Source organism: Bacteroides acidifaciens (assembly GCF_024623065.1).
Taxonomy (GTDB): Bacteria; Bacteroidota; Bacteroidia; order Bacteroidales; family Bacteroidaceae; genus Bacteroides; species Bacteroides acidifaciens.
In genome coordinates this window covers 1-57,671 of record NZ_JANJZR010000016.1, presented here as the reverse complement: position 1 = coordinate 57,671, position 57,671 = coordinate 1, and the positions used below count along the sequence as shown (strand labels likewise).

Sequence of the window (57,671 nt, the reverse complement as noted above, 5' to 3'; positions counted from 1 at the left end):
TGGGCGGATTTCGAATTTGGCAATGTAGCTTATAATCAAAAACTTACATCCACCGACAATATCGTGACCAACAACACTTACGGTGGTCTGCCGATTGCCAAATTCACAAATCTCCGTACCGGTCTGTACAGCACTATCATTACAGGATTGCACGATGGCATTAACCTCCGCCTGATGCGCTATTCCGATGTGCTGCTACGTGCTGCCGAATGCGAAAACGAAGTCAATGGTCCCACACAGCAAGCTATCGACTGGATCAACGAGGTGCGTGGACGTGTCGGTCTGGCAGACTTAAAACTCAAAGACTTCGACACGGCTGACAAACTCTTTGAACAGATAGCCAATGTGGAACGTCCTAAGGAGTTCGGCTGCGAATTTGGCCGAGGCTTCGACCTTATCCGCTGGGGCTTCTTCTATGACAGCGACCGTTTGCAGCAACTCAAGGAACACGGCACGGTACGCCGCTCTACAGTGGGAGTAAAGGATCCTGTGAACTACAGCGATATAGCAAACGACCCTGAACTGAAGAGCACTTTCGACACCTACATATCTGGACACGAGTTCCTGCCTATCGTGCAGCAGTTGATGAACAACAATCCGAATCTGAAAGGCAACTCTGCCAACTATAGTACAGATAACTCCACTTACTTCCGGGAAAGCGGGTGTAAAGTGCGTCCGGTTGTAAATTTAAACAAGTAAATAAACTTAGAAGAGGGTTCAACCCATTACCTATTAAAAATTAAGACAATGAGATTAGTAAAGAAAATAGCATACGCTTGCTATTCCTTAACCTTTGGGTTACTGGCATTGACAAGCTGTACGGATGGCGAACTTTATGACGTAAACGCCCCCGACTGGATTTCCGATAAGATACAGGAAATTGAAGATTCGAAGAAACAACCGGAAGAGGAGGTGCTTGAAGGCATGCAAGAAGATGTGTACACCATCGGAAATACAGATTTCACCTCCAGTTGGTGGGCTGCTTTCTCCAAGTATTACGTAGTACCCGATGGCGAAAAGTGGAATGCGGTGTTCAACCTCCACATCAACCCGACCGATAACACGTATTACAAGAACTTTGTCCTTGTAATCACCAACGATGCAGATCGTGGAGGTACAGGATACACTGAATACGGAGCTATCCGCTTTGACTTCGCAGCCGCCCTCAATTCCGAGTGGGGCGATTATATCGATAGGCAATACATCTCGAGCACGTTGATTTTCAGTCCCGACGAAAGCAACATAGATGCCAATGTACAGAAACTGGGCGGTAAGGTGACACTTACCGTAGATCGCACCAGCGAAAATGCTTTCACTGTAAAGATAACCAACAGCGAGGTGACTAAAATTTACAAGCAACCATACAAGGAAGAAAATCTTAACACCGATGCAAACAACGCCAATATCCGCTGCTTCTTGGTTACCGAAGGCTCTTACATCGACTTCTTGCAAACCAACATCGTCCCTATTGGCGGCCTTACGTCTGCCGAAGACAAGAATCCTGTATCGATGGTACTGCAAGACATACCCGATCAAGTCAACGTAGGTACTCCGCTTGAAGAGGCAATGGCTGATGTCTCGGCCATCATTACCTTTGAAGAGGGAGTGACCAAAACCGTACCGGCTGCCGAACTCACATTCTCTGCCATCCCCGATATGGAACAACCGGGTGTGAAAACTCTTGTGGCCATCTACAATAAGACCTTTAAGGGTGAGAATTGTGATAAGCCGATTATGGCTAGTACTACCTTTGAAGCCGTGGAAAAGATTGCATCCATCGAGGTGACTACCCCACCCTCGCACACGCGATACTATTATTATACTTCGGCAGCTACCGCGAGCCTGACGGACCGGACAATGGTCTTCGACCCGACAGGTCTGGTGGTTACGGCAACTTACACCGATGGAAGTACAAGAACCGTTGACAACGCGAGACTCAGCTTCTCTGCCGTTCCCGCGAAGGCCGGTTCTCAGAGCGTTACCATTACCGCTGGAGAAGAAGTCACCGCAACAGTAGAGGTTACCGTCTTCGAATCTACAGTTTCTGAAGTGAGAAACACAGCCAATATGGTAGGAGCCGAAGATAACTCAACGGGCTTCGGGGCAGCTTTCTCAGACTATTTCAGCATACCTATGGGCGAGACAAAGTCTATCACCTTCACCAACTACAGCAATCTAGCTAACTTCTGGAACAACTTCGTTGTGGTTCTCCGTAAGGCCAATTATATTGACGAATACGCATTTGTTCGCGCTGACAACTGGGGAATGGGCAACGGATATGATGCCTGCGTTCACAGCGGAACACAAGGCGACTTGAACACCTGGCTTGCCGGCATGAATGGAGCCAAGGTCACGGTCTACGTGACCAACTGCGGTAATAGCACCGCCGATGTTCAAGCAGTGATGGAGGGTACTACAGGTACAACTTCCACTCAATATTATTTAGGTATCAATACAGTGAACCCCGACGACCTGCACTTCGCACTGACCGTGGACGGCTGTCATCTCGTCTTCAATGAATAAGAATAAGAGAGGTTCACAATTAAATCATTTTATCATCCATATCAAATGAAAAAAATAACATTATTCTTCATGTCCCTGCTGACTGTCCTTGCTTTTGCAGCTTGCTCCGACGGGTTGGACAATATCGAATACGATAGAAACAGCGGTATAACCATAGCCACCGCCCAAGTCACTGCAACCACAGGTACCTCGCTGACTGTCACTGCATCGGCCACCGGCAATATCGACCAGATAGTCAAGAAAGGCTTTTGCTACAGCGTCAATGCTCAGAATCCAACCATCAAAGATAACATAGTAGAGGCCGACGAGAATTTCAGTGCCACGATTTCCGGCTTGACAGGCAATACCTCTTACTATATCCGTGCTTATGTCTACGGTAACAGCCGTTATACCTACTCGGATGCGTTCACTGCAACCACAGAAAGCCAAAGTCTTGACGAACAGCTCCAAAACTACGTAGCACCCGCCTATGAGGACAACTACGTGGACATAGCTGCCTGGAGCAACCGCAATCAATGGAACCTAGCCAACGTTCATGACCCCACAGTGATGAAAGCGGATGACGGATATTATTATATGTATCAAACAGACGCCTCCTATGGAAATGCACACAGTGGAAACGGACACTTCCATGCACGTCGTTCCAAGGACCTAGTCAACTGGGAATACCTCGGAGCAACCATGAGCGAAACTCCCCCGGCATGGATTAAAGAAAAACTAAACGCATATCGACAGGAAATGGGTTTAGAGCCAATTGACAATCCTTCTTACGGATATTGGGCACCGGTGGCACGAAAAGTATCCACAGGCAAGTATCGTATGTATTACTCTATCGTTATAACCAACTATATCAAAACCGGTAAGCCGGAAATTGAAAACAATGGAAACTTCGACAATTCATGGACAGAACGTGCCTTTATCGGATTAATGGAAACTTCCGATCCGGCAAGCAATATATGGGAAGATAAAGGTTATGTAGTATGTTCAGCCAGTGACAAAGGAATGACGGATTACGGACGTAGCAGTACGGGCGATTGGAATGCATATTTTAAAATCAATGCAATCGACCCTACCTATATTATAACTACCAATAATGAACATTGGTTGATCTATGGTTCATGGCATAGTGGTATCGCTGCTTTGCAACTAAATCCGGAAGATGGCAAGCCACTAAATGCTTTAGGCAAACCTTGGAATATTACGGGAGATGATAACTCCGGCTATGGAAAAATCATAGCCAAACGTGGTAGCAGCCGCTGGCAAGCATCTGAAGGACCGGAAATTATTTATCGCAACGGTTATTATTATCTTTTCCTGGCTTATGGCACATTATCAGTAGAATACAACACACGTGTTTGCCGTTCTGCCAACATTGACGGACCTTATGTAGATATAGACGGAAACTCTGCCATGGGTAACAGTGAACTATATCCGATACTGACTGCCCCTTACAAGTTCAATAATAGCTACGGTTGGGTAGGTATCTCTCACTGTGGTATATTCGATGATGGAGAAGACAACTGGTATTATGCCTCTCAAGGGCGTTTTCCTGTGAATGTAGGTGGCAATGAATACTCAAACGCTATCATGATGGGACATGTCCGCAGTATCCGTTGGGATGTCAATGGTTGGCCTCTCGTTATGCCCGAAAGATACGGAGCAGTGCCACAAGTGCCTATCACAGAAGCTGAAATAGCAGGAGATTGGGAACATTTAGCATTAACAACCAATACAGGCAACCAAAAAACTTCTGAGACAATGACTTATGACCTCAGTACTCATAAAATAACTTCCGGTAGCTGGAAAAGTGCCACATGGACATTTGATGAAGCTACCCAAACAATAACCACAAGCACCGGAGTCGTACTTTACCTGCAACGCGAAGTAGACTGGGAAACAACTCCCAGGACACATACCATCGTTTATGCTGCCCATGGTACACAAAAGACTTATTGGGGAAAGAAAATCCACTAAACGCTCATTGATAATCTTCAAGAAACTGCTTCCGGAATTTTGATAACCGGAAGCAGTTTTTTCTCTTTTATGCTGCATAACATATAAGAGTGTATTTGACACACCAAACTAAAGTGTTACTTTTACACCCAAATTAAGATAAGAATCTCATTTACATAAAAAAATAAAGCCATGAAAAAACATTTTCTACTTGCAGGAATTGTAGCGCTGATGCTGTCAGCATGCAACAACAAGCCGGCTTCCGAGCTGACTTTATCCGGTCTTGACCCGGTAAATTTTCAAACAGAAGTGAACAATGCCCAAACGAATCTTTATACATTAAAGAATAAGGCAGGTATGGAAGTATGCATCACTAACTTCGGGGGACGCATCGTGTCTATCATGGTGCCGGACAAAAACGGAAAGATGCAGGATGTAGTTTTAGGTTTTGACAGCATTGCTGATTATATTAATGTACCAAGCGATTTCGGCGCTTCTATCGGACGTTATGCCAACCGTATCAATCAGGGACGTTTTGTCTTAGACGGTGACACTATCCAGTTGCCGCAAAATAATTTCGGCCACTGTCTGCACGGCGGTCCGAAAGGCTGGCAATATCAGGTTTATGAGGCCAACCTTATTGACCCTATGACATTGGAACTGACCCGTATTTCACCCGATGGTGACGAAAACTTCCCGGGCAATGTTACAGCTAAAGTGACTTACCAACTGACCGAAGACAACGCTATCGACATTAAATATAGCGCTACTACTGATAAAAAGACGATTATCAACATGACCAACCACTCTTACTTCAACCTGGCAGGTAATCCGTCAAAAGCTTCAACTGATAATATCATGTATGTAAACGCAGACTACTACACTCCAGTAGACAGTACCTTTATGACAACAGGCGAAATAGCCCCGGTAAAAGACACTCCTATGGACTTCACCACTCCAAAAGCAGTAGGACAGGAAATCAACAACTACGATTTCGTCCAGTTGAAGAACGGAAACGGATATGACCATAACTGGGTACTGAACACGAAAGGCGACATTTCTCAGGTAGCAGCCAGACTGACTTCTCCTGAAAGCGGCATTACCCTGGAAATCTATACCAACGAACCGGGTATCCAGGTTTATACAGGCAACTTCCTTGACGGAACCGTAACCGGCAAGAAAGGTATCGTCTACAACCAACGTGCTTCGGTATGTCTGGAAACACAGCACTATCCTGACAGTCCCAACAAGGCAGACTGGCCTTCAGTGGTTTTGGAACCGGGACAAACATACAACAGCGAATGTATTTTTAAATTCTCAGTAGAGAAATAATATTAACTTATAAATCATATTTATTGTGGAAGCATTAGATTGGGTAGTAATTGGAGTCTTCTTTTTGGCTCTAATCGGTATTATCGTCTGGGTAGTCAAGCAAAAACAAAATGACTCGGCAGATTATTTCTTAGGCGGACGCGACGCGACATGGATCGCAATCGGCGCCTCTATCTTTGCATCAAACATCGGTTCGGAACATTTAATCGGACTGGCGGGAGCCGGAGCATCCAGCGGTATGGCTATGGCACACTGGGAAATCCAAGGATGGATGATTTTGATTTTGGGATGGGTATTCGTTCCTTTCTATACACGAAGCATGGTATATACGATGCCTGAATTCCTGGAACGCCGTTATAATCCTCAGTCACGTACCATCTTGTCAGTAATTTCTTTAGTAAGTTACGTATTGACTAAAGTGGCTGTTACCGTATATGCCGGTGGCCTGGTATTCCAACAGGTATTCGGCATCAAAGAACTTTGGGGAATCGACTTCTTCTGGATTGCAGCAATCGGTCTGGTACTCCTGACTGCACTTTATACAATCTTCGGTGGTATGAAATCGGTATTGTACACTTCTGTGTTACAGACTCCTATCCTTCTGTTAGGTTCATTAATCATCCTTGTGCTTGGTTTCAAAGAACTCGGTGGATGGGACGAAATGATGAGAGTTTGTGGTGCTGTAACCGTAAATGATTACGGTGATACAATGACTAACCTCATTCGCAGTAATGATGATGCAAACTTCCCCTGGCTGGGTGCTTTGATCGGTTCTGCTATTATCGGTTTCTGGTACTGGTGTACTGACCAGTTTATCGTACAACGTGTACTTTCCGGAAAGAATGAGACAGAAGCACGCCGCGGTACTATCTTCGGCGCTTACCTGAAACTGTTGCCTGTATTTCTGTTCCTGATTCCGGGTATGATTGCTTTTGCTTTACATCAGAAATATATCGGTGCCGGTGGTGAAGGTTTCCTTCCGATGCTCGCGAACGGCAATGCAAATGCCGATGCAGCTTTCCCGACATTAGTAGCTAAATTACTTCCTGCCGGTGTGAAAGGTTTGGTAGTATGTGGTATTCTTGCCGCTCTGATGAGTTCTTTGGCTTCTTTGTTTAACTCATCTGCCATGTTGTTTACAATCGACTTCTACAAGCGTTTCAGACCGGAAACGCCAGAAAAGAAACTGGTAGGTATCGGTCAGATTGCAACGGTTGTTATCGTAATTTTGGGTATTCTTTGGATTCCCATCATGCGTAGCGTTGGCGATGTACTTTACACATATTTGCAGGATGTTCAGTCTGTACTGGCTCCGGGTATTGCCGCAGCTTTTTTATTGGGTATCTGCTGGAAACGTACTTCCGCCCAAGGTGGTATGTGGGGATTGATTTCGGGTATGGTGATTGGTTTAACCCGTTTGGGGGCTAAAGTATATTACAGTAATGCCAGCGAAGTAGCAGACTCTACATTCAAATATTTGTTCTACGATATGAACTGGTTGTTCTTCTGCGGATGGATGTTCCTGTTCTGTATCATCGTAGTAATTGTAGTCAGCTTGACAACAGAAGCCCCGACGACCGAAAAAATCCAAGGACTGGTATTCGGTACGGCTACCAAAGAACAAAAAGCGGCTACACGTGCAAGCTGGAATTACTGGGATATTATCCATACAATTATTATCCTGGCTATCACAGGTGCATTCTACTGGTATTTCTGGTAATTAAATAGAAACTCATATTAACAAAATAATGAATAGCTATTATAGCTCGAATCCTACCTTCTATCTTGGTATCGACTGTATTATCTTCGGTTTTAACGAAGGCGAATTAAACCTGCTGTTGTTGAAAAGAAATTTTGAACCGGCAATGGGTGAATGGTCATTGATGGGAGGGTTCGTGCAAAACAATGAAAGCGTGGACGATGCTGCCAAACGTGTACTAGCGGAGCTTACAGGATTGGAAAACGTGTATATGGAACAGGTGGGAACCTTCGGGGCAGTTGACCGCGACCCGGGAGAACGGGTAATCTCCGTTGCATACTATGCGCTCATCAACATCAATGAATACGACCGGAAACTGGTAAAGAAACACAATGCTTACTGGGTGAATATCAATGAACTCCCCCAACTGATTTTCGACCATCCCGAAATGGTGGCACAAGCACGGGAGTTAATGAAACAGAAAGCATCTTCCGAGCCAATCGGTTTCAATTTATTGCCGAAGCTCTTCACTTTGTCCCAATTGCAAAGCCTATATGAAGCCATCTACGGTGAGGAAATGGACAAGCGGAATTTCCGCAAGCGTGTTGCAGGAATGGACTATGTAGAAAAGACGGACAAAATAGATAAACTGGGGTCCAAGCGCGGTGCAGCCTTGTATAAGTTTAACAGCAAAGTTTACCACAAAGACCCGAAATTTAAATTATAATCAATATGCTGGAAGAACTGAAAGAAAAAGTGTTTCATGCCAACCTCGAATTGGTAAAGCATGGATTAGTCATCTTTACCTGGGGAAATGTTTCTGCCATCGACCGTGAAAGCGGGCTGGTAGTAATCAAGCCCAGTGGTGTAAGTTATGATGATATGAAAGCAGAAGATATGGTAGTAGTGGATTTAGAAGGCAAAGTCGTCGAAGGACGGCTGAAGCCTTCCTCAGATACTCCCACTCATGTAGTACTCTACAAAGCATTCCCGGAAATCGGCGGAGTGGTACACACCCACTCTACTTATGCGACAGCTTGGGCACAGGCCGGTTGTGACATTCCGAATATCGGAACGACCCATGCTGATTATTTCCATGACGCCATCCCCTGCACGGCAGACATGACGGAAGCGGAAGTGAAGGGTGCCTACGAACTAGAAACCGGAAATGTGATTGTGAAACGTTTCGAAGGATTGAATCCCGTACATACGCCGGGAGTTCTGGTGAAGAACCACGGTCCTTTCTCCTGGGGGAAAGACGCCCATGATGCAGTGCACAATGCTGTAGTGATGGAGCAGGTAGCCAAGATGGCAAGCATTGCTTATGCCGTCAATCCGAACTTGACAATGAACCCGCTGCTGGTGGAAAAACATTTCAGCCGCAAACATGGTCCGAACGCTTATTACGGACAATAAATAATGAAAGATTAACAACTTAAAATTGAATAAAGATATGAACGCATTTGACCAATATGAAGTATGGTTCGTAACAGGAGCACAGCTCTTGTACGGAGGTGACGCAGTAATCGCAGTAGACGCACACTCTAATGAAATGGTAAACGGACTGAATGAATCCGGCAAACTTCCTGTAAAAGTGGTATATAAAGGAACGGCAAACTCTTCCAAAGAGGTGGAAACTGTTTTCAAAGCTGCAAATAACGATGATAAATGTATCGGTGTCATCACTTGGATGCATACTTTCTCTCCTGCCAAAATGTGGATTCATGGCTTGCAACAACTGAAGAAACCGTTGCTGCACCTGCACACTCAGTTCAACAAGGAAATCCCCTGGGATACAATGGACATGGATTTCATGAACCTTAACCAGTCTGCCCACGGCGACCGTGAATTCGGACACATCTGTACCCGTATGCGTATCCGCCGCAAAGTAGTGGTAGGTTACTGGAAAGAAGAAGAAACACAGCATAAGATTGCCGTTTGGATGCGCGTTTGCGCTGGTTGGGCAGATTCTCAGGATATGCTGATTATCCGCTTTGGTGACCAGATGAACAATGTAGCCGTAACCGATGGTGACAAAGTGGAAGCTGAACAACGCATGGGTTATCACGTAGACTACTGTCCGGTAAGCGAACTGATGGAATATCACAAAGAAATCAAGAATGAAGATGTAGATACATTGGTAGCTACCTACTTCCAGGAATACGATCACGATGCTTCTTTAGAAGACAAATCGACCGAAGCTTATCAGAAAGTATGGAATGCCGCTAAAGCAGAACTTGCCATCCGTGCCATTCTGAAAGCTAAAGGCGCTAAAGGATTCACTACCAACTTCGACGATTTGGGCGACATCGAACACAATGGTTTTGACCAGATTCCGGGATTAGCTTCCCAACGCCTGATGGCGGAAGGCTACGGATTCGGTGCCGAAGGCGACTGGAAATCAGCCGCTCTTTACCGTACTGTATGGGTAATGAACCAAGGACTTCCGAAAGGCTGCTCATTCCTTGAAGATTATACACTGAACTTCGACGGCGCCAACAGTTCTATCCTGCAATCACACATGTTGGAAATCTGCCCGCTTATCGCTGCCAACAAACCTCGTCTGGAAGTACACTTCCTCGGTATTGGTATTCGTAAGAGCCAGACTGCACGTCTTGTATTTACCTCAAAAGTAGGTACAGGCTGCACCGCTACGATAGTAGATATGGGCAACCGTTTCCGTCTGATTGTAAACGACGTAGAATGTATTGAGCCGAAACCGCTGCCTAAGTTGCCGGTTGCTTCCGCTCTTTGGATTCCGATGCCTAACCTTGAAGTAGGTGCAGGTGCATGGATTCTGGCAGGTGGTACTCACCACTCTTGCTTCTCTTACGACCTGACAGCCGAATACTGGGAAGATTATGCGGAAATTGCAGGCATCGAAATGGTACATATCAACAAAGATACTACTATCAGTTGCTTCAAGAAAGAACTGCGCATGAACGAGGTGTATTACATGCTGAATAAGGCGCTTTGCTAAACCTTAAAATATTGATTTCAACATGAAATTAGATGCAAAATCAACAATCGAGACAGGCAAAGCCATTCTGGGTATAGAACTCGGTTCAACGCGAATAAAAGCAGTTTTGATTGACCAGGAAAACAAACCAATCGCTCAAGGCAGCCACACATGGGAGAACCAGTTGGTAGACGGGCTTTGGACTTATAGCATTGAAGCCATCTGGTCAGGTTTGCAAGATTGCTATGCCGACCTTCGTTCCAATATTAAGAACTTATACGGTGACGTGGAAATCGAGAACCTGGCAGCTATCGGTGTCAGTGCCATGATGCACGGTTATATGCCGTTTAATGAAAAAGAAGAAATACTCGTGCCATTCCGTACTTGGAGAAACACTAATACAGGTCGAGCAGCGGCAGCCTTGTCCGAACTATTTGTCTACAACATTCCTCTGAGATGGAGCATTTCACATTTGTATCAGGCTATCCTGGACAATGAAGCACATGTCAAAGACATCAAATTCCTGACAACCCTTGCAGGTTATGTGCATTGGCAGCTAACTGGCGAAAAGGTATTGGGTATCGGTGACGCATCGGGTATGCTCCCTATCGATCCGACAACCCATAACTATTCGGCTGAAATGGTGGCTAAGTTCGATAATCTGATTGCTCCGAAAGAATATAGCTGGAAGCTGGAAGATATTCTGCCTAAAGTATTGTCGGCAGGTGAAAATGCCGGTGTCCTCACTCCGGAAGGAAGTAAAATGCTCGATGCATCGGGTCATTTGAAGGCAGGAATACCGGTTTGTCCGCCGGAAGGAGACGCAGGAACTGGCATGGTTGCAACCAATGCCGTCAAGCAGCGTACAGGAAACGTATCGGCAGGTACTTCCTCATTCTCTATGATTGTATTGGAGAAAGAATTATCGAAGCCATACGAGATGATTGACATGGTTACGACTCCTGACGGAAGTCCTGTAGCTATGGTACATTGCAATAACTGTACGTCCGACCTCAATGCGTGGGTTAACCTGTTCAAAGAATACCAGGAACTTTTGGGCATCCCTGTAAATATGGATGAAATTTACAGCAAGCTCTACAATATTGCCCTCACAGGTGATGCCGACTGCGGTGGTCTTCTCTCCTACAATTACATCTCCGGCGAACCTGTAACGGGTATTGCTGACGGAAGACCGCTATTCGTACGCTCGGCAAATGATAAGTTCAGCCTGGCAAACTTTATGCGGACTCACTTGTATGCTTCTGTAGGAGTGCTCAAGATTGGCAACGACATTCTATTCAACGAAGAGAAAGTCAAAGTTGACAGAATTACAGGACACGGCGGATTATTCAAGACCAAAGGAGTAGGCCAGAGAGTGCTTGCAGCAGCCATCAACTCACCTATTTCCGTAATGGAAACAGCCGGTGAAGGTGGTGCCTGGGGGATTGCCCTGTTAGGCTCTTACCTCGTGAACAATGAAAAAAAACAATCCCTTGCCGATTTCCTGGACGAAAATGTATTTGTAGGTGACGCCGGTGTCGAAATATCTCCCGTACCCGAAGATGTAGCCGGTTTTAATGCATACATTGAAAACTACAAGGCTGGATTGCCTATTGAGGAAGCGGCAGCTAAATTCAAATAAGCCACATCACGAGGCTTATTCGCTTCTTTCTCAATCATCATTTTAAGTATTAACATAAACTATCCCTATCCCCTCTCCGTTTGGAGAGGGATAAGGGGAAATCTACCATCATGAAAACCACCTCGTTCATACTTGCCCTTCTTCTATCCGTTTCATTGGGAAAAGCACAAAACCGGCAACAAGTTTCGTACTTTCCCCTACAAGATGTAAAACTGCTGAACAGTCCTTTTCTGCAAGCCCAACAGACTGATTTACATTATATATTATCAATGAATCCCGACCGCCTGCTCGCCCCTTTCCTCCGTGAAGCAGGATTGACTCCCAAAGCTCCGAGCTACACCAATTGGGAAAACACAGGACTGGATGGGCACATTGGCGGACATTATTTATCCGCCCTCTCCATGATGTATGCCGCGACCGGAGACACTGCTGTCTACAACCGTCTCAACTATATGTTGAACGAACTTCACCGCGCACAGCAAGCTGTCGGCACAGGATTTATCGGCGGCACGCCGAACAGCCTCCAACTATGGAAAGATATTAAAGCTGGAAATATCCGTGCCGGTGGTTTCGACCTTAACGGCAAATGGGTACCTCTCTACAACATACACAAGACTTATGCCGGACTGCGGGACGCTTATCTTTATGCAGGAAGCGACCTCGCTCGACAAATGCTGGTTGATTTTACCGACTGGATGATTGACATTACTTCCGACTTGAGCGATGAACAAATACAAGATATGCTTCGTAGCGAACATGGCGGATTAAACGAGACTTTCGCCGATGTGGCCGAAATCACAGGCGACAAGAAGTATCTGGAACTAGCACGCCGTTTCTCTCACAAGTTTATCTTAGATCCGCTTATCAAAGAGGAAGACAAACTGACAGGCATGCACGCCAACACACAAATACCGAAAGTCATCGGGTACAAACGGATAGCTGAACTTTCACAAGACGACAAGAACTGGAATCATGCTGCAGAGTGGGATCATGCCGCCCGTTTTTTCTGGAACACGGTAGTCAATCACCGTTCTGTCTGTATCGGTGGAAATAGTGTACGCGAGCACTTCCATCCGTCGGATAACTTCACGTCCATGCTGAACGATGTTCAAGGACCGGAGACTTGCAATACCTACAATATGCTCCGGCTTACCAAAATGCTTTATCAGGATTCTCCCGAAACGAATTTCGCCGACTATTACGAGCGTGCACTCTATAATCATATTTTAGCGTCACAAGAACCGGAGAAAGGTGGTTTTGTCTATTTCACCCCCATGCGTCCCGGACATTACCGGGTTTACTCACAACCGGAGACATCCATGTGGTGCTGCGTCGGTTCAGGACTGGAAAATCACACCAAGTACGGTGAATTTATTTATGCGCATCAAAAAGATACGCTATATGTCAACCTATTCATCCCGTCACAACTGACCTGGAAAGAAAAGGGAGTTACTTTGACACAAGAAACCCGTTTCCCCGATGACGGAAAAGTGACATTACGCATTGATAAAGCACCGAAGAAAGGGATCACCTTGAAAATACGCCAACCTCAATGGACTGGACACAGTAAAGAATACAATGTGAAAATCAATGGTAAAAACGAAGCGTCTATCGTCGAAGAAAACAGCAATTATCTGACTCTCCACCGTAAATGGAAAAAAGGAGATGTAATTACCTTTAATCTTCCAATGAAAGTCAGCCTTGAGCAGATACCTGACAAGAAAGACTATTACGCTTTCTTATACGGTCCTATCGTCCTTGCGGCTTCTACGGGCACCGGACATCTCGACGGTTTGTACGCAGACGACAGCCGTGGCGGACATATCGCCCATGGCAAACAAATTCCTTTGCAGGAAGTGCCGATGTTGATTGGAAATCCCGAATCAATCCGTAATTCCCTTCACAAAAAGGACGATAACCAGTTAATATTCACCTTCGACGGGAACGTATATCCTGCACAAAACAAAACATTGGAACTTATCCCGTTCTTCCGTTTGCACAATGCCCGATACGCTATTTACTTCCGTCAGGCAAACGAAGAACAATTCAAAATCATCCAGAAAGAAATGGCAACAGCCGAAAGAAAAGCAACAGAATTAGCAAACCAAACCGTCGACCTGATTTTCCCCGGTGAACAGCAACCGGAATCCGACCACGGAATCCAATACGAACAAGCAGAAACCGGTACAAATAAAGACCGCCATTTCCGCCGTGCCAAAGGTTGGTTCAGCTATAACCTGAAAGTAAAAGAAGAAGCAGGCCGGATTAGAATTACCATACAGAAGAATGACCGTAACAAAGTAGCCATTCTATTGAATAATAATAAACTGGCAGTCAATCCTACCATAAGCGAAGCGGATAAAGACGGATTTATTACCCTCTCCTGGCTTCTGCCACAAAAACTGAAATCCGGAAGTTGCCCGATACGCTTCACCCCTGACGGAACAGAGTGGACGCCTGCCATTTATGAGGTACGCCTGCTCAAATAATCAACGTTTATCATCACTGTAAATCAAACATCTATATAATCATTTAAACAAATACCATTTATGAAAGCAAAACTATTAGCCAGCACGGTCTTTCTGGCAGCATCGGTATCTCTTTCTGCACAAAAGAGTGCTACCATCACCGTACACGCCGATCAAGGCAAAGAAATCATCCCGAAAGAAATCTACGGCCAGTTTGCCGAACACCTAGGTTCATGCATCTATGGTGGTCTTTGGGTAGGCGAAAACTCGGATATTCCTAATATCAAAGGATATCGCACAGATGTATTCAATGCACTGAAAGACTTGTCCGTTCCCGTTCTTCGCTGGCCGGGCGGATGCTTTGCCGATGAATACCACTGGATGGACGGCATTGGTCCGAAAGAAAACCGTCCGAAGATGGTTAACAATAACTGGGGCGGAACAATCGAAGACAACAGCTTCGGAACCCACGAGTTTTTGAATCTCTGCGAAATGTTGGGCTGCGAACCTTACGTAAGCGGAAATGTAGGTAGCGGTACGGTGGAAGAACTTGCCAAATGGGTAGAATACATGACATCGGACGGTGACTCTCCAATGGCAAATCTCCGCCGCAAGAACGGTCGTGACAAGGCATGGAAAGTAAAATACCTCGGTGTAGGTAATGAAAGTTGGGGATGCGGTGGCAGCATGCGTCCGGAATATTACGCAGATTTATACCGTCGTTATTCCACCTATTGCCGTAACTATGACGGCAACCGCCTGTTCAAAATCGCCAGTGGCGCCAGTGACTATGATTACAACTGGACAGATGTATTGATGAACCGCGTAGGACATCGTATGGAAGGTCTTTCCCTGCACTACTATACAGTAACGGGATGGAGCGGCAGTAAAACATCCGCAACCCAGTTCAATAAGGACGATTATTACTGGACAATGGGCAAATGCCTTGAGGTGGAAGACGTGCTAAAGAAACATTGCGCCATCATGGACAAATATGATAAGGACAAGAAAATCGCCCTCTTGCTTGACGAATGGGGAACCTGGTGGGATGAAGAACCGGGAACTATCCGCGGACACCTTTATCAGCAAAACACACTACGTGACGCTTTCGTTGCCTCTCTGAGCCTTGACGTATTCCACAAATACACTGACCGCCTGAAGATGGCAAACATCGCACAGATAGTCAACGTACTCCAATCCATGATTCTGACAAAAGACAAAGAGATGGTGCTCACTCCTACTTATTACGTCTTCAAAATGTACAAAGTACACCAAGATGCCACTTATCTCCCAATCGAGCTGAACTGTGAAAAGATGAACGTACGCGACAACCGCACTGTGCCTATGGTGAGCGCAACCGCATCAAAAGACAAAAACGGAGTTATCCATATTTCCCTCTCGAATGTGAACGCTGACGAAGCACAGGAAATAACCGTCAACCTCGGGGATACAAAATCGAAAAAAGCTGTCGGAGAAATCCTGACCTCAGCCAAACTGACCGATTACAATTCTTTTGAGAATCCTGATATTGTAAAACCGGCACCTTTCAAAGAGGTAAAAATCAATAAAGGTACAATGAAGGTAAAACTTCCCGCTAAGTCTATTGTTACTTTAGAGTTACAGTAATTCAAGGGCTGTTACTTATTGTATTACAAACAAGAAGAGTGTTAAAATGGTAATAAAAAAGATGGCACTTTTGGATTGTTAAATCCACATAAAGAGTTATCTTTGCCAGCAATCTGACAGAAATCAATTAAATTTTAATGATATGAACGATAACAAACTTATGAATCGTGCAGCGGATAATATCCGTATTCTTGCTGCTTCAATGGTTGAAAAAGCCAATTCCGGTCACCCGGGGGGCGCCATGGGTGGTGCTGACTTTGTAAATGTACTCTTTTCTGAGTTTCTAGTATACGACCCCGAGAATCCCCGTTGGGAAGGACGTGACCGCTTTTTCCTCGACCCGGGACACATGTCTCCAATGCTTTATTCTACGTTGGCATTGACAGGAAAATTCACGCTGGACGAACTGAAAGAATTCCGTCAATGGGGAAGCCCTACTCCGGGACACCCTGAAGTGGACATCATGCGTGGCATCGAAAATACTTCCGGTCCGCTGGGACAGGGACATACTTTCGCTGTAGGTGCTGCTATTGCTGCCAAATTCTTGAAAGCCCGTTTCGACGAGGTGATGAACCAGACAATCTATGCTTACATCTCCGACGGTGGTATCCAGGAAGAAATTTCTCAAGGTTCCGGACGTATTGCTGGTGCTTTGGGACTGGACAACCTGATTATGTTCTATGACTCCAACGACATTCAGCTTTCTACTGAAACAAAAGATGTGACCGTTGAAGACACAGCCATGAAATATGAAGCATGGGGATGGAAAGTAATCAGCATAAACGGTAACGATCCTGACGAAATCCGTGCGGCAATCAAGGAAGCACAGGCGGAAAAGGAACGCCCGACACTAATTATCGGTAAGACTGTAATGGGTAAAGGCGCTCGCAAGGCAGACGGCAGCAGCTATGAAGCCAACTGTGCTACTCACGGTGCTCCGCTCGGTGGCGACGCTTATGTAAATACAATCAACAACTTGGGCGGTGACCCAACCAACCCATTTGTAATTTTCCCGGAAGTAGCCGAACTGTATGCAAAAAGAACAGAAGAACTGAAGAAAATCGTAGCTGAAAGATACGCAGTGAAAGCCGCATGGGCAAAAGCCAATCCGGAACTGGCTGCAAAACTAGAACTCTTCTTCTCAGGCAAAGCTCCGAAAGTAGACTGGTCTGCTATCGAACAGAAAGCAGGTAGCGCTACTCGTGCTGCATCTGCAACCGTATTGGGCGCACTTGCTACACAGGTAGAAAACATGATCGTTGCTTCTGCCGACCTTTCTAACTCTGACAAGACTGACGGTTTCCTGAAAAAAACTCATTCTTTCAAGAAAGGTGATTTCAGCGGAGCATTCTTCCAGGCTGGTGTATCCGAATTGTCAATGGCTTGTATCTGTATCGGTATGTCTCTCCACGGTGGTGTTATCGCTGCTTGCGGTACATTCTTCGTATTCTCCGACTATATGAAACCAGCCGTACGTATGGCTGCCTTGATGGAACAACCGGTGAAATTCATCTGGACACACGACGCATTCCGCGTAGGTGAAGACGGTCCTACTCACGAACCGGTAGAACAGGAAGCACAAATCCGCTTGATGGAGAAACTGAAAAACCATAAGGGACACAACTCTATGCTGGTACTTCGCCCGGCTGATGCAGAAGAGACAACTATTGCATGGAAACTTGCTATGGAAAATATGTCTACTCCGACAGGCCTGATCTTCTCTCGTCAGAATATTGCCAATTTACCGGCAGGAACAGATTACGAACAAGCAGCTAAGGGTGCTTATATCGTAGCAGGTTCCGATGAAAATCCGGATGTTATCCTGGTAGCTTCAGGTTCTGAAGTATCTACATTGGTAGCTGGCACAGAGTTACTTCGTAAAGATGGCGTGAAGGTACGCATTGTATCTGTTCCGTCTGAAGGTCTGTTCCGTAACCAACCGAAAGAATATCAGGAAGCTGTTCTTCCGTCAGACGCAAAAATCTTCGGTATGACTGCCGGCCTGCCTGTCACTCTTCAAGGTCTGGTAGGTTGCTACGGTAAAGTTTGGGGATTGGAATCTTTCGGTTTCTCCGCTCCTTACAAAGTGTTGGACGAGAAACTTGGATTCACTGCCGAAAACGTATATAACCAAGTAAAAGCAATGCTCTAATGAAAACAATCGGATTAGCATGCGACCATGCCGGCTTTGAACTGAAAGAATATGTTCGCGGCTGGTTGGAAGCAAAAGGCTGGGCATACAAAGATTTCGGAACAAACTCTACCGCAAGCGTAGACTATCCGGACTATGCCCATCCGCTAGCCCTCGCAGTGGAATCGGGTGGATGTTATCCCGGTATCGCTATCTGTGGCAGCGGAAACGGAATCAATATGACGTTGAACAAGCATCAGGGAATTCGTGCTGCACTCTGCTGGAACGCAGAAATCGCACACTTGGCCCGTCAGCACAATGACGCCAATATTCTGGTGATGCCGGGACGTTTTATCAGTACTGAAGAAGCGGACATGATTCTGACAGAGTTCTTCTCTACAGAGTTTGAAGGTGGACGCCATCAGAACCGCATTGATAAGATTCCGGTAAAATAAAGCCTGAAGATAAATCAAACAGATATAAAGCTGTTCTTCTTTTTGAAGGGCAGCTTTATTTTTATACCTGCTTCACCGGACAAGCCCGACTATAAACTGATAACAGAAATAACCGCAGATAACAAATTTCAGCAAAGTGCCGAGAATAAATCCGAGCAATGAACCGAATCCGGATTTTAGTGCCTGGGAAAACTCCTTATTTCCCAATAATTCACCAATCACGGCACCAAGAAAGGGACCGACAATAATTCCCCAAGGCAAGAAAAGAAGCCCGACCAACGTTCCGATGATACATCCCCAATTTCCCCATTTACTGCCGCCGCTATATTTACTTCCCAACATCGGAGTGAAATAATCCAATACCTGCAATACAGCTACAATCAATAACCATACGATAAATTGCGTCGTACTATATTGTACTTTATCCGTCAAATGCAGAAAAACCAATCCCAAATAAGCAATAGGTGGTCCCGGAAGAAACGGAAGAATACAACCTGCCAATCCGGCTATCAGACAAAGGGCACTTATCACAATCAAAACAATATCCAACATAGTCTATACATTTTAATATCTGCACAAAAGTACAGTATCTTTCAGTAAATACAAGCCAACATCAAGAATTATTTCGCCCCTTCACTCATCCCTTACCCACTATCACTGATGAACAAAGTGATATAAAAGATATTAAAAAAGAGGTGAAGGGTATATCTTCATAAAGATATTTAGCTGATAACTCCAATAAATAAAGAGTGAGCCTATGTCTAATGACTTTGTCAATTGGTATTCAACGAAAAATGTAAAGTCAAGACTTTACTGGGCCTTTGAAGGAATTGCTTTTGACATAAGAAATAATGCTTCCTGGCATGCCGATTGGGGTAAAAAGCCTGATTCCTTGGCAAAGCAAATCCACATAGCCGAACTATTTTACAAACTAATCCCAATATATTCACATAGGTTTCTTCCTGCCAGTCCCTGTGATAATGAGACATATAGTACTATTTATTCACCCAATATGCAATAAACTCAAAACGATGCAAATTTCCGTCCTCATTTGCCCTGTTTACATAAATAAAAACTATCTTTGCGTTTCAGAATCCCGAAAGACGAAAGAAATGGAGCAAATAGACAACCTAAAAGAGCTAATCAATCAGGGGGACGTGGACACAGCGATTAAGCAATTGGACCAGCTTCTCCGGGACACTTCTGCCAAAGAAGAAAAAGATACTCTTTACTATTTACGGGGAAATGCCTACCGAAAGAAAGGAGATTGGAAGCAGGCACTGGACAACTACCAGTATGCCATCGAGATCAATCCGGACAGTCCTGCCGCTCAGGCCAGGAAGATGGCAATAGATATCCTCAACTTCTACAACAAGGATATGTTCAATCAATAAAAAAGATGTATAATCAATAACCGTACTCAAAAATAACGTAATAAAATAAAGATTATGGCAAAAATCAAAGGAGCAATCGTAGTCGACACGGAGCGTTGCAAAGGATGCAACCTGTGTGTAGTGGCGTGTCCGCTCGATGTAATCGCCCTCAATAAAGAGGTAAACATGAAAGGCTATAACTATGCCTGGCAAGTGAAGGAAGATACCTGTAACGGATGCAGCTCGTGTGCAACGGTTTGTCCGGACGGATGTATCTCAGTGTATAAAGTAAAAGTAGAATAAAAGAAAAGAATATGGCAGAAGAAGTTGTATTAATGAAAGGAAACGAAGCCATCGCCCACGCAGCTATCCGTTGCGGTGCCGACGGTTACTTCGGTTATCCAATTACTCCCCAATCGGAAGTGTTGGAAACGCTTGCCGAACTGAAACCGTGGGAAACAACCGGCATGGTAGTACTCCAAGCGGAAAGTGAAGTGGCAGCTATCAATATGGTATATGGAGGTGCAGGTAGCGGAAAGAAGGTAATGACCTCCTCTTCAAGTCCGGGTGTGAGCTTGAAACAAGAGGGAATCTCTTATTTGGCCGGTGCCGAACTTCCTTGTCTGATTGTGAATGTAATGCGTGGCGGTCCCGGATTGGGAACTATCCAACCTAGCCAGGCAGACTACTTCCAGACAGTAAAAGGTGGTGGCCATGGAGACTACAAACTGATTGCCCTCGCTCCGGCATCCGTACAGGAAATGGCGGATTTCGTAGCATTAGGATTCGAACTGGCTTTTAAATACCGTAATCCGGCTATCATCCTTGCCGACGGTGTGATCGGTCAGATGATGGAAAAGGTTGTTCTTCCTGCACAAAAGCCACGCCGTACTGAAGCAGAAGTAATTGAACAATGTCCATGGGCTGCTACCGGAAAAGCGAAAGACCGCAAACCTAATATTATCACTTCCCTTGAATTGAAACCGGAAGCCATGGAAATCAACAACCTCCGTTTTCAAGCTAAATATCGTGAAATTGAAGAAAACGAAGTACGCTTCGAAGAGATCAACTGCGAAGATGCAGAGTATTTGATTATCGCTTTCGGTTCAATGGCACGTATTGGTCAGAAAGCAATGGAACTAGCCCGTGAAAAAGGAATTAAAGTAGGTATCCTTCGCCCGATTACACTATGGCCGTTCCCAACCAAAGCGATTGCTGCATACGCTGATAAAGTAAAAGGCATGCTCGTTACGGAACTAAATGCCGGACAGATGATTGAAGATGTCCGTCTCGCTGTTAACGGTAAAGTAAAGGTAGAACATTTCGGACGTCTAGGTGGCATCGTTCCCGATCCGGATGAGATTGTAGCTGCCTTGAAAGAAAAAATAATCAAATAACGAAACAATGAATCCCGATAAAATAAGAAACGTACTGAACATCCTATTTATGATATTGGCTGTTGCAGCCATCATCACCTACTTTGTAGCAAAAGATGATTTCAAAATGTTTATCTACGTATGCGGCGCGGCAATCTTTGTCAAGCTGATGGAGTTTTTTATACGGTTCACCAACAGATAAGGAGATGAAGTTATGACTAAAGAAGAAATAATCAAACCCGAGAATCTGGTTTACAAGAAACCGACTCTGATGAACGATAATGCCATGCACTACTGTCCGGGTTGCAGTCACGGTGTGGTACACAAGCTCATTGCCGAAGTGATAGAGGAAATGGGCATGGAGGACAAAACGGTGGGCATCTCTCCGGTAGGATGCGCAGTGTTTGCCTACAACTATCTGGACATTGACTGGCAGGAAGCAGCACACGGACGTGCTCCCGCTGTGGCAACTGCCGTAAAACGCCTGTGGCCGGACCGTCTTGTTTTCACTTATCAGGGCGACGGTGACTTGGCTTGTATCGGTACAGCCGAAACAATCCACGCTTTGAACCGTGGCGAGAATATCACGATTATCTTTATCAATAATGCTATCTATGGTATGACCGGCGGTCAGATGGCTCCGACTACCTTGGTAGGCATGAAGAGTTCCACTTGTCCTTACGGACGTGACGTAGAACTTCACGGTTATCCGTTGAAGATGACCGAAATCGCCGCTCAACTGGAAGGAACCGCTTACGTAACCCGCCAGTCCGTACAATCCGTACCGGCTATCCGCAAGGCAAAGAAAGCAATCCGCAAGGCTTTTGAAAATTCCATGAGCGGTAAAGGTTCTAACTTGGTAGAAATTGTTTCCACTTGTAGTTCAGGCTGGAAGATGACTCCGGAGAAGGCGAACAAATGGATGGAAGAACACATGTTCCCATTCTATCCGCTAGGTGATTTAAAAGATAAAGAATAACGCTAAAAGTCAACAGAACAATGAAAGAAGAAATAATTATAGCAGGATTCGGTGGACAAGGCGTATTGTCTATGGGTAAGATTCTGGCATATTCCGGTTTGATGGAAGGCAAAGAAGTGACCTGGATGCCCGCTTATGGTCCCGAACAACGAGGTGGAACAGCCAACGTTACAGTTATTGTAAGCGATGACAAAATATCCTCACCAATTCTTAGTAAATACGATGCTGCCATCATTCTGAATCAGCCTTCACTCGAAAAGTTTGAAAGCAAAGTGAAACCCGGCGGTATCCTGATTTACGACGGTTACGGAATCATCAACCCGCCTACCCGCAAGGACATCAAAGTATATCGTATTGACGCAATGGACGCAGCCAATGAAATGAACAATGCTAAGGCGTTCAACATGATTGTACTCGGCGGTTTATTGAAACTCCACCCGATTGTCACGCTGGAAAATGTAATCAAAGGACTGAAGAAAACCCTGCCGGAACGCCACCACCACTTGATTCCCATGAATGAGGAAGCCATCAAGAAAGGTATGGAGTTAATCCGTGAGGTTTGATAAATTAAAAATTGAGAATTGGGAATTAAGAAATAATTGCTCGGTAAGTAAAGGATGCAACATATTTTTCAATTCTCAATTCTCAATTCTCAATTAAAGTAAGTATCTTTGTCCCCCAATTATGAGACGAATCTTACTATTATATATACTACTTTCCGTTATAGGTTTGACAACTGTCCGTGCACAGTTCGATAATGGTCGACAAAGAGTGGACGAAAACGGATACGACCAATATGGTAATCAGGTAGACCCTGCCATGATTCCAGACAGGTTGGATAGTGCAAACGTTGAAATACAGGGATTAGCGCCTACATTGTATATGTGGCGTATTAAAAATCAATTGGGCGACCGGACTATCATTCCGGCGGATACTGCCTACCACCATTTCCAGAACACGAATCTTACAGACGGGCTGACCGGACATTACAACTACCTTGCCAATATGGGTTCTCCCCGTATGTCACGCATCTTCTTTGAACGTCGTGATCCGGAGCCTACTATCTTTATGGAGCCTTTCTCCAGTTTCTTTATCCGTCCTACAGAATTCAATTTCACCAATAGTAACGTACCCTACACCAATCTTACCTATCATAAAGCGGGTAATAAAGTAAACGGTGAAGAACATTTCAAATCATACTTCTCCGTCAATGTCAACAAGAAACTGGCTTTTGGTTTTAATATAGACTACCTGTATGGACGAGGGTACTACAACAATCAGAATACTGCATACTTCAACGCCGCATTTTTCGGCAGCTATATTGGCGATAAGTATCAGATGCAAGCCATTTACAGTAATAATTACTTGAAAACAAATGAAAACGGAGGTATTGAGGACGACCGATATATCACCGCTCCCGAAGAAATGGCCCAAGGACAGAGGGAATACGAGTCAACCAATATTCCGACTAAGCTCAGTAAAACAACCAACCGTAATCACGACTTTTACGTATTCCTTACCCAACGTTATAATTTGGGGTTCAAACGTGATATACCACAGGCTGAGAATGACACAACTCCTACCAAACAGGAATTCGTACCGGTCACCAGCTTCATACATACCATTCAGGTAGAGCGGGCACGGCACACCTTCAACTCAAATGACGATATGCGGGAGAAAAACTATTATCAGAATACTTATCTTGCCCCCGACAATCCGATTGCCCACGACAGTACCACCTATGTAGGAATCAAGAACACCGTCGGTATTGCCCTGCTCGAAGGTTTCAACAAATATGCCAAAGCCGGTCTGACCGCATTTGCTTCCTATAAAATCAGCAAGTACACACTGATGAATATGAACGGCAGCCTGTCTCCCGACAAATACAATGAAAACGAAATATTTGTGGGCGGAGAACTTTCCAAAGGCGAAGGTAATGTGCTTCATTATCATGCTATCGGCGAAGTGGGGCTCGCAGGAAAAGCCATCGGACAATTCGACGTGAAAGGACATATTGACCTTAACTTCCCTTTGTGGAAAGACACGGTCAGCCTCATAGCCCGTGGTGAGGTCAGCAATAAACTTGCCCCTTTCTATATGCGTCATTACCATTCCAAACATTTCTTGTGGGATAATGACATGGACAAAGAATTCCGTACCCGCATCGAAGGGGAACTGAGCATTGCCCGTTGGAGAACACGGTTGAAAGCAGGAGTTGAAAATATTAAGAACTATACTTACTTCAACCAACAGGCAACGCCTGAACAAAAAAGCGGAAGCCTGCAAGTACTATCGGCAAGCCTTAATCAGGACTTCAAGCTCGGAATATTCCATCTTGACAATGAAATGATTTGGCAGAAATCCAGTGATCAGACGGTGCTTCCCTTACCGGACCTTTCACTGTATCACAACTTCTACATGCAATTCAAACTGGCAAAGAAAGTACTTAGCGTACAGTTAGGTGCCGACGTACGATACTTCACCAAATACAATGCCCCTGCGTATACGCCTGCCATTCAAAACTTCCACCTGCAATCTGCAAACGACCAAGTAAAGATTGGCGGCTATCCGATTGTGAATGTTTACGCGAACCTGCACTTAAAGCGTACTCGTTTCTATGTAATGATGTATCATGTGAACCAAGGTGTGAGCAGACCGAATTATTTCCTGTCGCCCCACTACCCTATCAACCCACGCTTTCTAAAATTCGGTCTTTCATGGAATTTCTATGATTAACAAAAAAACTACGGCTTATGGAGACACGCCCCAAACTGAGACTGTTCAGATATTTAGTACCTGTCGTTATTGTACTGGCCATTCTCTTTTCTGTCCGCCAATGCAATAGAAAACAGGAAAAGCCGTTGGGACACCCGCGTGACTACGCAGCCATTGCCAAAGAAGGGATATTACGTGTAGCAACCGAATACAATTCCACCAGTTTCTATGTAGACGGCGACACTATTTCCGGTTTCCATTATGAACTGATAGAAGCCTTTGCCCGCGACAAAGGGCTGAAAGCCGAGATAATGCCTTTCATGAGTTTTGAAGAACGGTTGAAAGGACTGGCGGATGGACGTTTCGATGTCATCGCTTTCGGCATATTAGCCACCAGTGAACTCAAAGACTCCCTGCTTCTCACCACGCCTATCGTACTCAACAAACAAGTGTTGGTGCAACGGAAAGAAACTGAAGAAAGCGACTCACTTTATATCCGCAGCCAACTGGACCTGGCACAGCGTACGCTTCATGTCGTGAAAGGCTCCCCTTCCATTTTGCGTATCCGGAATCTGGGAAATGAAATCGGTGACACTATCTACATAAAGGAAATAGAGAAATACGGCCCCGAACAATTGATTTCATTGGTAGCTCACGGAGATATCGACTATGCTGTTTGTGATGAAAGTATCGCACGGGCAGTCGCGGACTCTTTGCCACAGATAGACATCAATACCGCAATCAGCTTTACGCAGTTCTACTCATGGGCAGTCAGCAAACAATCACCTATCTTACTCGATAGTCTGAATACATGGCTGGATAGATTCCAACAGGAAAAGGAATACCGAAAGCTTTATAAAAAATACTATACCCGATAAAGTTGCTCTTAACAAAAAATAGCTTTATCTTTGGGGTTCGTATAAAACAGGCACAATAGGTAATAACATTATGAGTGAAAAGATTATCAAATGGGGCTTCATCGGTTGCGGAGAAGTAACCAAGACGAAAAGTGGTCCCGCTTTCCAGAAAGTAGAACATTCGGAAGTCGTGGCAGTGATGAGCCGTGACGGTGCGAAAGCAAAAGCTTATGCCAAAGAAAGAGGTATCAAGAAATGGTATGACGATGCACAGGAGCTGATAGATGATCCGGAAGTAAACGCTGTCTATATCGCCACTCCTCCTTCTTCACACGCTACGTATGCCATTATGTCCATGAAAGCAGGCAAACCGGCCTATATTGAGAAGCCAATGGCTGTGACGTATGAAGAATGTACCCGAATCAACCGCATATCCAATGAAACGGGGGTTCCCTGTTTCGTAGCATACTACCGACGTTATCTTCCCTATTTCCAGAAAGTAAAGGAATTAGTAGAGAACGGGACGATCGGCAACGTTATCAATGTACAGATTCGTTTTGCCCAGCCGCCACGCGATCTGGATTACAATCGCGAAAATCTTCCCTGGCGTGTGCAGGCTGATATTGCCGGAGGCGGTTACTTCTACGACCTTGCTCCGCATCAAATTGATTTGTTGCAAGATATGTTCGGTTGCATCCTCGAAGCAAGCGGCTACAAGAGTAATCGCGGCAGGCTTTATCCTGCCGAAGATACATTAAGCGCCTGTTTCCAATTTGACAACGGATTGGTGGGTAGTGGTTCCTGGTGCTTCGTAGCCCATGATTCTGCCCGCGAAGACCGCATAGAGATTATCGGTGACAAAGGAATGATTTGCTTCTCTGTCTTTACATACGAACCTATCGGACTGCATACCGAGAAAGGACGGGAAGAAATCTGTATCGGCAACCCGGAACACGTGCAACAACCTCTTATCCAAGCAGTAGTAGACCACTTATTGGGTAAGTCGGTTTGCTCTTGCGATGGCGAAAGCGCAACGTTGACTAATTGGGTAATGGACAAAATCCTCGGAAAACTCTGAAAAAGTCTCCTTCCAATCTTTATCAAGATACGGAAAGTGCCGGCCAGTTTGCATGATACAGCAATTTGCCGGCACTTTTTTTCGTACAGACAGAAAAAAATATCTTCCCGATGTCACGTTTTTCTTCTTTCCACCGTCTTATCTGTGTAAATGGAACTCAAACAATTTAAAATAACCGTCCTGCCTCTTCGCGACAAGCTATTGAACTATGCCCGAAGATTGACCGAGGATTCTTCGGATGCCGAAGATGCCGTGCAAGAGGTCATGCTGAAGTTATGGAACCAGCGCCACAAACTCGATGAATACCGAAGCGTGGAAGCTGTAGCCATGACGATGACACATCATCTTTGCATGGATATGTGGCGCTCGAGGCGTCCGGATGCGATACCGCTCGAACAGATACAGACGACAGCAACGACAGGGACACCCGAACGGCTGCTCGAAGAAAAGGATGCCTGCAAACTGATGCAAGAGATTATCAACTCCTTGCCCACCCTGCAACGGATGATTATCCGCATGAAAGACATCGAAGAGTACGAAACGGAAGAAATTGCGGAGATAACCGGATGCAATGCGGAAGCTATCCGCAGCAATCTTTCGAGAGCACGCAAGAAAGTGAGAGATATCTATTTGCACGCCATACAAGAACGAAAAAGGAGGAATGATGTATGAAGAACAATATAGAAGAATTGCTGAACAAATATTTTGAAGGTGAAACCACTTGCGAGGAAGAGCGCCAACTGCGCCGTTTCTTTGCCAAAGGGCTTGTGCCGGAACACCTTGAGGTGTACCGTCCGATGTTTGCCTTCTTGGGTAAAAGACGAAAACCGTTCAGGTATTATCTGACTTACAGTTTAGGCGCAGTGGCAGCCACTTTCTTACTGACAATCGGTGTATCAAACGTTTATCGTCATCTGTCTCCTTCGGTGTCAAGTTATGTCGTTATCGACGGCAAACAATATACAGATGCCGCTTTAGTCCGCGAACAAGCGAAAGCCGCTTTCCACAACGTCAGTTTCAGTGAAGAAGATGTGTTCGTCACTTTATTTGAGTAATAATATAAAAAAACAACATAAGAATATGATGAATAACCCCATTCGTACCACCGTCCTGTTTGTCCTGCTGCTTACCTTTACCGCCCGTGCGACTGCCCAGCAAGGACTACAGATTGCTGCCGTCTTTCAGAAATACGGAAAGCAGAAAGGAGTGACTATGGTAGAGTTGTCCAAAGAAGTGCTGGACGCCTACCGGATGAATCTCTACAAAAGTCTTATATTCAAGGATGCAGAAGAGGCAATGCCTACTATCCTACGCTCTCTTGAAACCGACAAGAAGAAGGCCAAGAAAGTGAAAGAGGTTGTCTCCAGTGGACAAATCCGGTCGGGCTATTACCAACTACCGCAACTCAAGGAGGACGTCAACCGGTTCATTCTCTTCAAAACGGGAAAGAAAGGTGCTGCCACCCTTATTTATATCGAAGGAGAGTTGGATGCCGACGACTTAGTTACCATGCTATTTATGAAAAAAGAATAAGAACACATAAAAAAAATATCCATGAAACAGTTATTATTACTACTGTGCATAATCGCCCCAATGGGCCTTATGGCGCAAAATGAGAATCTCGCCCAAGACACGACTCTCTATCTCAACGGGAGAAAAATAGTTATCAAAGAGCAGAACGACCAAATAAAGGTGAAACTCTACGAAAGCATTTCAGAAGGCGATACCATCGCCAACACAAAAATCTTTGAAGGTGTCTATCTAAACGGACGGAGTATGGAAAGCCGCACGGTACTCGATGCACTTCCTTTCGCTAAACACAACAAAAAGAAATACCGTTTCGAACCTCACGCCGGAGGACTTTATATGGGCTATACGCAACTGTCGAACGGCTTTGCTTCTTTCAGTCCTTCCAACCGCATCAACCTGAACACTGCCCACTCCTGGGAAATAGGCGGCAATCTGTTCACCGGCTATCATGCCTTTGCCCCAACCTACAACTGGGGAGTTACCATCGGATTGGGATGGGGTTACCGCAGCATCCGCTTGGAAGACAACCATGCTTTCCGCAAGATAGACGGTATCACTCAAATCTATCCTGCTGAAGCGGCTGAAGAACCGGTCACATATAGCAAAAGCCGTTTGCGCTATTTCTATTTCCGCATTCCTCTTTCTATCGAATGGCAGACGAAAATCAACAATGGAGGACCGTTGTTCTTCGCAGTTGGCCCCGAAGCGGAGATTCGTCACGGAGTAAAATCGAAAGGAAAAGCAAACGGCGTCAAAAAGACTTTCGACAAGGGACTGAACGCACGACCATTGGGATTCAATGTATTGGCACAAGTCGGTTATGCCGATTTAGGAGTTTATATGCGTTACTCCACCTACGGATTTTTTGAAAAGGACAAAGGTCCCGAACTTTATCCGTTCTCTTTCGGTATCTGCTGGTACTGGTAATTGTCAGAAGCACGCCCTTGTATATTGTTAGTTTTTTCTATCTTTGTAGAACATGAGATTAGAATCAAACTAACAATATATTTTTTGCGCTATGACAAAAGAAGAATTGATGCGGAAAGCTATCGAGCTTTCAAAAGAGAATGTTGAAAATGGTGGAGGTCCTTTCGGTGCTGTGATTGCCACGAAAGACGGAGAAATTGTTGCAACAGGAGTTAACCGTGTCACTGCATCATGCGATCCTACGGCTCACGCCGAGGTAAGCGCCATACGTGCCGCAGCTGCCAAACTCGGTACTTTTAATCTTAGCGGATACGAAATCTATACTTCCTGCGAACCTTGTCCGATGTGCCTGGGTGCTATTTATTGGGCACGCCTAGATAAGATGTACTATGGAAACAACAAGACCGATGCCAAAAATATCGGTTTTGACGACTCTTTTATCTATGATGAACTGGAACTGAAACCTGAAGACAGAAAACTGCCTTCCGAAATCTTACTACATAATGAAGCCCTTACCGCCTTCAAAGCCTGGGTGGCCAAAGAAGATAAAGTAGAATATTGACCGACGAAGCGACTACTACCAGATAAATGTACGCAGGTCGCGAAATCATTGACGAACGAACTCCACTATTCTGATAAGACTGAAAGATAAAAAGCAATACTAATAAAAATCCCCGGAACCGCTGTAGACACTCAGCATTCCAGGGATTTTTTACACACAAAAGTTATTATTGAAATTGAAAACTGTCTCTTTATTAGATTAGAAGCGCATACCTAAAGTTAGCAGTACCTGATGACGGGTATTAGTTACTTTGGTAGCATTTGGCACAAATATTGTTTCAAAGTGTTCTCCTACTTCATTATAGAATGGATAGAAATCTTCTTTATAAGTATTCAATTGATAGGCTAAATCTGCATAAAAAGCAGATCCTTTATAACCAAATCCCAAAGTATAATTATTAGTTGCTTTCAGATTAGAAAACTCAGTACTTGTACTAATACTATTAAGTGCTATTCTCTTAAATGTATCATCATACATGGCAGCTGTCCTATAATTATAACCTACACGAAAAGCAAACTCCGGTGCCAGTTTAAACTCTGCTCCAACACGAAGTGTATGTACCCCTTTCAATCCTGTTTTTATCTGCGATGTTTCATCCTCCATCCGCATACCATCGTCATATTTCAACTTAGCCGAAGAATAATCACTATACTCATATTCTGCCCCTAATGCAACAGAACGACCAATCGTATATCCTAAACTCAAATTGTATTTCCAAGGAGTCACCAACTGATACTTTGTTTTCGATTCACCTGGGAATTCCATTGTGTCATATTCATACAGTTCATCCTTACCAATCATCCCATCACTATTCATATCAATATCGGAAATTAAGAGAGCAGATGTACGGTCTTCCAAATTAAACCAAGTAGGCGTATGTATCGCAGCCCCAATACGAAAAGATGATGACTCAAATGGACGTACAATTACTCCCAGCTTAAAATCAAATCCAGTACCACTTGTATCAAACCAATTCTCTAAAGAATAGTTAGAAACATCTCCCTGGTAACTTTCTCTATAAATAGAATTTCTAGAATAATCGACGCTATAAGCTCCAATGGTAGCACCGAAATAAACTCTGTCATAAATATTGAACGCAACATTGAAGTCATAAGAGTGCAATCCGCCTTTTTCTCTAGAAGTATATTCTCCCATTACAGGCAAATAAATAATATTGCCTTCAGAATCGACTCTATAGCCTACATTACTAGCATACTGATTATTCTCACTATCATTCAATCCAATCACTCTGGTTCGTAAAGCCATAGCTCCCAACCATGGTGCAGCATCTATCCCTCCGTCAGTAAAAGCAGCATTAGAACTCAAATAGTCCTCAGAAAGCCCGTATGACAAAGAAGCAAATAAATCACTTTGTGACAGTGGCCCTTCCATATCTTCCATCAAACCATTCATTGCCATATTTTTATCAAAAGACTTCACCCTGCGGTAATTAAAACCAAAGTTCACAAACCGTAGAGCTGTTTCATGTCCAATACGACTTGATATAACAAATCCCACATTATCAAATGAACCTCTAAACTTATCTAGTTCATTCTTACTACCATTCGTATTAGACTTTAACCCAATATTACTAAAGCCAAATGTGGTCATCACATCATTGCTTCTATAAATACCCATACCTGCCGGATTGGTGCCCATCGTCGAGATATCACCTCCCAATGCTCCCATGGCTCCTCCCATGCCGACAAACCGGGCGGTTCCATTCAAGTCATTTCCCATTAACCGGGCAGCATCGTATAAGTTTTGTGCACTTACGGCAGTAGTACCAACTAAAGTACACAATATCACTATTGCAAATCTTATATTTTTCATAAATATGTCTTTTTAATAAAACCAATCATTTTATCTTCTTCGACTACCACCTCCACCTGACGAACCGGAACTGGAACGGGAACTTCCACCACCACTTGAGTAACCACTCGAACGAGAGGATGAAGACTGACTCGGTGAATAGGAACCAGAGGAAGAACGACTTGGAGAATAATTGGAATTAGAAGAAGAGCGACTGCTGCTCGACGGTGAATAGCTACGTGTAGTTGAACTTCCACGATTATAAGTAGAAGAAGAACGTCTGCTGCTGTTTTCCGTTGTTCCATAAGTCCGACGGGAAGAAGAACTGGAACGATTGCTATCATATGATGAACTGCTACGTGTACTACTCGGACGAGTATATGTAGTATTCCGGCGAGAAGAACTTGAATTGTTACCAGCTCCTACTCTCGTATCTGTAGTACGGGTACCTACAGTTCTTCTAGAAGAGTTATAGGTTGTTGTAGCACCCCGACGAGCTGACTGACCAACACTTCCTGTGTTAGTACGACGCGTGCCAACAGTTGTACCTATTCTACGATCTCCGCTTGATATATAAGAAGAACGTCGAGCGCTTCCTCCGCTATTTCCAAAATTAGAACGACGATCATTGTAATAAGTGTTACGAGCCCAATGGTTTCCACCTCCGCCCCAGCCCCAGCTAGGACCACCATGCCAATGGTGATGATGTCCCCAATATCCACCGCCATACCAGCCACCCCAGTAGCCGGGGTAATATCCCCAAGCATAGTAAGGACGATTCCATCCCCAGCCATAGTTCCATCCCCAGCCGTAAGAGCCATAACGCCAATCCCACCAAAGCGGGTTACTGAACGTCGGGAATGCATAAGCATACATACCATCGGTATATACGTTCCAATCCCATGAGTTCGGACCGTAAACTACATCCCAGTACAACGGGCTGCTGATACTGATAGCAAAACGCGGATTGCGGAAACGGATGATACGTTCAGCGTATTCATAGTCGTCTTTTGTACCATTGAATTCGCCCGTCACCCATTCTCCGTCCAAATCCGGATTAGATTTTTCCTTTATATATAAGGTATCATTATCCATTACAAATTCATTTTCACGTGCATCGTAACGGCGGTTATATTCATCCACATCCCGTGTTCTTCCCTTACGGTCCTGAACCACTACTGTAGTACCCGGTGAAGTATAGATGTTAGTCGTCACCTGTTTCTTCGGTTCCTTCTTAACCGGAGTTTCTTTCTTCTCCTGTTTGTTTTTGGAAGGCACGAAGTAAAGGTCGTCATCAACGCTTTGCGCAAAAATACCTATCGGAAGGCACAAGGCAAATAGCAAGAAATAAACAATCTTTTTCATATCATCTCGGTTTATGTAATTACTTAAACTTATTCACGTTACAAAGATAAGAAAGAGATTTTTCGCCCGGGGAAGATTTTCCCCAAAGGATAATAGGGAAATCCCTATTTCTAACTATCTTTGCCCATTATTCACCAGAATTAAAAACAACTATGAAGTATTTTGAGTTCACATTCCGCACCCAACCTTGTACCGAAACCGTCAATGACGTACTGGCTGCCATACTGGGTGAAGTCGGATTTGAAAGTTTTGTTGAGTGTGAAAGCGGGCTGACCGCATACATCCAACAGACATTATGTGATGAAAACGCCATCAAGATTGCCATTGCCGAGTTCCCCCTACCCGATACGGATATTACATATACATACACCGAAGCGGAAGATAAGGACTGGAATGAAGAATGGGAAAAGAATTTCTTCCAGCCGATTATTATCGGAAACCGATGTGTGATCCACAGCACTTTCCACCAAGATGTCCCCAAAGCGGAATATGACATCATCATCAATCCTCAAATGGCTTTCGGAACAGGACATCACGAGACTACCAGCCTCATCATTGAAGAATTGTTGGACAGTGAGCTGAAAGATAAATCCCTACTCGATATGGGCTGCGGAACTTCGATTCTTGCCATCCTCGCACGTATGCGAGGCGCACGCCCCTGTACAGCCATCGACATTGACGAATGGTGCGTACGAAACTCCATCGAAAATATCGAATTGAACCACGTAGATGATATTGCCGTATCAGAAGGAGATGCTTCGTCGCTTACAGGAAAAGGACCTTTCGACGTTATCATCGCCAACATCAACCGGAACATATTACTAAATGACATGAAGAAATATGTTGCCTGTATGCACACGAATTCCGAACTCTATATGAGTGGCTTTTATGTAGACGACATCGCCGCCATCCGCGAAGAAGCGGAGAAGAACGGACTGACTTTCGTTCATTATAAAGAGAAGAATCGCTGGGCAGAGGTGAAGTTTATTTATAAAGGATAATAGCCAACAAATTATCTTTAATAGTGACGGTATATGCGTGGGATAGTGACGCTATCCATAGCATATACCGTCACTATTTGCATCGGATAGCGTCACTATCCTACCCGTTTGGCAGCTGCGTACCCAGCAGAACCACCAATAAGTGTTGGGAAAAGAAATACCTGTTACCTAATAGTCAGCTTTTTAAGTTCCTCTAACGAGCCATTGAACACGTTCAGGTCGACGTCTTCTTTGATGCCTGGAACACTCCCTACATCAGTATGTTGCCAAAAGTCCCATTTCCCCTGATACTTTACAGAGTCAACATAATAATGGGCGATCCAGTAAGGGTATGTATTGAAGATGGAATCGTCCAGATAACGGGTTTTAAATTTATAAGAAGTATAAAGAATAGGTTTCACTCCATAATGAGATTCTACCCGGTCCAGCCAACGTTTAATACCTTGCTGCAATTCCTTTTTTTCCTTCCGGCCGGTCACTTCCACATCAAGTACAGGTGGTAAATCACCAGAAGTCAGTTTCACCGTACGAATAAAGAAGTCCGCCTGTTTCAAAGCATCCGTACCAGGAATATAAAAATGATAAGCACCACGAATAAATCCATGATTACGGGCATTGGCGAAGTTCGCCTCAAAGGTGGTGTCGTTATGGTCTCCCCCTTCTGTTGCTTTCATAAAAATGAAATGCAAGGGAGTAGCTGTCTCTTTATTCTGCAACAGTCTATTCCAATCAATCTTTCCCTGGTAGTGAGAGATATCAATACCATGAATATCATATCCGTTAGGGATACAGACTCCGTATTCCTTTAAGCCATGACAAGGCTTCCATCGATAAGCATAAGGACGGATACAGAAATAATAGAAAGCAATGGAAAAACAACCGACAATCGTCACTGCCAAAATGTTACGAACCCAAGTAGGCATAGCTCGTCCGGGTTGCTCCTGTTTCTTTTTCGGAGCACGGGGAGATTTGGAAGAAGATGTTCCCCTTTTTCTAGTAGCAGTGGAAACAGCCCTTTTCTTTTGGACAGTAGCCATCGGATTAGTATTACGTGACGTCATTGATCAGCAGAGCAAATGATTGAATAAATAATATGAGTAGCCATGCAGTATACTTTAGACGCGGATTTACGCGGATGACGCGGATTCTTTGATAAAATAAATCCGCGTTTATCTGCGTCATCCGCGTCTAAAAAATCCTTCATGAGAGTCGGCTTTGTACACAACTCCTTGAAGTATGTTTTATTTAGCTTGTTCCAGTTGCAAAGTCTTAGTTGCCTGGTCGCACACCTCTGTAGGACCGAAGTACTGGATCGGTCCCGGATATACATAATCCGTTTCGATAGCCCAGCGGTCACGTTGTGCAGCAAATGCCTTGAAAGGAGCACCGTCCAGTTTCACCAATGCTTTCTGGATAACCGGTTTCATTTCACCGTGACGACGTTCCATGTTCATCATCATAGTGATAGGCACACCACCCGCAATCCATTCGGCAGCAGGAGCAGTTGTGTTGCGTACAGAAGACATATAACCAGTCTTGCCGTTAGCAATCAACATAGAAGCTGTGTAACCCAAAGAGTAGCAGTAGTCAGCGTCGAAGTTTGACGGAGCAGCACAACGTCCTTCGTAACCGAAGAAGTGGTGTTGAGCAGCAAACTTACCTACATACTTGCCTTCTTCCTTCCATGCAGCCAACTTAGTAGCTACCATTTCAGACAACAGCTTTTCAGTTTCAATCAGTGATACCTGTACGTTTCCGTGCGGGTCGCGGTCCAATGTCAGCTGGCGGGCAACGCCTTCCGGCAGACTTGCATAGATAGCAGAGTTTTCCGGAGAAAGTTTGCGGATGATATAATCACGTTGGTGAGATTTCTTAATCTGACCGAATTCTTCAGCATTAGCCGCCAAGAAGTCGTTCAATTCAGCAATCAGACGTTTCATGGCAGGAATAAATTCTACCAATCCTTCCGGAATCAATACAGTACCGAAGTTGTTTCCTTGTGCAGCACGATCAGCTACCACTTTAGCGATGTAAGTCACTACATCGTCCAAAGACATATCTTTAGCTTCTACTTCTTCAGACACGATACATACGTTAGGCTGTACCTGCAAAGCACATTCCAGTGCGATGTGAGAAGCCGAACGACCCATCAATTTGATGAAGTGCCAGTATTTACGTGCAGAGTTACAGTCACGTTGGATGTTACCGATTACTTCTGCATAAGTTTTACATGCTGTATCGAAACCAAAAGAAGTTTCAATCATATCGTTCTTCAAGTCACCATCAATTGTTTTCGGACAACCGATTACCTGTACACCGTAGTTCTTAGCTGCATAGTATTCAGCCAATACACAAGCGTTTGTGTTAGAGTCATCACCACCAATGATAACCAATGCTTTAATGCCAAGTTCTTTGATGATTTCATATCCCTTTTCAAATTGGCTTTCTGCTTCCAGCTTCGTACGTCCGGAACCGATGATATCGAAACCACCTGTGTTGCGGTATTCGTCGATAATATCAGCAGTCAGTTCCATATAGTTGTGATCTACCAGACCACCAGGACCCAGGATAAAACCATATAATTTGTTTTCCGGGTTCAATTTCTTGATACCGTCGAACAAACCGGAAATTACGTTGTGTCCGCCCGGAGCCTGACCACCGGAAAGAATTACACCAACGTTCATAGCAGGAAGAGCAACAGCTTCACCAGCTTCGAATGTAATCAACGGCATTCCATACGTGTTCGGGAATAATGCTTTGATAGCTTCCTGATCGGCTACAGACTGAGTAGCAGCACCTGCTACAACCTTAACAGCTCCTGATGCCAATGCTTTCGGAAGTTTGGGCTGGTAAGCAGCCCTTGCGATTTGCAATGCACTTTTAGTCATTTTCTTTAATTTTTTATTTAAAGGTGTTAGTAAGTTTCTTGTCAAACTTGAAAAGCGTTGCAAATTTCGCACTTTTTTCCGAATTATGAAAGAAGGCAGTGAACTTTTCTTTATCCGAATCCCCAATACGCATTCTTTTGAAAGCCGATACTCAGACACATGGTTCATTTGTTTTCTCACTCAAGCATAAGTATTTCTCAGGAAAATAGAATACCTTTGCAGCTGATTTCCCAAAACTGTACAAAAGTATGACCAAGCAAGGCATCAACGACGGATCAGTGACCAAACTTCGCTGCGTGGTAGAACGCATCACATATCAGAATGCCGAAAACGGATATTCGGTAATGAAAGTCAAGGTAAAAGGATATAACGACCTTGTCACTTTGGTTGGCAACCTGCTGGAAGTACCGGCAGGCTCGGTGTTGCTGTGCGAGGGTGAATGGAAGGTGGACAAACGCTACGGACAACAGTTTCAATGCAAGACTTGGAAGGAGGTGATGCCCGCCACCGCCTATGGCATAGAGAAATACTTAGGGAGCGGACTGGTGAAAGGCATCGGTCCGAAGTTTGCCAAACTCATCGTAAACCAGTTTGGCACAGACACTATTGAAGTGATTGAGACCGACATCGAACGACTCTTCGAGGTGCCCGGCATCGGCAAGAAAAGAGTGGAGAAAATACGTGAGAGTTGGGAGAAGCAAAAGGACATCAAGAATGTGATGCTCTTTCTGCAAGGCTTTGGAGTGAGTACAGCATACGCGGCAAAAATCTACCGACAGTATGGTAAGGAAAGTATCAACAAGGTGAAAGACAATCCTTATCGGCTGGCTGACGACATTTGGGGCATCGGCTTCAAAACTGCCGACAGCATTGCCCGGAAGATGGATTATGAGATAAATGACAAACGGCGGCTGCGCAGCGGACTCATCTACGCACTCAACCAACTTGCCGACGAGGGGCACTGTTATGCGGAAGAGCAACAACTCATCGGCACTGCCAAACAAATGCTTGAGGCAGACGAGGAATGTATACGCACGGCTATGAACGAAGCCATAGAAACTGAAGATTTGATGCTTGACGACACGGCTATCTATCTGCCACCCTTCTACTATGCCGAGTGCGGAACAGCCAATCGGCTGAACGCGCTGGTCCATGCCGAGGAAGGCAATACTCTTTTCAGCGCACGTTTCAATCTTGACAAGCTCCAAAAGGAAACCGGCATCGAATATGACGAAGTACAAGTGGAAGCCATCCGCCAGGCAATCGCTTCGAAGGTGATGGTGCTCACAGGCGGTCCCGGTACAGGTAAAACCACTACGACCAAAGCCATCATAGCTGCCCTGCAATCGGCGGGTATGCGCATCCTCCTTGCCGCTCCCACAGGGCGTGCCGCCAAGCGAATGAGCGAAGCCACGGGAATGCAAGCGAAGACCATCCACCGACTGTTGGAGTACAACCCGCAGGACGGCTACAAGCGCAACGATGAGAATCCTTTGGAAGGCGATGCACTGATAGTGGACGAGTGTTCGATGATTGACATCATACTGATGAATAACCTCACAAAGGCACTGCCCACCACCATGCGCCTGGTACTGGTGGGAGACATCGACCAGTTGCCCAGTGTCGGGGCAGGCAATGTGTTACGCGACATCATTGATTCGGGGGCCATCCCGGTAGTGAGATTGACACGCATCTTCCGTCAGGCACAATCGAGCCGTATCGTTATGAGCGCACATGCCATCAACCAAGGACGTTTTCCGGACATAAGCAACGGACAGCAAACTGACTTCTTCTTCATCAAACAAGAGGACCCCGAGCTGGTGGCGCAGACCATCGTCTCGTTAGTGCGCGACCGACTGCCCAAGGCTTACCATCAAGACACCGCCAACATACAGGTGCTCACTCCCATGCAACGCGGTGTTGTAGGTGCTGCCAACCTGAATATGGTCTTGCAACAGACTTTAAACAACAACACCGCCTTCCTGAACCGGGGCGGATATACCTACAAACAAGGCGACCGGGTGATGCAACTGCGCAACAACTACGACAAAGATGTATATAACGGTGACTTGGGGTATGTGCTTGCTGTGGACACAGAAGAGCGCACATTGACTGTCGACTTCGACGGACAGATAACAGAATACGAAGCATCGGAACTGGATGAGCTGACACTTGCATACGCCACTACCATCCATAAGTCGCAGGGCTCGGAATACCCCATCGTGGTCATGCCGGTATTGATGACACATTATGTGATGCTTCAGCGCAACCTCATATATACAGGCATCACCAGAGCCAAGAAGATATGTGTACTTGTGGGGCAAGCCAAAGCGCTTGCATACGCCATACAAAACATGAAGGTGCTCCGGCGCAACACACAGTTAAAGAAACGGCTTGCTCCACCCGCCCCTGTTCCAAAGACGGTAGCTTTCCGCTCACAACCTACCGAGGAGAGGATGCAGATGGCAGCGGAAGACAGAACACAATACGGGAAAAAAGAAAAAGGGAGCGAGTGAACGCTATTTACATATTTAGACCCCTACTTCAAATAATATTTCACGACTACCGGATTGTCGTCTTCTTTCAACTCTTCCATCTTACGGATTTCCTCTGCCGACATCAATTTGCGGTCAGTCACCCGTTCTATCCAATCCGGCTCACAAAGAGCAAACAGCACATTATCCGCCAAGGCAAAACCCGGATACATGGAAAAGGGCGCTTCTTCCTCCAACAAGGCACTTTTCCGCTTCTTTCTGTTATAAATAAAATGACTACCCATTCCCATATTCTTCTTTACGAAATAAACATACACATATTCATCACTGAACAGTTTCAGCATGGGTACTACACAATTGGATTTTACATACTTCCTTCTTACCTGTACATCCTCCGAAAGTTTCCTTCTCATTTCATCGGAATCTGTCCGCTTGCCCCCCGCACTACCGGACAGGTCTTCTTCCTTCACTTCATACTTGCCGAAATCAAGATAGATAATAGGAACCAACTTTTTCTCTTTCGCATCTATCCGGTATAAATAATAGTTCAATCCGGAAGGAACAAAATAAGCGTCATCGCCTATATGGAAAAGATTGTTTTGAGACGACAACCCGTTTCCACCAGATATCGTTCCTTCGTAAGGTATAGGAGTAATCTGCCGTGTCTTCCTATCGGCAAACAGCACTTCCGAAAATTCACCCGGAAGAAAAATATCATGGTCAGCATCCAAAGCCATCAAATGATTGACTACGGATTCCGGTTGAAATTTCCTTTGAGAGATGAACTCAAATGCAGGGCTGTAAGTGTAGACCGTTCCGTAAGGGTTCAAGAAGTCGATTCCTTTCAGATAAGGATTGTAATTCATATCCACCACAAAGCTATACTCTTGCGGGCCTTGCCCTATCCGTTTCTTTGAATTGCCTATATATCGTCCTTCTCCCGTAAAGGTATATACAGCGGATTTAGAGAAAATCGCAAAAAGGTTGTCTTCTTTATCATACACCACTTTACTACCGATAGAAGTCAAAGACGAATCGTTGGTTTCTAACGGTACAAGTTCTATTTTTTCAAGGAAAGAGGCGGGGTCTTTGGTAGGGTGGTCCACCTTCACCGGAATGACTTCCATGCCATCCGAAAAACTTCTGTCGGTAGAAGTACATGCACAAACAATAACTAACCCCAATATTAAACTTACATTTTTCATCATTATTCAGAAACAGTCTTTGCTTTTAGATAAATACTGGATAAACACTTTTTGCTTTTTCTATATTTGATGCTCAATAGCACACCGGAAGAAGCGAGGTAAAGATAGGATAAAATTATAATGTTCCTCACATAAACAGAAAATATACTCGAAAGCAAATCTCCAAACAGTGTCGGGCAAAAGATGAAGAACAGGGTCTTAACAGCCAACTTCTCTTCCATTAATAGAAAAGTTCTCTTTCATTAATTGTAAACTTATTATTATCAGCATATAAACATATTTTTCATTAATTATAATCTATAATTGCAAGCTTCGTTTATAAAAACAAAGGCTTTGATTATAAAAACGCAACTTGCAATTATATAATCAAAGCCTTCATTTATAGTTTTCATCGAATGAAAAAAAAGTTTCCTTCCTATCCGAAGGAAGTTTACACTTAATAGGAAGGAAGTTTTTCGTTAATAGCCAAAAGTTCAACTGTTAACAGTTTCTACGTAAGGCTACTGTCGTTTCCCCCTTTCTAAACATATAATGCAGTGATAGCCCAAAAGCACATCACTGCATTATTCCCTCAAAAAAACAAGTCAAAAGCTATTGTTTCCAACCACCGCCAAGCGCTTTATAAAGTTGTACGACAGTAATCAACTCGTCACGAATCGCATTGCTCAGACCTATCTGTGCGTCAAAGTATCCACGTTGGGCATCCAACACATCCAGATAATTGATGACACCGTTGATGTATTGAAGTTGCGCAAGGTCCATATAGCTCTTCGCCGAACGTTCAAGGTTGGCACGAAGTTCATACACTTCTTTTATCTTGTTGAAATTAACAATTGCGTTACGTGTCTCCTTAAAGGCTTGCAATACGGATTTCTCATAATTGTGTACTTCGGCTTCATAAGCCGCTTTCTTCGCTTTCAGTGCCGCACGGTTCTTCCCCCAACCAAAGATAGGAGTCAGCAGAGCTCCTTCCATAACAGCATAGGGAGATTTCAAAAGGCTGGACAGAGAAGTGCTCTCCGTACCGAAACCACCGGTCAGTGCCAGACGTGGGAACATATTCGTATAAGCCACTCCTACTTTCGCATTGGCGGCAATCAATTTCTGTTCCGCCTGACGGATATCGGGACGACGTTCCAACAAAGTGGACGGTAAACCTACCGGTAGCGTTTGGGGAGAATTGAACTCCCGAAGCAAGCGGGAACGGGCTATCTTGTTAGGATACTCCCCTGCAAGAAAAGCAATATCGTTTTCTTTCAAAGAGATTTTACGTTCCAAGTCCGGCACCAATGTTGCCGTACGTGCCAATTCCACTTGTGACTGACGGTAAGAAGTCTCCGAAGTCAATCCCCCTTCAAAACGGATGCGTGCCAGGCGGACTCCTTCTTCACGGGCTTTTAATGTTTGTTTTACAATATCCAGTTCCGTATCCAAAGCCACCAATTCATAATAAGCCTGTGCCACCTCGGCTACAATCGTCATCCTAAGTGCCCGTTGCGCTTCTATGGATTGCAGGTATTCGGCAATACTGGCGGAACGCGCCCAACGCAGATTTCCCCAAAGATCGAGTTCCCATGAGACCAAAAACTGAGCTTCAAAGGTTTCCGACTTTTTAAAGGCATCTCCCCCATGATTCTCCAATTCACGTTCTGCAGTCACCTTCCCTTTAATATCCGGTAGCAGTGCCGCAGTAGAGATTCGTTTCTGCGCAGCCATTTCCTGTACACGGGCAGCGGCAATCAACATATCCTTATTATGATCCAGTGCACGTTCTATCAAGTTCTGTAAGGTTGCATCCGTGTATATGTCCCGCCAATCCTGGTCGCCGAAGCTGACAGAATCCTGATGCTGCGCCAAGCTATCGGGCAGATGAAGGTCGGGACGGACATAGCTTTTTCCTATCTTGCAGGAAGTCAAGACTCCTGCCAGTAATAAAACGGCAATATATAGTTTCTTTCGTTTCATGATTTCTTATATTTTAAGATTTTCGACTTTGTTTTATATACCATCACAAAGAAGAACGGCACAAGAATGATACCAAACACAATGGCAAATATCATTCCGAAAAATACACCTGTACCGATTGCCTGCCGGCTTGCCGACCCGGGACCACTTGCCAATACCATCGGAAGCATACCAAGTACGAATGCGAGAGAGGTCATCAGAATCGGACGGAAACGCAATTTGGCTGCGTAGATAGCCGACTGCACCAAGTCTTCACCTTTATCGACCTGTACTTTTGCAAACTCTACAATCAAAATCGCATTCTTGGCAGCAAGTCCCACCAACATTACCAGACCAATCTGGAAATAGACATCGTTCTCCAATCCGCAAACCCAGACTCCCAGATAAGCTCCCAAAGCGGCAACAGGTAAAGAGAGCAACACGGCAATAGGTACTGTCCAACTTTCGTATTGCGCAGCAAGGAAGAGGAATACGAATAGGAACACCAATGCCATCACCATACCTGTCTGACCTCCCGCCTGTTTCTCCTGATAAGAAAGACCACTCCATTCAAGACCGATATTATCGGGAAGATGGTCACGGGCTATCTGCTCCATGATTTCCATCGCTTGTCCGGAACTATATCCCTGTGCAGCTGCTCCACGAATTACGGCTGTAGTAAACATATTGAAACGTTTAATACTTCCCGGTCCTGTGGTATAGGAGGCATTTCCTAAAGAAGTCAACGGTACCATCGCTCCATTGGAGGCTTTCACGAAGAACAGATTGATATTATCCTTATGTTCCCGGTAAGGAGCTTCCGCCTGAATGTAAACCTTATATATACGGTTGAACATATTAAAGTCGTTCACATACACCGAACCGGTATAAGCTTTCATGGTAGAGAACACATCAGCCAGTGGCACGCCCAGCATCTTTACTTTGTCACGGTCTACATCGAAATAGAGTTGCGGTATTTCCGATTGCAAGGAAGATGACAGTCCGGCTAATTCCTTGCGTTTGGATGCGTAGTACATCAATGTATCTGCCGCGTCTACCAAATTATCGAAAGTGGCTTCTCCACGGGCTTCCAATTGCATTTCAAAACCTCCCGAGCTACCCAGCCCCGGAATAACCGGAGGAGTGGACAGGTAGACTTTACATTCGGGATATTCACTCAAATGTTTTTCCACCGTATCCATAATCTTCTCAATAGTGGTGTTCTTCCGCTCTTCCCAAGGTTTCAGAATTACCGTCAGTTCAGCACGTCCCTGGTTACTTCCGATACGCGGACTACTTCCCGTTACGTTCTGTATATATTCAATATATGGATTCTTTTCCAAATAAGCAATGGCACGTTCTGTTACGATACGGGTACGTTCCAAAGTAGCTCCCTCCGGCAGTTCCAATTCAATCTTGAAATATCCCTGATCTTCCACAGGCAAGAAACTGGTCGGAATAATCCGGTGAATCAGCATAATAGCAATCAAAACCATACCAAAAGCACTCAAAACCCGGCGGGGATGTTTGATTGTACGAGCCACGGCAGCTACATATTTATTGCTACCGATGCCCAACCATTCATTAATTTTCCGGAAAACGATATTCTTTTTCTTTCCATTATTCGGCTTCAAAATCAATGAACACATCACTGGGCTCAATGTCAGAGCCACTACCGTAGAGATAAGTACGGACACTACAATCGTCACCGTAAACTGGCGGTACAACTGTCCCGTAATCCCGCTTAGGAAACTAACCGGAACAAACACCGCCGCCAATACCAACGAAGTAGCAATCAAAGCACTGGCAAGTCCGTTCATCGCTTTCTTCGTTGCTTCGTATGGACTCAGTTTTTCCGTTTCCATGATATGTTCCACGCCTTCCACCACCACAATCGCATCATCCACCACAATACCGATGGCAAGAATCAATCCGAGCAATGTCAGTATATTGAGCGAGAAACCGAAAATCAACATGAATCCGAAAGTACCGATCAATGAAATAGGTACTGCTACTACCGGAATCAACGTCGCACGCCAGCTCTGCAAGGATAGATAAACCACCAACACAACCAATACCAACGCTTCAAACAACGTCTTATATACTTCATGTATAGATTCGGAAATATAAGTCGTCATATCGAACGGAATCTCATAACTCAATCCTTCCGGGAAATTCTTACTAATTTCATCCATAGCCTCTTTTACCCTCTCGGCCACTTCCATCGCATTTGCTCCCGGCAGCATATAAATGCCAAGCACAGCAGCATTCTCACCGTTGATACCACTCTCCGTATTATAAGAAGAGGCCTCTAACGATACACGCGCCACGTCTTTCAACCGGATGATAGACCCGTTGGCATTGGCACGCACTACGATATCTTCAAACTGCCCCACGGTAGACAAACGTCCTTGAGTCGTAATAGGAATCGTTATATCCAACCCCTGCACCGGCTGCTGTCCCAATACACCGGCTGCCGATTCACGGTTCTGGTCTTTCAAGGCATTCTGCAAATCCTGCACAGTCAACCCGAAGTTTGCCAGTTTATCGGGCTGCGCCCATATCTGCATCGCATAGTAACGGCTACCGATGTTCGACACACGTCCAACCCCCGGAATACGGCGAATCACATCAAGCACATTGATAGTAGCAAAGTTACTCAAATAAATTTCGTCGAACTTCGGATCAGTAGAAGTCAAACAAAGCGTCATCAACTGACTGGGAGCCTGTTTTTCTACCGAAATACCATTCTGAATGACTTCCGCCGGCAGACGGGATTCCGCCAGTTTCACACGGTTTTGAATCTCAACGGCTGCCAAGTCCGGATCGGCAGATACATCAAAAGTGACCGTTGCCGAAAAACCTCCGGAGTTAGAACTGTTTGATTCCATATAAAGCATACCCGGCGTACCATTGATTTCCTGCTCAATTGGAGTGGCTACCGCCTGCGACACGGTAAGTGCGCTGGCACCCGGATAGGAAGCACTGATCTTCACCACCGGGGGTGTAATCTGCGGATATTGGTCCACCGGAAGCATTGTCAGACCAATCACACCGACAATCACAATCACGATGGAGATTACAGCCGAGAAGACCGGCCTATCTATAAAAAAAGTAACTTTCATCGTTTATTCTCCTTTCACGTTATCCTTCGTTCCGGCAATGTTTTCTTTTACTCCGGTCACTTCATTTTTTGTCGTAATAATACTGTCTCCAGCTTCGGTTTTCGGTTCGCTGACCCGTACTTTCATGCCCGGAGTCAACTTATGGAAGCCTTCTGCAACCACCATTTCTCCTTCTGCCAGCCCTCGTTCTACCACCACATTATTCCCGACTTCCGGTCCTAACTCGATAAAACGTTTCTCTACCGTATTATCTTTGCGCATGGTATAAATATATGCTCCACCTTTTTCAATGGTAACGGCTTTCATCGGAACAACTAGTGCACCCTCACGAACATCCAGCAATAATTTTACTTTTGTAAATTGTCCGGGCAACAATACTTGTTTGGGGTTCGGCATTTCTGCACGTACAGAGAAAGTTCCGGTTTGAGGATCGACCTGCGGTTCGGCAAAATCCACATATCCCTTGAACGGATAAACGGTATTATCTGCCAATGTAATGGTAATATTCGGCTGCCAGGAACGAGTGGGGTCCTGTAGTCCCAAATTAATGTTTCGTTCTTTACTCTTCAGATAATCGAGTGCTGTCATACTGAAATCCACCAACACTGTATCACTTTTCACAATAGTAGCAAGCAATGATTTTCCTCCGGGACCTACTAACGTACCCAAGTCCACATTTCTTTCACTAATGTGTCCCGATAAGGGCGAACGAACAATGGTATACCCCAATTCCAGTTCAGCCTGTGCCAAATCCGCCTCGCTCATGGCTACTGTTGCCTCGGCACTTTCATAAGCAGCTTCCGCATTATCCAAGTCCAACTGGCTTGCAGCATTCTGCTCAAACAACGGACGGATACGCTTTAAATCACGTTCCGCTTTCAAAGCCTGTGCCTCGTCTTTTTTCAATTGCGCCCTAGCTTTATCTGCTTTGGCACGATACTGATCCTGATTGATTACAAACAAAACCTGATTCTTATTGACATATGTACCTTCGGCAAAAAGCATATTTTCCAGATAACCTTCCACACGGGCACGTACTTCGACGAACTGTTGGGCACGAATACGCCCCACATATTCCCCATATATCTCTACGTCGTCTTTCACTACCGGTTCAACAATGACTGTCGGCATTTCCGGCGCAACCTTCTGAGGCCGGGTCAGTATCCAATACATACCCAACACAATTACCATACACATAATAGCAGCAATGGTTCTCTTTCTCCTCAGTTTCAACTCATTTTTCGAAAAGAATAATCTCATATCGAATCTTATTATTTAATTTAACTTATGTTTGTTCTATATCCTTATTTACAACTCATATACCAAAAATGCGTCACCTGCATTATTTGCTTAAAATCAAAGCATTAGATATTCTTTCGTTTTGCAGAAAGTGTGGAAATCCACTGTATGGTGTAGAAATAATCCACAATTCCGACTTTTAGAACATTTTTTCTACTTTCCATTTCAACAACTAAACAAATTATGCCTTACATTTGTACTATAATAAATAACACTAGACTGTGTCCTAATGAAAAAACAAATCTTTTCAACATTGGTTTTATCAATCTGCATCTTATTTCCTTTTTCTTTGCATTCTCAGGAGCAACGCAAAAAGGTGGGAGTGGTTTTAAGTGGTGGCGGCGCCAAAGGAATGGCGCACATCAAAGCATTGAAAGTGATTGAGGAAGCTGGCATCCCCATTGATTATATAGCAGGAACCAGTATGGGTGCTATAGTAGGTGGTCTATACGCCATCGGCTACACGCCGGAGCAACTGGACAGTATGGTACGGAAACAAAACTGGACATTCCTGCTCAGTGACCGTGTCAAACGAAGCGCCATGTCACTGACCGAGCGTGAGCGCTCTGAAAAATTCGTCATATCCATCCCTTTCACCAAAACTCCTAAAGATGCAGCTTCGGGAGGACTCATGAAAGGACAGAACCTTGCCAACTTATTCTCGGATCTGACAATGGGGTATCACGACTCTATTGACTTCAATAAACTTCCTATACCTTTTGCCTGTGTAGCGGCTGATATCGTAAACGGAAAGCAAATCATATTCCGGAACGGGATACTTTCTACTGCCATGCGTGCCAGCATGGCGATTCCCGGCGCATTCACTCCGGTGCGACAAGATAACATGGTGTTGGTAGACGGTGGTATTGTCAACAATTACCCGGCAGATGTCGCAAAAGCGATGGGAGCCGATATTATTATCGGAATAGATGTACAAAACGCCTTGAAACCGGCAGACAAGCTAAATAGTGTCCCTGATATTCTAGGACAGATTGTGGATATTACCTGTCAGGCAAACCATGAAAAGAATGTAAATCTCACAGATACCTACATCCGTGTGAATGTAGATGGCTATTCTTCCGCCAGTTTCACTCCCGCTGCCATTGACACGTTGATGCGAAGAGGCGAAGAAGCTGCAAGGGCACAATGGAAGTCCCTGCTTGCACTGAAAAAGGAGATAGGAATACCGGATGATTATACCCCCAAACAACACGGCCCCTACTCTTCCTTATCCAATGTACGCACTATCTACGTGACGGATATTTCGTTCACTGGTGTAGAAGCCGATGACAAGAAATGGCTAATGAAGAAGTGTAACCTGAAAGAAAACAGCAATATCTCCACCCAACAGATAGAACAAGCTTTGTTCCAGCTACGCGGAAGCCAGTCTTATTCCAGTGCCAGTTATACATTGACGGACACTCCCGAAGGTTATCAGCTCAACTTCCTGCTGCAAGAGAAATATGAGAGAAGAATCAACCTGGGAATCCGTTTCGATTCGGAAGAAATAGCGTCTCTGCTACTCAACGCAACGGCAGATCTCAAAACCCACATTCCTTCCCGCCTGTCCCTCACCGGACGACTGGGGAAACGATATGCCGCCCGTATAGACTATACTCTCGAACCGATACAACAGCGTAATTTCAACTTCTCGTACATGTTTCAATACAATGATATCAACATATACGAGGAAGGCAACCGCGCCTATAACACTACTTATAAATATCATTTAGCCGAATTCGGTTTCTCTGATGTATGGTACAAGAACTTCCGCTTCGGGCTAGGACTTCGTTTCGAATATTATAAGTATAAGGATTTCCTGTTCAAGAAACCTGAAATCTCCGATCTGAAAGTAGAATCGGAACATTTTCTAAGTTATTTTGCGCAGGTACAGTATAATACTTATGACAAGGGGTATTTCCCCGCCAAAGGTAGTGACTTCAAAGCCGCCTATTCACTCTATACGGATAACATGGCGCAATACAACGACCATGCCCCATTCTCCGCATTAAGTGCTTCATGGGCAAGCGTCATTCCTATCACCCGCCGTTTCGCAGTCATCCCCTCCATTTACGGACGTATCCTGATTGGAAGAGATTTTCCTTATCCGCTGCAAAACGCGATTGGTGGTGACGTACCCGGTTTTTATATTCCACAGCAATTACCGTTTGCCGGGGTTACCAACCTGGAATTGATGGATAACACCATTATGATCACGTCTGTTAAGTTCAGGCAACGTATGGGAGCCATTCATTACCTCACACTGACGGGTAACTACGGGCTGACGTATAGTAATTTCTTCGATATATTGAAAGGCAAACAATTATTCGGTATCAGCGCAGGATATGGAATGGACAGTATCTTCGGACCGTTGGAAATATCATTGGGATATTCCAACCAGACGGACAAAGGAAGTTGCTTTGTGAATTTAGGATATTACTTCTAATTACCCAGACAATATCGGTCAAGCAAAAAAGAGAAGTAAAAGAAAAACCGTCACTCACGTGAAAGTTATTCTTTTACTTCTCTATAACTTAATGAACAAACTTAATAATTAACCTTATGACTTAAATGTCTTCAGTGTACATCATAGACATACAATTATCTTATTATTCCCTTTAGATTTTAAAGGGTGTCATTTTCAGATATACCCGATAATCTTTAATCATGCCTGTCTTACCGGCTTCTGCTCTCGGCAAATATGAAAATCCGGTTACTACCTTATCTTCACCGAGATTAATCACAATCTGATGCGGGAATTTATGTTTGGCAGCCGAAGAATAGCTTGTGTGCCAAAAGGTAGATTCCTGCAAGTCGAACACATTCGTTGCAATATTATTCGCTTCTTCCGTTTCCTCACTATCTGCATAAACAACTTTCCAATGTTGGCGTGACAAGGGCTTACCATCAGCTCCCAGTAACTCCAATTCCGCAATGGCTGCAAAATCTTTCCCATCATGTGCATTCAATGCTTCCAGACAGAAGAAACGTGTTTCCACCTCTTTTCCAAACTTCACATGTTGCCAACCATTACCCGCCTTGAAAGCACCTTTATAAACGGGCGTTTCTCCGCTCAAGTCCAAGTTCTCACCTACTTTACGATGTGCATAGGCAGCACCATGAACGCGTAAATTATCGAGAATAGGTTGTTGCAAGCCTGCCGTTTCCGGTTGTACAGGTCCAGCCATATCCAATATAATCACTTCGTTCTCACCTTTCTTCAACCAACATCCCGGCACATATAAGGTTTGTTGTGGTCCTATTTCCCAGTAACGTCCAATAGCATAACCATTCACCCAGACCATCCCTTTACTCCAGTTAGTCATATCCAGGAAAGTATCACCTGTTTTGTCCAACATAAGGGTCCCTCGATAGTAGGCAGGATATTTTAGGGGATTATCCTGCTTCATAAATTCCTTATTTTGCGCAAAAGCATAATCAACCGGGATATTATAAACTTTCCAGTTCTTTAATGAAGTAATAACACCGTTATTCGACTGGACTTCCACTTTTTCAGTGATACCCTTCCAATCATAAATGCCTTTACCAAAATTCATACGCCCCATTGCTTCTACCAAAATATCCAGCTGGGCCCCTTCTTTCATTGGAGGAAGAATAACCGTACCTTCACCTTTTAAACGACTTAATGTAGCTAATTTCTTACCATCCAAGAAAACCTGTGCCCAGTCATGAGCCTCTGTGATTGTCAACGTCTGTTCTTCTTTAGATGCCGGCAGTGTAGTCCGGTACAAAATACTTCCCCATCCCTGATCGAACGCCTCCATTGACTGAATGTTTTCACTAATCTTTGGCTCCGGCAGATTATCAAACAGTATCGCCACTTCATTCAATTTAAATGAAGGAATGGCAATAGTCGGAATAGAATCCGGAACTTCCGGCAATGACTCACCTTCGGGTAAATAGTTACTTAACAAATTGCGTACCTCAAAATATTTGGGAGTGACTTTTCCTGATTCATTGATGGGTGCATCATAATCATAAGACGTACACGTCGGAGAGAAATTAGGGAAATTTGCTCCTCCCCAATGCCCGAAACTAGTACCTCCATGGGTCATATACAAACTAAATGAAATATTTCGGTCAAGCATTTCTTTCATTCCTTTTACCAAATCCTCCGCACTGCGTGTCTCATGCTTCGCTCCCCAATGGTCAAACCATCCGGACCAAAACTCACTACACATCAACGGTATATCGGGACGAAGTTCCTGCAAACGCTTAAATTGATCGTCAATATTGGCTCCTGTACCAAAATTGATTGTCCAAAGCAAATCATCCAATGCATTATTCTCAAAGTTCGAATTCCAGTCACATTGGAATAAAGGAACTCCTGTGAAACCTGCCTGTTTTACAATATCACGTATTTCAGCAATGTATGGCTTGTCTATCCCGAATGATCCATATTCATTCTCAACTTGTACCATAATGATATTACCACCTTTACTAATCTGAAGATCAGTAAGCTGTTTACCCACTTCGTTCATGAATAATTTCACCCGCTCCATATAATACGGATCTTGTTCACGAAGCTTGATGTCCTTCTTCTTCAACAACCACCAAGGTAATCCACCCATCTCCCACTCTGCACAAACATACGGTCCGGGACGAACGATCACGTACATTCCGTTTTCCTGCGCCAGCCGACAGAAAGCCGCAATATCTTTTTGACCGGTAAAGTCATATTTTCCCTCCTCCGGCTCATGAAAATTCCAAAAGACATAAAGACAAATGGTATTCATACCTAATGCCTTACACATTTTGATACGATGCTCCCAATACTCTTTTGGTATACGGGGATAATGAATTTCGGCTGCTTTTACCACAAACGGTTTTCCGTTAAGTAAAAATGTCTTGTCCCCTATTTCAAATGTCTCTTTCGAAGATTGGGAACAGGAAGTGCTGAAAACAGTCACTAATAAAATAAGCAAATACAATAAAGGTTTCTTCATTTTTTAATCTATTGTTTTCATGATACAATACTATTTCCAAATAAATCCACCATCGGTCAATGTTTCCATTCAGACCGACAGCGAATTTGCAAACCAATCAATGTGTTACCTAAAAACTAAAACTATTACCTATTGAAAACTAAATGCATTGCAAAGATGAGATATTCTTTTTATACAAAGGTCTTCAAATCGGTCAAAACAGGACAATATTCATTCAATATAGTTTAAATCTTACTTTTTAACAGCGATTTTTTTATTCATTATAAAAAAATCCCGCCAATACATTTTACAGTATTGACGGGACCAACATATATAATAAAGGTTAGTTAGTGTAATAAACCGTATGTCACATTATCCTCCTTTACGTTCTTAACGTTATGGACTTTTTTCACAAAATCGTTCACCTTATCCACATGTACGTCTTGAATAACTACATTTTTGACAGGCAATTTTGCGTCCCCCTTTAACTCATATATCGCATCAGCGGAATCACAAATCACATTTTTCAAATAAATGCCATCAATACGAGTAATACGTTCTTCATAAGTAGGAACAAGCTCCCTCCACTGATAGAGCACATCTGTATCTATTTCCAGCACACGTTGTACATGTCCGGTTCTTATATTTTCCATGTGAATATTTTCAATAAACGCTCCTCGTCTATGATTTGTCTTCACAAAGAAAAGTCGTCGTACAGATTGTGGTGCTTTACAATCATGCATATACACATTACGAATACCACCTGAAATTTCACTGCCAATTCCTAATAAAGTATGCCCTTCCAAAATATTACAATTACGAATTACAATATTTTCAGTCGGAGTGTTTAATCTCCAGGCGTCACGATTACGACCGGCCTTAATCACCACCGCATCATCACCTTGGTCAAAGGTACAATCCTCCACTAAAAAATTACGAGTCATCTCCAAATCAATACCGTCATTATTGTGTCCATGCGCTTTAACATCCAGATTACGTACTATCCCGCCATTGCACATATACATATGAATCGTCCAAAAGGGGCTTTCACGAATCTTAAAACTATCAAGCAGTACATTCTCGCAACGATTAAAATGTATCAGATGCGGACGAAGATGGTTCTCACCTACCGCCATCTGTCGTTTTTCAACAGGTACATCTTTGGATGCCATCGTATACAACTTTCTAAGTGCATCCATGTGAGCCTTAGGACGGGCAAACCACTTCTTCCAACAATCCATCTTCGGACTTAACAGACCTGTTCCTGTAATAGCCACATTCTTGCACTCAAGAGCATAAATCAAAGGTGAATTGTTATAACATTCCATCCCCTCCCAAGACGTCATTACGGCTGGCAAATAATGAGAAGGATTATCCGTAAACGTAGTACCGCCCCTTCAGCCAAATACAAGTTTACATTACTCTTGAGATGGATTGGTCCGGTCAACCATTCTCCTTCAGGTATAACTACTCTCCCGCCTCCTGCCTGATTACAAGCAGCTATAGCACCCGCAATTGCATCAGAAACATCCGCCTCTCCTCCTTTTACAGCACCATAATTTACAATGGAGAAATCTTGATCAGGATATATAAACTCTTTTATTGGCTTCATTGAAAATGGCGCATCCACTTTCACATATTTGAATTGTCCCCACAGAGTTGCAAAAGAGACAACCAACAGTCCTATAGTAAATAAAAATTTCTTCATTTAATAATGTATTGCATGATCCTTTGGAAATTCATGTCCACTCCACGCCTTTTTAGAGGTCCAGTCTTGAGGTTTTGCGGTCCAAAAGGAATGATTGGCAGGAAGTCCTAATGGTAGAAATACTTCTGATGTAATATACATACTTCCATTATTACTATACCAGTCCGCCAAACCGGTCTGATGCCCCGCAAAGCCTAATTGCAAAAATCCTTTCTCATTGAAATTACCATCAACAGCAAACAAACGTTTCATGACGCAAGTTAAAGCATTACGTACCTGGCCTTCCGGAAGTTCTTCGGGCAGCATTTCTTTCCAGCAAAGCATTGACAATGGCTGAAAAACTCCCAAACGATAAGTCATCGAACGACCGAATACCGGAAAAGATGCTTCAGGAGATATAAAACGTTCCAAAATCATTCCGAAACGCTGCATGCGTTTCTTAGCCAAATCTTCTGTTTTCTTTTGCATCTCCAAACTACGGTCATGCAATATTACTTTATGATCGTTGACAGTCTGCATTACTTGTACAAACATAGGTTGAATCACATAACTATTATAGTAATCGAATGCAAAAGTTTCTCCATCCGAATACCAGCCATCACCTACATACCACTCTTCTACTTTTCGAACAGCTGTATGAATACGGAACAAATCGTATTGTGCATCGGCTTCCATCAAAAAAGATTCAATCATAGCTGAAAACAATAGCCAATTTGTGTATGGCGGATCAATCCGACGCAATAACTGAAATTCTTTAATATAACGTTGTTTTGTCACTTCATCCAATGGTTCCCAAAGCTGCTTTTTAGCACGAAGAAAGCTACTGGCAATATAAGCCGCATCTACCAAAGGTTGCCCTTCATTTCTCCATAAAAGATAATCAGGGCTATCCGGGTCAACAGCATGCGCATAACTCTTCAAAGCCCATTCACGCAATTGCTTGCGCGTTTTACCTTCTTCCGTATCATCATCCGGCAAAGAAAGCCAGGGAGCAATACCAGACATCAGACGCCCGAAACACTCCATGTAGGTCACATCCTTACTGCGTCCATCCCATGTTGGACTGATCTCTACCTGCATATTTTTCTTCAACTCCCCTTTGCTCATATTACTCAATACAGGAGCAGCAATCTTATATGCCATCTGTGCCCAATATTCACGGTCACTGATTTCCTTTTCTACCTTCCCCTTTTTAGCATAAGTTACTGTACTGAACACACACAATAAAATAAAGACCAGGATATTTTTATTTTTCATCATTACATTCAAATATAAAAAACAATTTTAATTATTCAGATATTTCACCATTTCAGAACCCGCCAACAGGAAAGCTCCTACCCCAAAGTCCGCAGTCGTCTCCGGTCCTACATTCTTATGTTGGTCTGCTCTTTCACCGATTGGTTGTACATAGCCTATCTTTCCATTGGGTTGCAAGGCTATTTCAGTCAAGTATTTCCAACCTTGTTTTATAACAGGTTCATAAGTTGATTTATCCAAAAATCCATTATTCACACCCCAAAGATACCCATAGGTAAAGAAAGCTGTCCCACTTGTTTCACGTCCCGGAGCCTGCACCGGATCCAACAAACTACGAGTCCAGTATCCCTCTTCCTGTTGTGCAGTAGCCAATGATTTAGCCATAGCCTGGTATATGGTAATATATTCAGCACGATGTGCATCATTTTCGGGCAGGTCCTGCAAAACTTTAGCCAAACCAGCAAACACCCAACCGTTACCCCTAGACCAAAAGTCTTTCAATCCTTGATTTGTCTTATGTTTCGGGTAGATGTATTTTCCATCGCGATAAAACAGGGCACTCTCCTCATCATACATGAGATTTTTAGCATAAGTAAAGTACTCATAGAGTTTATCCAAATATTGCTGATTACCTGTAACCTTATAAAGTTTGGTCATCACCGGCATTACCATATACAATCCGTCTGCCCACCACCAATAGTCATTATTGGGAGTTGACATTTCATATTCCATCACTTCCTTGGCACGGGCTATTTTATACTCTGCCGGCTCACGGTCCATGTTATACAAGTCAATATAAGTCTGGAAACAGATCTGCCAATCTCCGAAGAGAACATGTTCCATCGTTTCACCATAATTATATTTCCACTTAGATTTATCATCAGAAGTAGCTCCCTTCCATTGGTTCTTTTCAGCCCATGCTTCCGAATACTTCTTGTAAGTCTCATTACCGGTTACTTCATAAGCTGCAATATTTCCGGTATGATAAGCAGCCGGATGCCAAAAGGCAAATGCCGGTTCCGGATTCTCCGCCTGCCAATAGTCATTTACTTTCTTAATAGTCTCAATAACCTTTGACTTTGTCCATACACTATCGGTAATTGCTTCATTCTGATTGTTACTCTTACCTGATTTACATCCTGCCATGCTAATACTGAAAACACAGCTTAATACCCAAAAAGAAATTTTTCTAAAGTTCATTAATTATACAGTTTTTCGTGGTTATTATTCAAGAAACAAAGATGCATCCTTTTTAGGACAGAAACGTCCTAAAATGCGTCAAAACCGTACAAAAATCATTCAACATATAAAAAATTGTCTTTTTGAGGAAAGAACTATCAGATATCCTTGTTATAAAGCATACAAACTACAAGCCCACCATAACTAGTCAATACAATCAATAATAACCAAAGAATCTGAATGTGCCATGCTATTTGTTTTTTTATCATATATCTAGTACCAATAATGCAAGGCACAATAAACACTATTAATATGGATAAAACGGAAATAAGATAGAATACAGCCATAACTTTCAAACTTTTATTTAATCCAGTATTTAACAAGCAAAGAAATTACAATGAAGCAATAGCTCAAAACATTTCCACTAAGTATCGCCCACATCACTGCCCGGCTCTTATCTTTAAAGATCCATCTCACGGTCAAGTATTCAAGCCCGAAACTTCCGGCAAACATCAGAATCCAAGTAATGAGCATAGTCGGAAAGAACGGATAAAGCTTTCTCCTATAAGGACACCGCTCCAAACAAAATTCAATAATACTAAATTCATATCCTAATTGTTTTTATAGTATTTCGTCCCATACTCTGCGACTCTTATGCAACACGACTTTTATATCCTTGACCTTTCTCTTCCTTACTCTCACACTCTTCGTTTTCATACCGGGGTAATTAACCTTCAAAACTGCTCTCTTTCCGGATATTTGAAGGATGAATCGCCCATTGAGGTCAGAAAGCGTCCTATGAGCAGTTCCTTTTTCAACAATTTCTGCTCCTATTATCGGATGACCGCATTTATCCATTACTATTCCTTCTACAGAAACAGAATGTCTATCTTGTGAAACAAGAACAATTCCTCCAGCAACAATCGAAACTTTCTTAACAGTCTTCCGTCCTACAACCTCTACTTGTGGAAGCATAGTACAATTGTTCTTCAAACTATCTTCTCCCACCTTTTGTCCATATAAAGAAGTAGTCCCCATAGTAGACATTCCCAACGAAACACCTACTATTTTGACAGCCAGTCCTATTCTTTGACGAAAAAGAAGTTGCTCTTCTAAATAGCGGACTTCAGCTTCACATTTTGGTAATCATTCTATTTTCCGCCACGACAATTTTATCGGCTGTTCTTCAGCCGATAAAATAAAAATGCCCGCAAGAAAATATTTTTGTTTTAACATTCCGGTTTATAAAAACATGGTAGAAG

43 protein-coding genes and 1 pseudogene (1 of these 44 running past the window's edge) are annotated in these 57,671 nt (G+C 44.0%); 30 read left to right on the top strand and 14 right to left on the bottom strand.

Features of this window, described 5'->3' with window-relative positions:
- From NSB03_RS07110 to rpiB, 13 genes are all read left to right on the top strand, one after another.
- Nucleotides 1-699, top strand: partial view of a RagB/SusD family nutrient uptake outer membrane protein gene (locus tag NSB03_RS07110; RefSeq protein WP_135036172.1) — the 3' end only. The gene continues 1,053 nt to the left of window position 1, outside the view; only the last 699 of its 1,752 coding nucleotides appear in the window; its start codon lies beyond the left edge, outside the window; it ends in the stop codon at nucleotides 697-699.
- Between the two features lie 48 nt (nucleotides 700-747).
- A complete protein-coding gene (locus NSB03_RS07105; protein WP_135036169.1) occupies nucleotides 748-2,523 on the top strand; it encodes a bacterial Ig-like domain-containing protein in 1,776 nt (591 codons plus the stop codon).
- 45 nt (nucleotides 2,524-2,568) lie between these two features.
- On the top strand, nucleotides 2,569-4,497 hold the full coding sequence (locus tag NSB03_RS07100; protein ID WP_024986650.1) for an arabinan endo-1,5-alpha-L-arabinosidase: 1,929 nt from the start codon (nucleotides 2,569-2,571) through the stop codon (nucleotides 4,495-4,497).
- Between the two features lie 171 nt (nucleotides 4,498-4,668).
- Nucleotides 4,669-5,808 carry an aldose epimerase family protein gene (locus NSB03_RS07095; protein WP_024986649.1) on the top strand — a complete coding sequence of 380 codons (1,140 nt, stop codon included), beginning with the start codon at nucleotides 4,669-4,671 and terminating at the stop codon, nucleotides 5,806-5,808.
- Between the two features lie 25 nt (nucleotides 5,809-5,833).
- Nucleotides 5,834-7,528: a sodium:solute symporter gene (locus NSB03_RS07090; RefSeq protein WP_135036166.1), complete on the top strand. Its 1,695-nt coding sequence runs from the start codon at nucleotides 5,834-5,836 to the stop codon at nucleotides 7,526-7,528.
- Nucleotides 7,529-7,556: 28 nt separating this feature from the next.
- Nucleotides 7,557-8,234, top strand: coding sequence for an NUDIX hydrolase (locus tag NSB03_RS07085; protein WP_065538355.1), 678 nt, complete (start codon nucleotides 7,557-7,559; stop codon nucleotides 8,232-8,234).
- A 5-nt stretch (nucleotides 8,235-8,239) separates the two neighbouring features.
- Nucleotides 8,240-8,923, top strand: a complete 684-nt coding sequence (locus tag NSB03_RS07080) for an L-ribulose-5-phosphate 4-epimerase (protein WP_024986648.1) — start codon at nucleotides 8,240-8,242, stop codon at nucleotides 8,921-8,923.
- Nucleotides 8,924-8,960: 37 nt separating this feature from the next.
- Complete coding sequence (gene araA / locus NSB03_RS07075) at nucleotides 8,961-10,487, top strand: L-arabinose isomerase (protein WP_024986647.1); 1,527 nt, start codon at nucleotides 8,961-8,963, stop codon at nucleotides 10,485-10,487.
- A 22-nt stretch (nucleotides 10,488-10,509) separates the two neighbouring features.
- Entirely contained in the window at nucleotides 10,510-12,108 is a 1,599-nt protein-coding gene (locus NSB03_RS07070; RefSeq protein ID WP_024986646.1) for a xylulokinase, read from the top strand.
- Between the two features lie 110 nt (nucleotides 12,109-12,218).
- The gene (locus NSB03_RS07065) at nucleotides 12,219-14,597 is read left to right on the top strand and encodes a beta-L-arabinofuranosidase (protein ID WP_024986645.1); all 2,379 of its coding nucleotides are present in this window, start codon (nucleotides 12,219-12,221) and stop codon (nucleotides 14,595-14,597) included.
- Between the two features lie 60 nt (nucleotides 14,598-14,657).
- Nucleotides 14,658-16,202, top strand: a complete 1,545-nt coding sequence (locus NSB03_RS07060; RefSeq protein WP_024986644.1) for an alpha-N-arabinofuranosidase — start codon at nucleotides 14,658-14,660, stop codon at nucleotides 16,200-16,202.
- A 142-nt stretch (nucleotides 16,203-16,344) separates the two neighbouring features.
- A complete protein-coding gene (locus NSB03_RS07055; RefSeq protein ID WP_024986643.1) occupies nucleotides 16,345-18,354 on the top strand; it encodes a transketolase family protein in 2,010 nt (669 codons plus the stop codon).
- A complete protein-coding gene (gene rpiB / locus NSB03_RS07050) occupies nucleotides 18,354-18,788 on the top strand; it encodes a ribose 5-phosphate isomerase B (RefSeq protein ID WP_024986642.1) in 435 nt (144 codons plus the stop codon). Before NSB03_RS07055 ends, rpiB begins: the two co-directional genes overlap by 1 nt.
- Before the next feature lie 72 nt (nucleotides 18,789-18,860).
- On the opposite strand, the gene NSB03_RS07045 is transcribed toward rpiB, so the two are convergent.
- Nucleotides 18,861-19,340, bottom strand: coding sequence for a DUF456 domain-containing protein (locus tag NSB03_RS07045; RefSeq protein ID WP_120466423.1), 480 nt, complete (start codon nucleotides 19,338-19,340; stop codon nucleotides 18,861-18,863).
- A 560-nt stretch (nucleotides 19,341-19,900) separates the two neighbouring features.
- Between NSB03_RS07045 and NSB03_RS07040 the strand changes: the two genes are divergently transcribed.
- The 14 genes from NSB03_RS07040 (at nucleotide 19,901) to NSB03_RS06975 (ending at nucleotide 30,185) form a co-directional block, all read left to right on the top strand.
- The gene (locus NSB03_RS07040) at nucleotides 19,901-20,182 is read left to right on the top strand and encodes a tetratricopeptide repeat protein (protein ID WP_024986641.1); all 282 of its coding nucleotides are present in this window, start codon (nucleotides 19,901-19,903) and stop codon (nucleotides 20,180-20,182) included.
- A gap of 54 nt (nucleotides 20,183-20,236) precedes the next feature.
- On the top strand, nucleotides 20,237-20,464 hold the full coding sequence (locus NSB03_RS07035; protein WP_004297419.1) for a 4Fe-4S dicluster domain-containing protein: 228 nt from the start codon (nucleotides 20,237-20,239) through the stop codon (nucleotides 20,462-20,464).
- Between the two features lie 11 nt (nucleotides 20,465-20,475).
- Nucleotides 20,476-21,558 carry a 3-methyl-2-oxobutanoate dehydrogenase subunit VorB gene (locus NSB03_RS07030; protein WP_024986640.1) on the top strand — a complete coding sequence of 361 codons (1,083 nt, stop codon included), beginning with the start codon at nucleotides 20,476-20,478 and terminating at the stop codon, nucleotides 21,556-21,558.
- Between the two features lie 7 nt (nucleotides 21,559-21,565).
- On the top strand, nucleotides 21,566-21,739 hold the full coding sequence (locus NSB03_RS07025) for a hypothetical protein (protein ID WP_004297417.1): 174 nt from the start codon (nucleotides 21,566-21,568) through the stop codon (nucleotides 21,737-21,739).
- Between the two features lie 12 nt (nucleotides 21,740-21,751).
- Nucleotides 21,752-22,516, top strand: a complete 765-nt coding sequence (locus NSB03_RS07020; protein ID WP_024986639.1) for a thiamine pyrophosphate-dependent enzyme — start codon at nucleotides 21,752-21,754, stop codon at nucleotides 22,514-22,516.
- Between the two features lie 20 nt (nucleotides 22,517-22,536).
- Nucleotides 22,537-23,079, top strand: a complete 543-nt coding sequence (locus tag NSB03_RS07015; protein WP_024986638.1) for a 2-oxoacid:ferredoxin oxidoreductase subunit gamma family protein — start codon at nucleotides 22,537-22,539, stop codon at nucleotides 23,077-23,079.
- Nucleotides 23,080-23,200: 121 nt separating this feature from the next.
- Nucleotides 23,201-25,252: a putative porin gene (locus tag NSB03_RS07010; RefSeq protein WP_024986637.1), complete on the top strand. Its 2,052-nt coding sequence runs from the start codon at nucleotides 23,201-23,203 to the stop codon at nucleotides 25,250-25,252.
- A 17-nt stretch (nucleotides 25,253-25,269) separates the two neighbouring features.
- Nucleotides 25,270-26,109: a transporter substrate-binding domain-containing protein gene (locus tag NSB03_RS07005; RefSeq protein ID WP_024986636.1), complete on the top strand. Its 840-nt coding sequence runs from the start codon at nucleotides 25,270-25,272 to the stop codon at nucleotides 26,107-26,109.
- A 70-nt stretch (nucleotides 26,110-26,179) separates the two neighbouring features.
- On the top strand, nucleotides 26,180-27,166 hold the full coding sequence (locus NSB03_RS07000) for a Gfo/Idh/MocA family protein (protein ID WP_024986635.1): 987 nt from the start codon (nucleotides 26,180-26,182) through the stop codon (nucleotides 27,164-27,166).
- A 150-nt stretch (nucleotides 27,167-27,316) separates the two neighbouring features.
- Nucleotides 27,317-27,838, top strand: coding sequence for a GFO_1088 family ECF-type sigma factor (locus NSB03_RS06995; RefSeq protein ID WP_024986634.1), 522 nt, complete (start codon nucleotides 27,317-27,319; stop codon nucleotides 27,836-27,838).
- Nucleotides 27,835-28,221 carry a PG0215 family putative anti-sigma factor gene (locus NSB03_RS06990; RefSeq protein ID WP_121765268.1) on the top strand — a complete coding sequence of 129 codons (387 nt, stop codon included), beginning with the start codon at nucleotides 27,835-27,837 and terminating at the stop codon, nucleotides 28,219-28,221. Before NSB03_RS06995 ends, NSB03_RS06990 begins: the two co-directional genes overlap by 4 nt.
- A gap of 28 nt (nucleotides 28,222-28,249) precedes the next feature.
- On the top strand, nucleotides 28,250-28,699 hold the full coding sequence (locus NSB03_RS06985; protein WP_024986632.1) for a DUF6108 family protein: 450 nt from the start codon (nucleotides 28,250-28,252) through the stop codon (nucleotides 28,697-28,699).
- A 21-nt stretch (nucleotides 28,700-28,720) separates the two neighbouring features.
- Entirely contained in the window at nucleotides 28,721-29,623 is a 903-nt protein-coding gene (locus tag NSB03_RS06980) for an outer membrane beta-barrel protein (protein ID WP_024986631.1), read from the top strand.
- A gap of 91 nt (nucleotides 29,624-29,714) precedes the next feature.
- A complete protein-coding gene (locus tag NSB03_RS06975) occupies nucleotides 29,715-30,185 on the top strand; it encodes a nucleoside deaminase (RefSeq protein WP_024986630.1) in 471 nt (156 codons plus the stop codon).
- 198 nt (nucleotides 30,186-30,383) lie between these two features.
- On the opposite strand, the gene NSB03_RS06970 is transcribed toward NSB03_RS06975, so the two are convergent.
- Both NSB03_RS06970 and NSB03_RS06965 read right to left on the bottom strand, forming a co-directional pair.
- Nucleotides 30,384-32,018, bottom strand: coding sequence for an OmpP1/FadL family transporter (locus NSB03_RS06970; protein WP_024986629.1), 1,635 nt, complete (start codon nucleotides 32,016-32,018; stop codon nucleotides 30,384-30,386).
- A gap of 30 nt (nucleotides 32,019-32,048) precedes the next feature.
- On the bottom strand, nucleotides 32,049-33,362 hold the full coding sequence (locus tag NSB03_RS06965) for a hypothetical protein (RefSeq protein WP_136013382.1): 1,314 nt from the start codon (nucleotides 33,360-33,362) through the stop codon (nucleotides 32,049-32,051).
- Nucleotides 33,363-33,514: 152 nt separating this feature from the next.
- Here NSB03_RS06965 and prmA point away from each other — a divergent pair, with 152 nt between their 5' ends.
- Complete coding sequence (gene prmA, locus NSB03_RS06960; protein WP_065538339.1) at nucleotides 33,515-34,363, top strand: 50S ribosomal protein L11 methyltransferase; 849 nt, start codon at nucleotides 33,515-33,517, stop codon at nucleotides 34,361-34,363.
- A gap of 164 nt (nucleotides 34,364-34,527) precedes the next feature.
- Here prmA and NSB03_RS06955 read toward each other — a convergent pair whose 3' ends face one another.
- Nucleotides 34,528-35,424 (bottom strand): glycoside hydrolase family 25 protein, encoded by an 897-nt coding sequence (locus NSB03_RS06955; protein ID WP_024986628.1) that lies wholly within the window; start codon nucleotides 35,422-35,424, stop codon nucleotides 34,528-34,530.
- A gap of 180 nt (nucleotides 35,425-35,604) precedes the next feature.
- Nucleotides 35,605-37,251: a diphosphate--fructose-6-phosphate 1-phosphotransferase gene (locus NSB03_RS06950; RefSeq protein ID WP_024986627.1), complete on the bottom strand. Its 1,647-nt coding sequence runs from the start codon at nucleotides 37,249-37,251 to the stop codon at nucleotides 35,605-35,607.
- Between the two features lie 278 nt (nucleotides 37,252-37,529).
- On the opposite strand from NSB03_RS06950, the gene recD2 reads away from it, so the two are divergent.
- On the top strand, nucleotides 37,530-39,767 hold the full coding sequence (gene recD2, locus NSB03_RS06945) for an SF1B family DNA helicase RecD2 (RefSeq protein ID WP_024986626.1): 2,238 nt from the start codon (nucleotides 37,530-37,532) through the stop codon (nucleotides 39,765-39,767).
- Nucleotides 39,768-39,790: 23 nt separating this feature from the next.
- On the opposite strand, the gene NSB03_RS06940 is transcribed toward recD2, so the two are convergent.
- The 4 genes from NSB03_RS06940 to NSB03_RS06925 form a co-directional block, all read right to left on the bottom strand.
- Nucleotides 39,791-40,954 (bottom strand): DUF4934 domain-containing protein, encoded by a 1,164-nt coding sequence (locus NSB03_RS06940; protein ID WP_306816287.1) that lies wholly within the window; start codon nucleotides 40,952-40,954, stop codon nucleotides 39,791-39,793.
- Between the two features lie 588 nt (nucleotides 40,955-41,542).
- Complete coding sequence (locus NSB03_RS06935) at nucleotides 41,543-42,916, bottom strand: efflux transporter outer membrane subunit (RefSeq protein ID WP_121765282.1); 1,374 nt, start codon at nucleotides 42,914-42,916, stop codon at nucleotides 41,543-41,545.
- Nucleotides 42,913-46,020, bottom strand: coding sequence for an efflux RND transporter permease subunit (locus NSB03_RS06930; protein ID WP_024986624.1), 3,108 nt, complete (start codon nucleotides 46,018-46,020; stop codon nucleotides 42,913-42,915). The genes NSB03_RS06935 and NSB03_RS06930 overlap by 4 nt, the downstream gene beginning before the upstream one ends.
- A 3-nt stretch (nucleotides 46,021-46,023) precedes the next feature.
- On the bottom strand, nucleotides 46,024-47,280 hold the full coding sequence (locus NSB03_RS06925; protein WP_024986623.1) for an efflux RND transporter periplasmic adaptor subunit: 1,257 nt from the start codon (nucleotides 47,278-47,280) through the stop codon (nucleotides 46,024-46,026).
- A gap of 268 nt (nucleotides 47,281-47,548) precedes the next feature.
- Between NSB03_RS06925 and NSB03_RS06920 the strand changes: the two genes are divergently transcribed.
- Complete coding sequence (locus NSB03_RS06920) at nucleotides 47,549-49,765, top strand: patatin-like phospholipase family protein (protein ID WP_024986622.1); 2,217 nt, start codon at nucleotides 47,549-47,551, stop codon at nucleotides 49,763-49,765.
- A gap of 172 nt (nucleotides 49,766-49,937) precedes the next feature.
- On the opposite strand, the gene NSB03_RS06915 is transcribed toward NSB03_RS06920, so the two are convergent.
- From NSB03_RS06915 to NSB03_RS06895, 5 genes and pseudogenes are all read right to left on the bottom strand, one after another.
- Complete coding sequence (locus NSB03_RS06915) at nucleotides 49,938-52,286, bottom strand: beta-galactosidase (protein ID WP_024986621.1); 2,349 nt, start codon at nucleotides 52,284-52,286, stop codon at nucleotides 49,938-49,940.
- A gap of 326 nt (nucleotides 52,287-52,612) precedes the next feature.
- Nucleotides 52,613-53,973: pseudogene (locus NSB03_RS06910) on the bottom strand (alpha-d-galacturonidase).
- Nucleotides 53,974-55,230, bottom strand: coding sequence for a DUF2264 domain-containing protein (locus NSB03_RS06905; protein ID WP_167521122.1), 1,257 nt, complete (start codon nucleotides 55,228-55,230; stop codon nucleotides 53,974-53,976). It lies immediately after the preceding pseudogene.
- A gap of 27 nt (nucleotides 55,231-55,257) precedes the next feature.
- On the bottom strand, nucleotides 55,258-56,430 hold the full coding sequence (locus tag NSB03_RS06900; protein ID WP_135036096.1) for a glycoside hydrolase family 88/105 protein: 1,173 nt from the start codon (nucleotides 56,428-56,430) through the stop codon (nucleotides 55,258-55,260).
- A 600-nt stretch (nucleotides 56,431-57,030) separates the two neighbouring features.
- Nucleotides 57,031-57,384, bottom strand: a complete 354-nt coding sequence (locus NSB03_RS06895) for a carboxypeptidase-like regulatory domain-containing protein (protein WP_228099354.1) — start codon at nucleotides 57,382-57,384, stop codon at nucleotides 57,031-57,033.
- Nucleotides 57,385-57,671: the final 287 nt, after the last annotated feature.

Coding starts and splice junctions, on each gene's coding strand:
- NSB03_RS06935 (WP_121765282.1), bottom strand. CDS start 42,916: ATGAAACGAAAGAAACTATATATTGCCGTTTTATTACTGGCAGGAGTC.
- NSB03_RS06955 (WP_024986628.1), bottom strand. CDS start 35,424: ATGACGTCACGTAATACTAATCCGATGGCTACTGTCCAAAAGAAAAGG.
- NSB03_RS07035 (WP_004297419.1), top strand. CDS start 20,237: ATGGCAAAAATCAAAGGAGCAATCGTAGTCGACACGGAGCGTTGCAAA.
- NSB03_RS06930 (WP_024986624.1), bottom strand. CDS start 46,020: ATGAAAGTTACTTTTTTTATAGATAGGCCGGTCTTCTCGGCTGTAATC.
- NSB03_RS06980 (WP_024986631.1), top strand. CDS start 28,721: ATGAAACAGTTATTATTACTACTGTGCATAATCGCCCCAATGGGCCTT.
- NSB03_RS07015 (WP_024986638.1), top strand. CDS start 22,537: ATGAAAGAAGAAATAATTATAGCAGGATTCGGTGGACAAGGCGTATTG.
- NSB03_RS07010 (WP_024986637.1), top strand. CDS start 23,201: ATGAGACGAATCTTACTATTATATATACTACTTTCCGTTATAGGTTTG.
- NSB03_RS06970 (WP_024986629.1), bottom strand. CDS start 32,018: ATGAAAAATATAAGATTTGCAATAGTGATATTGTGTACTTTAGTTGGT.
- NSB03_RS07045 (WP_120466423.1), bottom strand. CDS start 19,340: ATGTTGGATATTGTTTTGATTGTGATAAGTGCCCTTTGTCTGATAGCC.
- NSB03_RS06905 (WP_167521122.1), bottom strand. CDS start 55,230: ATGAAAAATAAAAATATCCTGGTCTTTATTTTATTGTGTGTGTTCAGT.
- NSB03_RS06995 (WP_024986634.1), top strand. CDS start 27,317: ATGGAACTCAAACAATTTAAAATAACCGTCCTGCCTCTTCGCGACAAG.
- NSB03_RS06985 (WP_024986632.1), top strand. CDS start 28,250: ATGAATAACCCCATTCGTACCACCGTCCTGTTTGTCCTGCTGCTTACC.
- NSB03_RS06965 (WP_136013382.1), bottom strand. CDS start 33,362: ATGAAAAAGATTGTTTATTTCTTGCTATTTGCCTTGTGCCTTCCGATA.
- NSB03_RS07000 (WP_024986635.1), top strand. CDS start 26,180: ATGAGTGAAAAGATTATCAAATGGGGCTTCATCGGTTGCGGAGAAGTA.
- NSB03_RS07085 (WP_065538355.1), top strand. CDS start 7,557: ATGAATAGCTATTATAGCTCGAATCCTACCTTCTATCTTGGTATCGAC.
- NSB03_RS06940 (WP_306816287.1), bottom strand. CDS start 40,954: ATGATGAAAAATGTAAGTTTAATATTGGGGTTAGTTATTGTTTGTGCA.
- prmA (WP_065538339.1), top strand. CDS start 33,515: ATGAAGTATTTTGAGTTCACATTCCGCACCCAACCTTGTACCGAAACC.
- NSB03_RS06900 (WP_135036096.1), bottom strand. CDS start 56,430: ATGAACTTTAGAAAAATTTCTTTTTGGGTATTAAGCTGTGTTTTCAGT.
- NSB03_RS07040 (WP_024986641.1), top strand. CDS start 19,901: ATGGAGCAAATAGACAACCTAAAAGAGCTAATCAATCAGGGGGACGTG.
- NSB03_RS07100 (WP_024986650.1), top strand. CDS start 2,569: ATGAAAAAAATAACATTATTCTTCATGTCCCTGCTGACTGTCCTTGCT.
- NSB03_RS07095 (WP_024986649.1), top strand. CDS start 4,669: ATGAAAAAACATTTTCTACTTGCAGGAATTGTAGCGCTGATGCTGTCA.
- NSB03_RS06925 (WP_024986623.1), bottom strand. CDS start 47,280: ATGAGATTATTCTTTTCGAAAAATGAGTTGAAACTGAGGAGAAAGAGA.
- NSB03_RS07055 (WP_024986643.1), top strand. CDS start 16,345: ATGAACGATAACAAACTTATGAATCGTGCAGCGGATAATATCCGTATT.
- NSB03_RS07080 (WP_024986648.1), top strand. CDS start 8,240: ATGCTGGAAGAACTGAAAGAAAAAGTGTTTCATGCCAACCTCGAATTG.
- NSB03_RS06950 (WP_024986627.1), bottom strand. CDS start 37,251: ATGACTAAAAGTGCATTGCAAATCGCAAGGGCTGCTTACCAGCCCAAA.
- NSB03_RS07060 (WP_024986644.1), top strand. CDS start 14,658: ATGAAAGCAAAACTATTAGCCAGCACGGTCTTTCTGGCAGCATCGGTA.
- NSB03_RS06990 (WP_121765268.1), top strand. CDS start 27,835: ATGAAGAACAATATAGAAGAATTGCTGAACAAATATTTTGAAGGTGAA.
- NSB03_RS06915 (WP_024986621.1), bottom strand. CDS start 52,286: ATGAAGAAACCTTTATTGTATTTGCTTATTTTATTAGTGACTGTTTTC.
- NSB03_RS06975 (WP_024986630.1), top strand. CDS start 29,715: ATGACAAAAGAAGAATTGATGCGGAAAGCTATCGAGCTTTCAAAAGAG.
- NSB03_RS07025 (WP_004297417.1), top strand. CDS start 21,566: ATGAATCCCGATAAAATAAGAAACGTACTGAACATCCTATTTATGATA.
- araA (WP_024986647.1), top strand. CDS start 8,961: ATGAACGCATTTGACCAATATGAAGTATGGTTCGTAACAGGAGCACAG.
- NSB03_RS07105 (WP_135036169.1), top strand. CDS start 748: ATGAGATTAGTAAAGAAAATAGCATACGCTTGCTATTCCTTAACCTTT.
- NSB03_RS07065 (WP_024986645.1), top strand. CDS start 12,219: ATGAAAACCACCTCGTTCATACTTGCCCTTCTTCTATCCGTTTCATTG.
- NSB03_RS07070 (WP_024986646.1), top strand. CDS start 10,510: ATGAAATTAGATGCAAAATCAACAATCGAGACAGGCAAAGCCATTCTG.
- rpiB (WP_024986642.1), top strand. CDS start 18,354: ATGAAAACAATCGGATTAGCATGCGACCATGCCGGCTTTGAACTGAAA.
- NSB03_RS06895 (WP_228099354.1), bottom strand. CDS start 57,384: ATGCTTCCACAAGTAGAGGTTGTAGGACGGAAGACTGTTAAGAAAGTT.
- NSB03_RS07030 (WP_024986640.1), top strand. CDS start 20,476: ATGGCAGAAGAAGTTGTATTAATGAAAGGAAACGAAGCCATCGCCCAC.
- NSB03_RS06920 (WP_024986622.1), top strand. CDS start 47,549: ATGAAAAAACAAATCTTTTCAACATTGGTTTTATCAATCTGCATCTTA.
- NSB03_RS07020 (WP_024986639.1), top strand. CDS start 21,752: ATGACTAAAGAAGAAATAATCAAACCCGAGAATCTGGTTTACAAGAAA.
- NSB03_RS07005 (WP_024986636.1), top strand. CDS start 25,270: ATGGAGACACGCCCCAAACTGAGACTGTTCAGATATTTAGTACCTGTC.